Origin of the sequence: Halocynthiibacter namhaensis (assembly GCF_000812685.1) — a bacterium.
Lineage (GTDB): Bacteria > Pseudomonadota > Alphaproteobacteria > Rhodobacterales > Rhodobacteraceae > Halocynthiibacter > Halocynthiibacter namhaensis.
Genome location: NZ_JWIF01000056.1, coordinates 1 through 57,671, shown reverse-complemented (window position 1 = coordinate 57,671; position 57,671 = coordinate 1). Strand labels below are relative to the sequence as shown.

General features: G+C 52.5%; 47 protein-coding genes, 2 tRNA genes and 3 rRNA genes (1 of these 52 running past the window's edge). 33 read left to right on the top strand and 19 right to left on the bottom strand.

The genetic code is table 11. The annotated features are described in order from the left end of the window. The 8 genes from aroC to RJ38_RS08250 all read right to left on the bottom strand — a co-directional run. A protein-coding gene (gene aroC, locus RJ38_RS08285; protein ID WP_039018393.1) for a chorismate synthase crosses the window boundary here: on the bottom strand, positions 1 to 36 show its beginning. Its footprint begins 1,065 nt before the window's first position; 36 of the gene's 1,101 nt are visible here — the first part of the coding sequence; it begins with the start codon at positions 34 to 36; its stop codon lies off the left edge, out of view. Between the two features lie 119 nt (positions 37 to 155). Further along, entirely contained in the window at positions 156 to 563 is a 408-nt protein-coding gene (locus RJ38_RS08280) for a thioredoxin family protein (protein ID WP_039018392.1), read from the bottom strand. 15 nt (positions 564 to 578) lie between these two features. After that, complete coding sequence (locus RJ38_RS08275; RefSeq protein WP_039018391.1) at positions 579 to 1,292, bottom strand: cytochrome c biogenesis CcdA family protein; 714 nt, start codon at positions 1,290 to 1,292, stop codon at positions 579 to 581. A 47-nt stretch (positions 1,293 to 1,339) separates the two neighbouring features. Next, the gene (locus RJ38_RS08270; protein WP_039018390.1) at positions 1,340 to 2,212 is read right to left on the bottom strand and encodes a DMT family transporter; all 873 of its coding nucleotides are present in this window, start codon (positions 2,210 to 2,212) and stop codon (positions 1,340 to 1,342) included. Between the two features lie 89 nt (positions 2,213 to 2,301). Further along, a complete protein-coding gene (locus tag RJ38_RS08265; RefSeq protein ID WP_039018389.1) occupies positions 2,302 to 2,589 on the bottom strand; it encodes an HU family DNA-binding protein in 288 nt (95 codons plus the stop codon). A gap of 141 nt (positions 2,590 to 2,730) precedes the next feature. Beyond that, positions 2,731 to 4,212 (bottom strand): AMP nucleosidase, encoded by a 1,482-nt coding sequence (locus RJ38_RS08260; protein WP_039018388.1) that lies wholly within the window; start codon positions 4,210 to 4,212, stop codon positions 2,731 to 2,733. A gap of 2 nt (positions 4,213 to 4,214) precedes the next feature. After that, the gene (gene ade / locus RJ38_RS08255) at positions 4,215 to 6,023 is read right to left on the bottom strand and encodes an adenine deaminase (RefSeq protein ID WP_039018387.1); all 1,809 of its coding nucleotides are present in this window, start codon (positions 6,021 to 6,023) and stop codon (positions 4,215 to 4,217) included. A gap of 13 nt (positions 6,024 to 6,036) precedes the next feature. Next, complete coding sequence (locus RJ38_RS08250) at positions 6,037 to 6,924, bottom strand: LysR family transcriptional regulator (RefSeq protein ID WP_039018386.1); 888 nt, start codon at positions 6,922 to 6,924, stop codon at positions 6,037 to 6,039. A 102-nt stretch (positions 6,925 to 7,026) separates the two neighbouring features. Between RJ38_RS08250 and RJ38_RS08245 the strand changes: the two genes are divergently transcribed. The 13 genes from RJ38_RS08245 to RJ38_RS08185 all read left to right on the top strand — a co-directional run bounded on the left by RJ38_RS08245 (position 7,027) and on the right by RJ38_RS08185 (position 17,042). Beyond that, the gene (locus RJ38_RS08245; RefSeq protein WP_039018385.1) at positions 7,027 to 7,782 is read left to right on the top strand and encodes a class II aldolase and adducin N-terminal domain-containing protein; all 756 of its coding nucleotides are present in this window, start codon (positions 7,027 to 7,029) and stop codon (positions 7,780 to 7,782) included. A gap of 8 nt (positions 7,783 to 7,790) precedes the next feature. Next, complete coding sequence (locus tag RJ38_RS08240; RefSeq protein WP_039018384.1) at positions 7,791 to 8,780, top strand: sterol desaturase family protein; 990 nt, start codon at positions 7,791 to 7,793, stop codon at positions 8,778 to 8,780. Positions 8,781 to 9,009: 229 nt separating this feature from the next. Continuing rightward, the gene (locus RJ38_RS08235; protein ID WP_039018383.1) at positions 9,010 to 9,321 is read left to right on the top strand and encodes a hypothetical protein; all 312 of its coding nucleotides are present in this window, start codon (positions 9,010 to 9,012) and stop codon (positions 9,319 to 9,321) included. A 127-nt stretch (positions 9,322 to 9,448) separates the two neighbouring features. After that, complete coding sequence (locus tag RJ38_RS08230; protein WP_039018382.1) at positions 9,449 to 10,213, top strand: LamB/YcsF family protein; 765 nt, start codon at positions 9,449 to 9,451, stop codon at positions 10,211 to 10,213. Further along, positions 10,210 to 10,884 carry a 5-oxoprolinase subunit PxpB gene (pxpB, locus tag RJ38_RS08225; RefSeq protein ID WP_039018381.1) on the top strand — a complete coding sequence of 225 codons (675 nt, stop codon included), beginning with the start codon at positions 10,210 to 10,212 and terminating at the stop codon, positions 10,882 to 10,884. The genes RJ38_RS08230 and pxpB overlap by 4 nt, the downstream gene beginning before the upstream one ends. After that, entirely contained in the window at positions 10,881 to 11,894 is a 1,014-nt protein-coding gene (locus RJ38_RS08220; protein ID WP_039018380.1) for a 5-oxoprolinase subunit C family protein, read from the top strand. Before pxpB ends, RJ38_RS08220 begins: the two co-directional genes overlap by 4 nt. A gap of 63 nt (positions 11,895 to 11,957) precedes the next feature. Then, a complete protein-coding gene (locus RJ38_RS08215) occupies positions 11,958 to 12,569 on the top strand; it encodes a ribonuclease D (RefSeq protein WP_039018379.1) in 612 nt (203 codons plus the stop codon). Positions 12,570 to 12,604: 35 nt separating this feature from the next. Beyond that, positions 12,605 to 13,264, top strand: coding sequence for an LPS export ABC transporter periplasmic protein LptC (locus RJ38_RS08210; protein ID WP_052245298.1), 660 nt, complete (start codon positions 12,605 to 12,607; stop codon positions 13,262 to 13,264). Between the two features lie 9 nt (positions 13,265 to 13,273). Then, positions 13,274 to 13,777, top strand: coding sequence for an LptA/OstA family protein (locus RJ38_RS08205; RefSeq protein WP_039018378.1), 504 nt, complete (start codon positions 13,274 to 13,276; stop codon positions 13,775 to 13,777). Then, the gene (gene lptB, locus RJ38_RS08200; protein ID WP_039018377.1) at positions 13,777 to 14,535 is read left to right on the top strand and encodes an LPS export ABC transporter ATP-binding protein; all 759 of its coding nucleotides are present in this window, start codon (positions 13,777 to 13,779) and stop codon (positions 14,533 to 14,535) included. Before RJ38_RS08205 ends, lptB begins: the two co-directional genes overlap by 1 nt. A gap of 21 nt (positions 14,536 to 14,556) precedes the next feature. Continuing rightward, positions 14,557 to 15,843, top strand: a complete 1,287-nt coding sequence (gene rpoN, locus RJ38_RS08195) for an RNA polymerase factor sigma-54 (protein ID WP_082005681.1) — start codon at positions 14,557 to 14,559, stop codon at positions 15,841 to 15,843. Between the two features lie 123 nt (positions 15,844 to 15,966). Further along, positions 15,967 to 16,533 carry a ribosome hibernation-promoting factor, HPF/YfiA family gene (gene hpf / locus RJ38_RS08190; protein ID WP_039018375.1) on the top strand — a complete coding sequence of 189 codons (567 nt, stop codon included), beginning with the start codon at positions 15,967 to 15,969 and terminating at the stop codon, positions 16,531 to 16,533. Between the two features lie 44 nt (positions 16,534 to 16,577). Then, positions 16,578 to 17,042, top strand: coding sequence for a PTS sugar transporter subunit IIA (locus RJ38_RS08185; protein WP_039018374.1), 465 nt, complete (start codon positions 16,578 to 16,580; stop codon positions 17,040 to 17,042). Between the two features lie 4 nt (positions 17,043 to 17,046). On the opposite strand, the gene RJ38_RS08180 is transcribed toward RJ38_RS08185, so the two are convergent. The 3 genes from RJ38_RS08180 to RJ38_RS08170 are packed head-to-tail and all read right to left on the bottom strand — an operon-like array spanning position 17,047 to position 21,169. After that, entirely contained in the window at positions 17,047 to 18,468 is a 1,422-nt protein-coding gene (locus RJ38_RS08180; RefSeq protein WP_039018373.1) for a hypothetical protein, read from the bottom strand. Continuing rightward, positions 18,465 to 20,162 (bottom strand): DUF5927 domain-containing protein, encoded by a 1,698-nt coding sequence (locus RJ38_RS08175; protein WP_039018372.1) that lies wholly within the window; start codon positions 20,160 to 20,162, stop codon positions 18,465 to 18,467. Before RJ38_RS08175 ends, RJ38_RS08180 begins: the two co-directional genes overlap by 4 nt. Then, positions 20,159 to 21,169: a glycosyltransferase family 2 protein gene (locus RJ38_RS08170; RefSeq protein ID WP_082005680.1), complete on the bottom strand. Its 1,011-nt coding sequence runs from the start codon at positions 21,167 to 21,169 to the stop codon at positions 20,159 to 20,161. The genes RJ38_RS08175 and RJ38_RS08170 overlap by 4 nt, the downstream gene beginning before the upstream one ends. 418 nt (positions 21,170 to 21,587) lie before the next feature. Between RJ38_RS08170 and RJ38_RS08165 the strand changes: the two genes are divergently transcribed. The 13 genes from RJ38_RS08165 to RJ38_RS08105 all read left to right on the top strand — a co-directional run bounded on the left by RJ38_RS08165 (position 21,588) and on the right by RJ38_RS08105 (position 39,769). After that, positions 21,588 to 22,370: a DeoR/GlpR family DNA-binding transcription regulator gene (locus RJ38_RS08165; RefSeq protein WP_202903877.1), complete on the top strand. Its 783-nt coding sequence runs from the start codon at positions 21,588 to 21,590 to the stop codon at positions 22,368 to 22,370. Continuing rightward, positions 22,354 to 23,922 carry a glycerol-3-phosphate dehydrogenase gene (gene glpD, locus RJ38_RS08160; RefSeq protein WP_039018370.1) on the top strand — a complete coding sequence of 523 codons (1,569 nt, stop codon included), beginning with the start codon at positions 22,354 to 22,356 and terminating at the stop codon, positions 23,920 to 23,922. The genes RJ38_RS08165 and glpD overlap by 17 nt, the downstream gene beginning before the upstream one ends. A gap of 344 nt (positions 23,923 to 24,266) precedes the next feature. Then, complete coding sequence (locus RJ38_RS18140) at positions 24,267 to 24,674, top strand: hypothetical protein (protein ID WP_156121809.1); 408 nt, start codon at positions 24,267 to 24,269, stop codon at positions 24,672 to 24,674. Positions 24,675 to 24,676: 2 nt separating this feature from the next. Further along, positions 24,677 to 26,692 (top strand): dynamin family protein, encoded by a 2,016-nt coding sequence (locus RJ38_RS08150; RefSeq protein WP_039018369.1) that lies wholly within the window; start codon positions 24,677 to 24,679, stop codon positions 26,690 to 26,692. A gap of 10 nt (positions 26,693 to 26,702) precedes the next feature. Continuing rightward, on the top strand, positions 26,703 to 28,355 hold the full coding sequence (locus RJ38_RS08145; protein WP_052245296.1) for a dynamin family protein: 1,653 nt from the start codon (positions 26,703 to 26,705) through the stop codon (positions 28,353 to 28,355). A gap of 53 nt (positions 28,356 to 28,408) precedes the next feature. Then, positions 28,409 to 29,308, top strand: coding sequence for a hypothetical protein (locus RJ38_RS08140; RefSeq protein WP_039018368.1), 900 nt, complete (start codon positions 28,409 to 28,411; stop codon positions 29,306 to 29,308). Further along, complete coding sequence (locus tag RJ38_RS18135) at positions 29,292 to 31,340, top strand: dynamin family protein (protein ID WP_162183562.1); 2,049 nt, start codon at positions 29,292 to 29,294, stop codon at positions 31,338 to 31,340. The genes RJ38_RS08140 and RJ38_RS18135 overlap by 17 nt, the downstream gene beginning before the upstream one ends. Then, a complete protein-coding gene (locus RJ38_RS08130; RefSeq protein WP_039018367.1) occupies positions 31,337 to 32,563 on the top strand; it encodes a dynamin family protein in 1,227 nt (408 codons plus the stop codon). Before RJ38_RS18135 ends, RJ38_RS08130 begins: the two co-directional genes overlap by 4 nt. Positions 32,564 to 32,968: 405 nt before the next feature. Then, the gene (locus RJ38_RS08125; protein WP_052245294.1) at positions 32,969 to 35,179 is read left to right on the top strand and encodes a serine/threonine-protein kinase; all 2,211 of its coding nucleotides are present in this window, start codon (positions 32,969 to 32,971) and stop codon (positions 35,177 to 35,179) included. Between the two features lie 55 nt (positions 35,180 to 35,234). Further along, positions 35,235 to 36,512 (top strand): FHA domain-containing protein, encoded by a 1,278-nt coding sequence (locus RJ38_RS18130; protein ID WP_052245293.1) that lies wholly within the window; start codon positions 35,235 to 35,237, stop codon positions 36,510 to 36,512. Continuing rightward, a complete protein-coding gene (locus RJ38_RS08115) occupies positions 36,509 to 37,348 on the top strand; it encodes a PP2C family protein-serine/threonine phosphatase (protein WP_052245292.1) in 840 nt (279 codons plus the stop codon). Before RJ38_RS18130 ends, RJ38_RS08115 begins: the two co-directional genes overlap by 4 nt. Next, positions 37,345 to 38,631 carry a transporter substrate-binding domain-containing protein gene (locus tag RJ38_RS08110; RefSeq protein WP_052245291.1) on the top strand — a complete coding sequence of 429 codons (1,287 nt, stop codon included), beginning with the start codon at positions 37,345 to 37,347 and terminating at the stop codon, positions 38,629 to 38,631. Before RJ38_RS08115 ends, RJ38_RS08110 begins: the two co-directional genes overlap by 4 nt. 40 nt (positions 38,632 to 38,671) lie before the next feature. Then, positions 38,672 to 39,769: a transporter substrate-binding domain-containing protein gene (locus tag RJ38_RS08105; protein ID WP_039018366.1), complete on the top strand. Its 1,098-nt coding sequence runs from the start codon at positions 38,672 to 38,674 to the stop codon at positions 39,767 to 39,769. Positions 39,770 to 39,824: 55 nt separating this feature from the next. Here the strand turns inward: RJ38_RS08105 and RJ38_RS08100 are convergent, their stop codons facing one another. From RJ38_RS08100 to RJ38_RS08070, 7 genes are read right to left on the bottom strand one after another with little or no spacing between them, the layout of a single operon-like run. Then, positions 39,825 to 40,688, bottom strand: coding sequence for an RDD family protein (locus RJ38_RS08100; protein ID WP_039018365.1), 864 nt, complete (start codon positions 40,686 to 40,688; stop codon positions 39,825 to 39,827). Beyond that, the gene (locus RJ38_RS08095; protein WP_039018364.1) at positions 40,685 to 41,722 is read right to left on the bottom strand and encodes a stage II sporulation protein M; all 1,038 of its coding nucleotides are present in this window, start codon (positions 41,720 to 41,722) and stop codon (positions 40,685 to 40,687) included. The genes RJ38_RS08100 and RJ38_RS08095 overlap by 4 nt, the downstream gene beginning before the upstream one ends. Next, positions 41,719 to 43,050 (bottom strand): DUF58 domain-containing protein, encoded by a 1,332-nt coding sequence (locus RJ38_RS08090; protein ID WP_082005678.1) that lies wholly within the window; start codon positions 43,048 to 43,050, stop codon positions 41,719 to 41,721. Before RJ38_RS08090 ends, RJ38_RS08095 begins: the two co-directional genes overlap by 4 nt. Then, entirely contained in the window at positions 43,037 to 43,993 is a 957-nt protein-coding gene (locus RJ38_RS08085) for an AAA family ATPase (RefSeq protein ID WP_039018362.1), read from the bottom strand. Before RJ38_RS08085 ends, RJ38_RS08090 begins: the two co-directional genes overlap by 14 nt. Next, positions 43,980 to 45,311, bottom strand: a complete 1,332-nt coding sequence (locus RJ38_RS18125) for a hypothetical protein (RefSeq protein ID WP_052245290.1) — start codon at positions 45,309 to 45,311, stop codon at positions 43,980 to 43,982. The genes RJ38_RS08085 and RJ38_RS18125 overlap by 14 nt, the downstream gene beginning before the upstream one ends. After that, positions 45,308 to 46,075 carry a hypothetical protein gene (locus tag RJ38_RS18120; RefSeq protein WP_052245289.1) on the bottom strand — a complete coding sequence of 256 codons (768 nt, stop codon included), beginning with the start codon at positions 46,073 to 46,075 and terminating at the stop codon, positions 45,308 to 45,310. Before RJ38_RS18120 ends, RJ38_RS18125 begins: the two co-directional genes overlap by 4 nt. 20 nt (positions 46,076 to 46,095) lie before the next feature. Next, positions 46,096 to 46,530: a DUF805 domain-containing protein gene (locus RJ38_RS08070; protein WP_039018361.1), complete on the bottom strand. Its 435-nt coding sequence runs from the start codon at positions 46,528 to 46,530 to the stop codon at positions 46,096 to 46,098. Between the two features lie 277 nt (positions 46,531 to 46,807). Between RJ38_RS08070 and RJ38_RS08065 the strand changes: the two genes are divergently transcribed. Then, positions 46,808 to 48,286 (top strand): FMN-binding glutamate synthase family protein, encoded by a 1,479-nt coding sequence (locus RJ38_RS08065; protein ID WP_039018843.1) that lies wholly within the window; start codon positions 46,808 to 46,810, stop codon positions 48,284 to 48,286. A gap of 32 nt (positions 48,287 to 48,318) precedes the next feature. Here RJ38_RS08065 and RJ38_RS08060 read toward each other — a convergent pair whose 3' ends face one another. After that, the gene (locus tag RJ38_RS08060; protein ID WP_039018360.1) at positions 48,319 to 49,545 is read right to left on the bottom strand and encodes an FAD-dependent oxidoreductase; all 1,227 of its coding nucleotides are present in this window, start codon (positions 49,543 to 49,545) and stop codon (positions 48,319 to 48,321) included. 277 nt (positions 49,546 to 49,822) lie between these two features. Between RJ38_RS08060 and RJ38_RS08055 the strand changes: the two genes are divergently transcribed. The 6 genes from RJ38_RS08055 to rrf all read left to right on the top strand — a co-directional run bounded on the left by RJ38_RS08055 (position 49,823) and on the right by rrf (position 57,456). Beyond that, the gene (locus RJ38_RS08055) at positions 49,823 to 50,887 is read left to right on the top strand and encodes a TPM domain-containing protein (protein WP_039018359.1); all 1,065 of its coding nucleotides are present in this window, start codon (positions 49,823 to 49,825) and stop codon (positions 50,885 to 50,887) included. A gap of 979 nt (positions 50,888 to 51,866) precedes the next feature. Beyond that, positions 51,867 to 53,335 (top strand): 16S ribosomal RNA (locus tag RJ38_RS08050). Between the two features lie 308 nt (positions 53,336 to 53,643). Then, positions 53,644 to 53,720, top strand: a tRNA-Ile gene (locus tag RJ38_RS08045). A gap of 148 nt (positions 53,721 to 53,868) precedes the next feature. Then, a tRNA-Ala gene (locus RJ38_RS08040) sits at positions 53,869 to 53,944 on the top strand. Between the two features lie 456 nt (positions 53,945 to 54,400). Then, positions 54,401 to 57,231, top strand: a 23S ribosomal RNA gene (locus RJ38_RS08035). A gap of 110 nt (positions 57,232 to 57,341) precedes the next feature. After that, positions 57,342 to 57,456, top strand: a 5S ribosomal RNA gene (gene rrf, locus RJ38_RS08030). The 16S, 23S and 5S rRNA genes sit together here with 2 tRNA genes alongside, the layout of an rRNA operon. The last annotated feature ends 215 nt before the right edge of the window (positions 57,457 to 57,671 follow it).

The following is a 57,671-nucleotide window of genomic DNA, read 5'->3' as shown; positions in this document are numbered from 1 at the left end:
TACACGGAAAAGATGTCCAAATGTGTTCATGCTCATGGCTGCGCTCCTCGTCTTTTCTGTCTGTACCCGGAAAACGGGGCATGGAAAAGGCCCAGCATAAAAAAGGGCCACCCCGAAAAAGGGAAGCCCGTGATTTTGATCCCAATATGGGTGACTTAGGCTGTTGCCGCCGCCAATGCTGTGTCCATCAGATCTTTTATCTGACTCATGGACGTTCCTGCAACAACCCGGCCCAATTCCGCGTCGCCTTTCAGCACAACAAGGGTGGAACGGCGTGGGATACGCAGGCGCAGCGACAGTTCGTCATCGGCGTAATGGTCCCAATTCACATTCACAAAAGCGATATTTTCGCTATAAGCAGCATTGTTGCTGAGCAGCCCACCAATAACGCGTTCCTGGGCAGCACAAGTGGTGCACCAATCGGTTTTGAAGTCGATGAAAACGGTTTTTCCCTCGGCAAGCAGGGTATCCACAAGGCCCGGGGTGTAATGCTGTGCGGCAGCGGCAAGACCTGGTATTAGGGCCGCGGCAGCGGTGGTCATGAGGAAAGTGCGACGGTTCATGAGAGTGTCCTTTGTTTAAAGAGCGACGGAAAGATCGGCCAGCCAATAGGGGAGGTTTTGCAAAGCCCAAGCTTCGGCAATGTGGTGCCACTTCAGTAGGATTGCCGTGCCGACAAGGATAAACACGATCCCCATCAAGGGCTTAGAGACAGTCGCAATACGGCGCAACATCGCTTGGCGACGCATCAAAGCGGCGCGTGCACCATAACCAAGAAGCAGGATCAGCGTGGAAACGCCAAGGGCGAAAAACACCATGATAAACCCGGCGCGCAGCAGGCTTTCCCCTTGGGATGCAAGGGCCACAGCGCCGCCAAGAGTGGGGCCGATGCAGGGGCTCCAGACGGCACCAAGCAAAGCGCCGCCCAGGAATTGCCCGCGCAACCCATCATTTTGAACGCTATCGATTTGCCCATCAGCACGCGCAGCCACGCCAGCGGTTGCGCCAGTGAAAAACGTGCCAAAACGCGGCACCAGCATGATGACCCCAAAGAGGATCATCGCAATCGCAGCATAACGCGCGATGTCATCGGCGCGAATACCAAGGGTGAAACCAAGGGCCGCGACGCCAAGGCCCAAGATCACAAAGCTTAATGACATGCCAAGGGCGATCACGGCGGGGGCGTGGCGATGGTTTTGCAAACCACCGGCCAGAACGATCGGTAAAACCGGTAAAACACAGGGATTGATCAGCGTCAGAAGACCCGCGCCATATGCAAAAATAAGTTCCATGCGCCATTTGTGACGGGGGATCGATGTAATGTCATCTCACGTTCGCGTTAGGATGTGGGGTTCTTTGACATTTGAACCATAATGATGGCACCCGTGATGACCGCGACCCCAATGACATCCATAAATCCAAGACGTTCCCCAAGGATGACGGCGGCAACAGCGACGCCGAGGAACGGGTTGAGAAAATGAAAGACTGACGCCCGCACAGCACCAATGCGCGCCACAAGGGCGAACCAGATGAAGGTGGCAGCAAGGCCTGGCACAAGCGTGGTATAGGAAAAAGCCAAGACCAATGATTGATTGAAGATCAGGAACTGGGTTTCTGTCGCGAGGCCGATGATGCCTAGAATGATGGAACCAATCCACATCTGTAGGCCAACAATCATCATCATATTGCCACCTGCCAGCGCGCCGCGCACAGATAATGTCGCAATGGCAAGGCCAAACGCGCCAATGACGCAGAAGATCACGCCCGTGATGTCGATGCCTTCACCTGAAATCCGCCCGGCCATGATGATGCTGACACCGGCAACGCCAGCCAATAGGCCCAGCAGGGCAAGCGGCGCAAGTTTTTCGCGGAAGATGACCCAGCCGAGGAACGCGGCGATCAAAGGCATGGTCGAGGCAACGATGGCAGCAACAGAGGCTTGGATCCACTGCATGGCAACGAAGTTCAGGCCAAGATATAGCGCGTTCTGACAAATGCCAAAGACGATAGTTGCTTTCCATTGTCCCCGTGTCAGCTGAAAGTTCTGCCCCATATACCAAGCGATCAACATCGCAAGCGTACCAGATGCAGCAAAGCGCACGGCAAGTGCGGTTAGGGGTGGGGCGAGTTCGACAAGAATACGCGCAGACGTAAAGGCCGACGACCACATGAAGGCAAATGCCAGCCCCATCAAGACAGCGCGTAGATCCATAATCGTGTTCCCTTTCGGAAAAGAAAAAAGGCCGCCAAAATGGGCGACCTTTTCACTATTATCTGCGTGCCCGAGGGCCGCAAGCCAAATCAGGCGTTAACGCTGTCTTTCAGCGCTTTCGCGATGGTCATTTTCACAACCTTGTCAGCTTCTTTTTGGATCTGCTCACCCGTTGCTGGGTTGCGAACCATGCGCTCTGGACGTTCACGGCAATAGATTTTGCCAACGCCAGGGAGAGTAACGGCACCGCCGCCGGAAACTTCACTGGTGATCACTGCGATTACGGCATCAAGTGCGCCAGAAGCAGCTTTTTTGTCTGCGCCCATTTCTTCTGCGAGTGCAGCTACCAGTTGGGTCTTCGTCATTGGTTTAGACATGTAATTCTCTCCTCGTTATTGCCCTGTTCGGGCGTGATTGCAGGCATTTAAAGGGATTGTGTCGAGTGACACAACGATTAGTGATCCCAAAAGTCAACTTTTTCAGGTATTTTGGCAAGATTTCGCCGTAAATGGGGTGTTTTAGAGGAAAGCGGTCTCCTCAAAGCTCCTCAGTTTGCGCGAATGGATGCGTTCAAGCGGCATTTCACGGATCATTTCCATTGCACGAATGCCGATTTTTAGATGTCGAGACACCTGAGTGGTGTAAAAATCAGACGCCATGCCCGGTAATTTCAATTCACCATGAAGGGGTTTGTCACTGACACACAGCAGGGTTCCATAAGGCACCCGAAAGCGAAATCCATTGGCGGCGATTGTGGCGCTTTCCATATCAAGGGCAACCGCGCGCGATTGTGACAGGCGCTGCACAGGACCAGACTGATCACGTAGTTCCCAGTTGCGATTGTCAATGGTGGCAACCGTTCCCGTCCGCATTAGACGTTTCAATTCATAGCCTTCCAACTGCGTGACGTCCGCAACGGCTTGTTCCAATGCGACCTGTACCTCGGCCAAGGGGGGGATGGGCACCCAGACGGGCAGATCGTCATCCAAAACGTGGTCTTCGCGCAGGTAAGAATGCGCCAGTACAAAGTCACCAAGCGCTTGGGTGTTGCGCAGGCCCGCGCAATGCCCAACCATCAGCCAAGCATGGGGCCGCAAAACGGCGATGTGATCGGTGGCGGTCTTGGCGTTTGACGGGCCAACGCCGATGTTCACAAGTGTAATGCCGCCGCCGTCAGGGCGCTTTAGGTGATAGGTTGGCATTTGCGGCAGTTTGCTGGGATGTGGGCAATCTTCGTCCGCCTTGGTGATTTCGATATTCCCGGTGGATACAAAACTGGTGTAGCCGCTTTCTGGATCGGCCAGCATTTCACGGGCATAGGCTTCGAATTCTGACACGTAGAACTGATAGTTGGTGAACAAGACATGGTTTTGGAAATGCTCGGGATCAGTTGCGGTGTAATGCGCGAGCCGCGCCAATGAATAATCCACGCGCTGGGCTGTGAAAGGCGCCAGCGGCAAAGACCCATCCGCATGCGGGGAACTTGTTCCATTCACGATGTCATCATTGGTGGTTGCCAAATCAGGCACGTCAAAGATGTCACGCAGGGGATATTCCATTGCCCCGCCTTGGGGCACAGTGACATTTGCGTCGTTTAGAACGGCGAAATGCACGGGAATGGGGGTGTCGGAAATACCAATGGTGACAGGCACGCTATGACAGCAAAGTAACAGGCCAATCTGACTTTCCAGATAGGCGCGAAACAAATCCGGACGGGTGACAGTTGTCGTGTATTCGCCGGGGTTAGAGACATGTCCGAAGGCCAAGCGCGTGTCGGCTTGGGCATAGCTTGTCGTCTTTATACGGATCTCAGGGTACCAGGCGCGAAAACGTTCGTCTGGACGCGGACCGGCAACATGGGCGGAAAAGCGGTCACACAGAAAACGAGTTCCGGATTCGTATAACTCACAAAGATATGCGACGGCTTTCTTAGCGTCGGTGAATGATTTGGGGGCGGGTGTCGGTGGAGATTGCACCGAAAGTTCAGGATTGGCTGTCATTATTATTGTCCTTCTTCAAACAGCGGTATCAATTCGAATGTGCGCACGTCCACCAGACCCAGATCAGAGATCCGCATCTCGGGGATAACAACAAGCGCCAACAGGGAATGCTGCATATAGGCGTTGTTCAAGGTGCAACCACAGGCGCGCATGGCGTCGCCCAAAGCTTCGGCTTTTTTGGCAACTTCTGATGCGGGGCTGTCTGACATGAGGCCAGCGATGGGCAATTCGACCAAGGACAACTCCTTACCATCCTTGAAAATGACCACGCCGCCACCGACTTCGCGCAGGCGGTTGGTGGCTTTGGCCATGTCATCTTGGCTGGTGCCAATCACGATCATATGGTGGCTGTCATGCGCCACGGTCGAGGCCATCGCCATATTGCCCGTATATCCAAACCCGGACACCAGCGCATTGGTCACACCGCCGGTTGCGCGATGACGTTCCACAAGGGAAATCTGGCACACATCTTGCGCAAGATCGCCTTTGATCTCGCCATCTACCACGGGCAACTCCATTTGCAGGGCCTTGGTGGGGGCTTGGTTTTCAACGACGCCAATGATGTTGGCAGTGACGTGATTTGCGCCTTCGGGGGCGGTGATGATGAAATCCCCTGCTGACAGGTCACGTGCCATGTTGACGGTGTCGCGTGCATGGTCAGGCCATGTCAAATGTGGGCATTCAGCCAGCATTAGACCCTGTTTTGCGATGATTTTGCCGCGCGCGATGACCGTGTCGATTGGCAGTGTCTTTAGATCAGTTGTCAGGATCACATCCGCACGACGCCCCGGTGCGATGGACCCAAGTTCACGTTCCAACCCAAAATGCGTGGCAGTGTTGATCGTGGCCATTTGCAGGGCGATCAAAGGATCACAACCACATTCAATCGCATGGCGCACAACGCGGTTCATGTGACCATCGTTCACAAGTGTTCCCGAGTGACAATCATCGGTACACAGAATGAAATTACGCGGGTCTAAACCCTTTTCGGTGACCGCTGTAATCTGTGTTTCCACATCATACCAAGCAGACCCCAAGCGCATCATATGGCGCATCCCTTGGCGCACGCGGGCAATGGCGTCGGCTTCGCAGGTGCCCTCGTGGTCATCCGCAGGACCGCCCGCGGCGTAGGCGTGGAAGGGAATACCGAGATCAGGTGACGCATAATGACCACCCACGGTTTTGCCCGCGTTTTGCGTGGCGGCGATTTCCGCCAGCATCTTGGGATCACCATTGATCACGCCGGGAAAGTTCATCATCTCGCCCAGACCAATGATGCCGGGCCAATGCATGGCCTCGGCCACGTCATCCGGGGTGATTTCAAAGCCTGTGGTTTCAAGCCCAGGCGCTGAAGGCGCGCAGGATGGCATCTGGGTATAGAGGTTGACGGGCTGCAACATCGCCTCGTCATGCATCAAACGCACACCTTCAAGGCCCAAGACATTGGCGATCTCATGTGGGTCGGTGAACATGGTGGTTGTGCCATGTGGGGCAACCGCGCGGGTGAATTCGGCGGGCGTCAGCATGCCGCTTTCGATATGCATATGCGCGTCACAAAGGCCGGGGATCATATAGGCACCGTTTGCCTCGATCACCTCGGTTTTGTCGCCAATACAATGGCTTGCGTCCGGTCCACAAAAGGCGAAACGGCCATCAGCGATTGCGATGTCATGATTGTCGAGCACTTCGCGGGTGTGCACGTTGACCCATTTGCCGCCCTTAATAACTGTGTCGGCGGCGTCTCTGCCCGCTGCAACTGCCACCAGGCGGGCTGCAGATTCGGGCCATGTTTTGAATGTCGTTGTTTCCATGAACCAATTGTTATCAGAATGCGGAAAGGTTCAACCCCCTGATTTGCTCCTTCAGCCAGTCTGCGAAAAACTGTGCTTCGCGATTGGCGACCTGCCCTGAGGGATGAATGAGATAATAGGCTTCTGTCATGGATTCGACATGTTTAAACGGACGCTTCAATCGCCCCTCGCGCAATAGATCAGCAACCAAGATGTCATGCCCAATCGCAAGGCCGCTGCCCGCCATGGCTGCGGCGAAACTTACGGCATAGGTGCTGGCCCAGGTCAGATGGGCGCTGTCGGGCAGTTCGCGCCCGGTGGCTTTCAACCAACTGTCCCAGCCGCATAGAAGCCCCGCGCAGTCAAACAATGGCCGATCAAACAATGTGTCGGCTGTGACCGGGTCATGGGGGGCGCAGATCGGGAAGTAATGCGGTTCAAACAGAGTTTCGCATAGGGTGGCCGCGTCTGGCGTGCGGTCAAAGCGGATCTCTAGGTCGGCGGATTGAGAGGAATGATCAAGGTGCCAGATGGGTGTCGTGAAATTTAGGCGAATATCTGGGTGGCGTTGATAGAACTCCGGCAAGCGTGGTGTCAGGAAATGTACCGTAAAGGCAAGGTTAGACACTATTTGCAGGGTTTTCTCGCGCGCGGGGCCAAGCACGGCCTCTGTGCCTTGGGTCAGCACGCGGAAACTGTCCTGCACCCATGGCAGATATAGGTTCCCCGCCTCGGTCAGTTCAAGCCGACGTGAGAGGCGATAAAATAAGGGCCGGCCCAGAAACCCCTCCAGCGATTTGATCTGCTGACTTACCGCACTTTGGGTCATGTTCAATTCGCCGGCTGCTGCGGTGAATGACAGATGCCGGGCGGCCGCATCAAAGGCGCGCAACCAATTTAAAGGGGGCAGGGTGGGTTTCATTGCATAATCCGGGCATTAGTCAGACTAATACCATGCCCTTGTTTTTTTCGTTGGTAAAGAAAATCCTATGGCCGCAGGTTGCTTGAACCACAGGAGAGAGCAATGACCGCAACCAAACTTCACCCCAACATGAGCCACTGGCAGGAACGCGTTGATATGGCGGCCGCCTTTCGATGGACCGCGCGCCTTGATATGCATGAAGCGGTGGCGAACCATTTCAGTCTTGCGGTGAATGAGGACGGGTCCGAATTTCTGATGAACCCCAATCAGGTGCATTTTTCGCGGGTGAAAGCATCGGATTTACTGCATCTGGATGCGAATGATCCCAATACATTGGATACGCCCAATGCACCGGATCCCACCGCTTGGGGTTTGCATGGATCCATTCACCGCCTGGTGCCCCACGCGCGTTGCCTTATGCATGTGCATTCAATCCACGCAACGGTTTTGGCCTGCTTGCAGGATAGCGCGCTTTTGCCGATCGATCAGAACACGGCGACCTTTTACAATCGCTATGTGATTGATGAAGAATTTGGCGGGCTTGCCTTTGAAGAAGAAGGCATGCGCTGCGCGGGGATGCTAACGGACCCCAAAGTTAAGACGATGATTATGGGCAATCATGGTGTGTTGATCATCGGCAGTTCCGTCGCGGACACGTTTAATCGGCTGTATTACTTTGAGCGCGCTGCTGAAACCTACATTCGTGCGCTGCAATGTGGTGTGCCTTTGCGGGTGTTGTCCGATGAGGTCGCCGAGAAGACCGCGCAAGAATTGGAAGATTACCCCGATCAATCCGCGCGCCATTTGGCGGAACTCAAGGCGATCCTTGATCATGAAAATTCTGACTATGCGTCCTGAGGTGTGACATGAGTGAACAACAAGAAGACATGAGCCGCGACTGGAATTATCACCCAGACTTGCCCTTGGAAGATCCGTCGATCTTTAAGTGGCCACCAAATCCTGCTTATCTTGCTGGGTGGTTGGCGCGCCATTGGCTGACTTTGTCGGAACGCGTGTTGATGGTCATCGCGGCCATTGGGTTGTGGTATCTGTGCTATCCATCGCTGGAAGCGGCGCAGAGTTTCGCCTTTGGTTGGATCTTCCAGGTTTATCTGGTGAATTTCGCGATCATCTTTGTCACGGCTGGTGGTTTGCATTGGTATTTCTACATGCGCAAAGGTCAAGGTAAGAAGCTGAAGTTTGAACGCCGCGATCAGGGCAAGAACAATGCGTTGTGGAACTTCAAGGATCAAGTAACCGACAATATGTTCTGGTCGCTTGGGTCCGGCGTGTTGCAGTTGACGGGGTTTCAGGTTGTCACCATGTGGCTTATGGCGAATGGATACACGCCGACGATCACTTTCACGGAAAACCCGATTTGGTTCATCGCCTTCCTGATTATTCTTCCCATGTGGTCAGCATTCCATTTCTACTGGGTGCATCGCCTGCTGCATCAGCCGTTTCTGTATCAACGGGTGCATGCGCTTCACCATCGCAATGTGAATATCGGACCCTGGAGCGGCTTTTCCATGCATCCGATTGAACACTTCATCTATCTGACGACGTTATGTGTGCATTGGATTGTGCCAAGCCACCCGCTGCATCTGATCTTTCATATTGTGTTTCAGGGGCCAGGTGCCGCCATGAGTCACACGGGCTATGAAGACCTATTGGTGAAAGATAAACGAAAATTGGCGCTGGGCACGTTTTACCATCAGCTGCATCATCGGTATTATGAATGCAATTATGGCAATCAGGAAATGCCCTGGGATCGTTGGTTTGGTACGTTTCATGACGGATCATCAGAGGCCACCGGCGAAACCCGTGCACGCAAAAAGCGGATGTATCAAAAGTAGGCGCACAGATATTATTGCGAAGGCCTCGGCGAGATCCGGGGTCTTTTTCATTTCAAGGTTTGGTGTTGTTTTTCTTGGTCACAGCCTTGTGTGCGTGTGTGAACAGTAATGCGACCATTATCACGGTTCTGTGTGTTGTAACCCAGATTGTTCGGACCTAAATCAATCTCATCGGAAGCACAAAGACTTCCACCGAAACAAACGAACCCAGACCCGTAAGGAACATAAAATGAAAATCGTAATCGCATCCATCCTCGCCCTGACTGTTGCCGCTCCTGCTTTTGCTGGCGCCAAAGACGTCGAAGCCCATTTCGCACAAGACAACACCGGCATCGAAGCCGTTGTCCTGGACAGCCACACACCGATCACTTCCGAGGCTGTTGAAATCTTTGCAGATCTCGCAGCAGAGGCGGGCACCGGCATCGAAACCCAAGCAAACCCAGTTGTTGGCGTGACTGCGTCTTCCAAAGGCGGCGCAAACGCTGTTGCAGTCGCTTGGTTCGCAAGCCAATTGGCATCTGAAGACGCATCAGACAAATAAGTCGACCTAATTTTGAAATTGAAAAGCCTCGGGGATCAATCCTCGGGGCTTTTTCTTTGTTTGAACAGCTCTAAGCCCGCTTGACCCCTTTGCCACATGGTGCGATTTTCGCGGAAAGGGGATCATCATGCAGACAATTGATATCAATGCCGACTTAGGTGAGAGCTTTGGTCCTTGGCAGATGGGAAATGACACCGCGATGATGGATATCGTCAGCAGCGCGAACATCGCTTGTGGTGGTCACGCTGGTGATCCTGGTGTCATGTTGCAGTCAGTAGAGATGGCGATCGCGAAAGGGGTCACCATTGGTGCGCATCCTGGATTTGAGGATAAAGAAGGTTTTGGCCGCCGTCGTCTGCCCCTAACTGTGGGGGAGGTTGAACGTTTGGTCGCTTACCAAATCGGCGCGTTATGCGGTGTTGCGGCCCTTTCTGGCGCGGATGTGAAATATGTCAAAGCCCATGGCGCACTTGCGAATTGGGGTGCCGAAAATACAGAGATTGCAGGTGCGATTGTACGTGCGACGCGCGCCGTTTTGGGGGCGGATGCATGTTTGTTGACCATTTCTGGGACGGAGTTGGAACGGGTCGCACGCGACAATGGGGTGCAACATTATTCCGAGATCTTTGCAGATCGTGGTTATCAGCCATCTGGCTTGCTTGTGCCGCGTGATCAGCCGGGCGCAATGATACATGATGCACAGGATGCAAGTGATCGCTTGGTGACATTCATGCAAACGGGATTGATGCCAACGGTGGGGGGGGATCCCATCCCGCTTGCGGCTGGTTCAATCTGTGTGCACGGTGATGGTATAACCGCGGTCGAATTGGCGGCGCAAATGCGTGCGGACTTGCAAGCTGCAGGTGTTCAGATCGGAGCATTCGTAAAATGACGATGACGTTTCAAGCGGTCGGTGACAGTGGCGTGATGTTGCGCTTTGGCGATTACATCGATGATGCGGTTCATGCACAAGTCTTGGCGATGGATAATGCGATTACCGCAGCGGGTCTTCCTGGTGTGCGCGAACTTGTCCCTTCGTTCACTGCATTGCTGGTCATTTATAATCCGTATGAAACGCAATATCAGGCTCTAGTTCAGGCGATATCGGGTTTGTCGGTGGGGGTTTCAACGCAATCTGATGCGAAAGAATGGATTATTCCAACCTGTTATGAAGGCGAATTTGCGCCAGATTTACAAGATGTGGCGGATCAATGCGGGCTGGGCACGGATGCGGTGATTAACGCCCATGCGAATTCAGTTTTCCACCTGTATATGTACGGGTTTGCGCCTGGGTATGGCTATCTTGGAGGGACACCCACAGAGATACAATTGCCGCGAAAACAAGCGCCGGTGCGCGATATCCCCAAAGGTGCTGTCATGATTGCTGGGCCGCAATGCATCGTTACCACCATGGTAATGCCTTCGGGATGGTGGGTGATTGGGCGTACGGCGTTTGATGTGTTTCAGCCGTTTGCCGACAATCCCTTTCCTATCGCCGTGGGGGACAGCATCAGGTTTAAGCGCCTGTCCATGGATGACTTCACCCGGGAGGTGCAAGCATGAGTGCGATTGATATCAAATTTGCCGGCCCTCTTTGTTCATTGCAAGACAGTGGGCGCATGGGTTTCCTGCGATATGGCGTGACAGAGAGCGGCCCGATGGATCGGCAAGCTTTCACGATCTTGGCGGAAATGCTTGAGTCAGAAACAGACTTCAATGCGATTGAGGTTTCGCTTGGTGGCTTGGTCATACGCGCAAATCAGACCCTAACGTTGGGTTTTTGTGGTGGGGATTTCAACCTTTCGATTGACGGAGATGCCCTGGCATCATGGGGGGTGTTTACTTTGCATGCAGGGAAATCCTTGACGATCCGCGCGGGGGATTCTGGAAGTTGGGGGTACTTGGGGTGTCTGGGTGGATTTGATGCGAGGCCCTGGTTGGGCAGCACATCTTCACATTTGGCGTCTGGGTTATGTGGCGGATATTTACAGGCTGGGGATCAGCTGGATGTGGCGCAAGTTCTACCGCGTGAGGATCTGATCTGTGCTTTGCCAATCCCAAGTTTCAGTCGATTTTCCCGTGAGGTCCGAATTGTCTTGGGGCCACAGGATGGCTTGTTCTCAGATGCGGTAAAACAGGCTCTATTTCAGGATATTTTCACAGTTACGCGAGAGTCGGACCGTATGGGAATGCGCATGTCTGGGCCAAGCCTTGCCCCCAATGACGCGCTTTCGATCCCATCAGAAGCGATCATCCGCGGGGCGGTACAGGTGCCTGGGCATGGTGACCCCATCATATTGTTGGCTGATCACCAAACGACGGGCGGATATCCGAAAATCGCGACAGTCATCACATGTGACCAAGACACCGTTGGACAAGCCCGGGCGGGGGATCAGGTGCAATTTGTGCAGGTGTCTGTTGACGACGCGATCCAAGCAACGCGAGATCGGGCGGCACAGGTCAAACACTGGATTTCTGAAATTCCAACACATCGGGGAAGTCTGGCGGAGAAGCTGAACAGAGTTAACTTGATCAGTGGCGTTGTTGGCCCGGACGGAATTTCGCGTCACTAGGTTGAACCACACCCAAAGACCTTCTAGGTGTTTAGAAACACATATTTCCAATCGGGATATCCCATGGCAAACCATCTGTACCAGAACGACCTGCCCGATGGGCTTTCTATGGGGGCCGTCGTCGCAATTGATTGTGAAACCATGGGGTTACATCCGCATCGGGACCGTCTTTGTTTGGTGCAGATGTCTGGTGGCGATGGGAATTCACATATTGTGCAGGTTGCAAAAGGGCAAACCAGCGCTCCGAATCTTTGTGCGATGTTGACTGATCCCAATGTGTTGAAATTGTTCCATTATGGGCGCTTTGATATCGCGGCGATGCATAATGCGTTTGGCGCGTTAACTGCGCCCGTTTATTGCACAAAAATCGCGTCTAAACTGATCCGAACGTATACGGATCGACATGGGTTGAAGAACTTGCTTCAGGAAATGTTGAAAGTCGATATTTCCAAGCAGCAACAGATGAGCGACTGGGGGGCTGCACAGCTGACCAAGGCGCAATTGGAATATGCTGCGTCTGACGTGTTGTATCTGCATGCCTTGCGTGAAAAATTGAATGAGCGTTTGGAACGTGAGGGGCGCATGGAATTGGCGCAAAGCTGTTATGATTTTCTGCCCACACGCGCGCTTTTGGATTTGGCTGGTTGGCCTGAGCAGGATATTTTTGCGCATTAAGGCGAAGATGCCGTCACGCAAGCGGATCATTGCTGATGGATTTGTCTCATTGGCTTGCGGTTACTTTGCCCGCTATTATGTATGAGATCATGAGAGACACGAACACATATTCGCGCTTTGTCGCTTGGGTAAAGGTGCTGTTGCCAATTACGGCACTGGCGCTTTTGTCGACGCTGTTTTTGTTCTCACGTGGGGTGGGGACCGGCGGAAGTATCCCGTTCTCAGAAGCGGACATCGCGGAACGCGCCGAGACGCCACGCGTGACGGGACCCAATTTTTCAGGTGTCATGCAAAATGGTACAGCGCTTGAAGTAAAAGCTGAAACAGCCACGCCTGACCCGAACGAGGCAGGGCTTTTGTTGGCCGAAAACCTACGTGCGTCAGTGGACACCCCGTCAGGCATTCAGTTTGATATCAGATCAGATGAAGGTCTGATGGATGGCGGAGCAGGCGCATTTTCATTGACCGGGGGCGTTGAGATCGTAAGCTCAGCCGGGATGCAAATGGCGACGGAAATATTGGAAACGGCGATTAATGGATCTGTGATGCAGGCCCCGGGTGAGGTGGCGGTTACGGGACGTTTCGGAACTTTTCATGCGAACGCAATGGAACTTGAACTGGCGGAACCGGGCGGCAACACCTATGTTCTTGTTTTCAAGGGTGGCGTGAAGCTGATATATTCACCGGTGAACTGAGGGATTGTGATGAAGATTGTTCTACAAAATATTCTGGTTTGTCTGTCGTTAATTGTCATGTCAAACGCAGCGCATGCCCAGGCGCAGGTTGCATTTGGTGGCTTGCAGCATGATGCGTCCCTGCCTGTGGAAGTCACGGCCGATCAGCTTGAGGTTAATCAGGCGGATGGAAGCGCGACCTTCACCGGCAATGTTGTCGTCGGTCAGGGCACTATGCGTCTGAGCGCGGGACAGGTTCGTGTGGAGTATAAGTCGGGCGGCAATGCCACCGGCGAGGTGTCGCGCCTTCATGCCCAACATGATGTTGTTCTTAGCAATGGTGCCGAAGCAGCCGAAGCAGCGCAGGCGGTTTATTCTATCGGTTCCGGTCAGATCGTGATGCAAGGTGGCGTCATCTTAACGCAGGGTAAAAACGCCCTCGGCGCTGATCAAATGACGGTTGATTTGGGCACGGGTCAGGCAGAATTGTCTGGACGTGTGCACACGATTTTACAAACGGTGAGCGGCAACTGATGCAAACCCCCAACCTGACAGTCACAGAAGGCAGCAGCGGGCTTTCGATCCGCAATCTGCGCAAAAGCTATCGCAAACGCGTGGTGATCCGCGATGTTTCGATGGAACTTGCCCGCGGTGAAGTCGTTGCGCTTTTGGGGCCGAATGGATCTGGTAAGACCACATGTTTCTATTCCATCGCGGGGCTGGTGAACGCAGAAGGCGGTCAGGTGATGATTGACGGGGCTGACGCCACGACCTTGCCGATGTATCGACGTGCGCGTTTGGGAATTGGCTACCTTCCGCAGGAGATGTCGATTTTTCGCGGGATGACTGTTGAAGATAACATTCTGTCGATCCTCGAAATTTCGATTAAGAAACGACATAAGCGGCTGGAAAAGCTTGAAGAGTTATTGTCTGAGTTCTCAATCGAACATCTGCGTCGCGCACCTGCCTTGGCGCTGTCAGGCGGGGAACGTCGCAGGGCTGAGATCGCGCGCTGCCTTGCGTCTGGCCCGAAATATGTTCTGTTGGACGAACCTTTTGCGGGTGTCGATCCCATTGCCGTTGGCGAGATCCGCAATCTCGTATCTGATTTGAAATCACGCGGTATTGGCGTGTTGATTACGGACCATAACGTGCGTGAGACTTTGGAAATTGTCGATCGCGCATATATTTTGCATGATGGTAAAGTATTGATGAGTGGCACAGCGGAAGAAGTTGTTCAGGATGAAAATGTGCGCAAAGTATATTTGGGGCAAAGTTTCCGCATGTCCTAAGTGGGGTAGGGTGTTGAAGACATGGTAGTTCCAACATCGAACAGCCCCCAGTTACAGGTTACAAACCGGCTGAGCCTCACGCCCGGTTTGACCTATTCTTTGTCCATTTTGGCGCTATCGACGCCGGATCTTATAGCCAAAATAGAAGCAGAGGCAGCTGAGAACCCTTTGCTGCGGGTGACCAAGCCAAAAAGTAATATTGTGGCCGAAGCTGAGCTGGAAAACCTTGCAGCCCCGGTCACTTTGGACGAGGTCGTACGTCGCCAATTGGCGGAAAATAATCCCCCCGGACTTTTGTTGAACATTGCACTGTATTTGGTTGGGGACCTGTCCGACGAAGGATATCTTGTTGGTTCAATGGACGAATTCTGCAATGAGTTGCAGTGCAGTGCGGACGATGTCGAAGCCGCAATTCAAATGTTGCAATGTTGTGAACCCATCGGGGTCGGGGCGCGTACGCTTGCTGAATGTTTGAAAATTCAGTTGTTGGATATGGGCGTTCCTGATCGGTATGTTTACGTTATTCTGGACAATCTGGATACCTTTGCGAAGGAGGATTGGTCGAAGGTTGCGCTGGAAACCGGGCTTTCGGAAGCGCAGGTGATCGACCTTTCCGTAAAGCTTCGCAGTCTGTCACCCTATCCCGCAGAACAATTTGCGCTGTTGGCTGAAACTATTTTACCTGACATTTGTATAGACTTAATGCCAAATGGCATGCTGGATGTGCATTTATGCAGAGATGTGGCCCCGAGTTTAGACCTTGAACATGACCTAATCCGGCGTGCCATGGTGGATGACCAAGCGAAGGCATATATTCAGGATTATCGTAGGCGCGCGGATGCCTTGATCAGGGCGGTGAATTTCCGGGGAAAAACACTGTTGCGGATTACCGTGATGTTGGCGGAAATTCAGGAAAGATTCATGAAGGGGCAGGCCGACTATCTTGCACCTATCACACGGGCGAATATCGCTGAAAAATTGGGGGTTCACCCATCCACCGTGACGCGTGCGGTTGCCGGAAAATTCGTTGAAATCCGTGGCACGGTTTACCCTTTGTCGACGTTCTTTCAGCGGATGCTGTCAGCGGCTCAGGGAGAGGGGGCATCGGCCTATAGCGTACAGCAAATGATTCGGCGGCTTGTGGTCAATGAAAATCATGCTTCGCCCCTGTCGGATTCAGATATTGTTGATCAATTATGCAAGGAAGGCGTTGACATTGCACGTCGAACTGTCGCCAAATACAGGGGATGCTTAAAGATTCCTTCATCGTACGACCGAAGACGGAAGTACCTCTCCCAGCGGCTCTGATCCTTAGTCAGGCTTGGCAACCGCCCGGACGAGAACAACCCATTCATACCAATTTTGCACATAGCATTTTGCACGTGATCGGGCGACTTTTTGCATCCGCACACTCAAACTTCAGAAGGTTACATGCGGTATCAAATTACGGGTAAACAAATTGACATTGGCGAAGCACTACAGGTGCACGTTAAGGACGGACTCGGGGTGGTTGTTGACAAATACGCCGAACGACCGACCGATGCTCAAGTTGTTTTTTCCCGAAACGCGCATGAATATGTTTGCGAGGCGACAGTACATCTGTCGACCGGACTGACAGCTCAGGCGAAGGCACATGCAACTGAAATATATGCAGCCTTTGATTCCTGTTGCGAAAAAATGGAGAAACAACTGCGTCGATACAAGCGTAGGTTGAAAAATCATCATAACACCCGTGCGGAACCAGTTGAACTTTTCGGCGCTTCCTCGTATATCCTGGCCTCAGATGCAAATTCAGACGCTGATGAGCCAGAAACGCTACAGCCAATGATTATTGCTGAGATGGAAACAAAGATTCCTTCCTTGTCGGTTGGCGAAGCAGTTATGCATATGGAATTGGCAGGCGCCCCGGCGTTGGTCTTCCGCAATGAAGGAAGTGACGGCGTGAATGTCGTCTACCGGCGCGATGATGGTAACATCGGTTGGATCGATCCGAAATAAAAGACACGGACCTGTTCTCAGGTCTCTGAGGGCAGGTTGACGCAATGGATTTTATGACAATTCTACACCCCGGCGCCATTAAGGTGCTGGGAAGCGTAACCAGTAAAAGACGCCTCTTCCAATCCTTGGGAGAGGTCGCCAGCGACGTTTATGACATTTCAACCTCCGCAGCCGTTGATGCATTGCAAGACCGCGAGAACCTTGGCCCAACAGGCGTTGGCAAAGGGGTTGCTTTACCCCACGCGCGATTGCCTGGGCTGAACGGTGTGTCTGCGGTGTTTATTCGCACAGAAACCCCCTTGGATTTTAGCGCAGTTGATCGCCAGCCTGTTGACCTGTTCTTTGGGTTATTCGCACCGGAAGAAGCCGGCGTTGACCATTTGAAAGCGCTGGCATTGGTCTCGCGTACGATGCGGGATAAGGACATTTGCGCCAAGCTGCGCGCCAATGATGACCCGTCCATTCTACATGCGATTTTGACCGAGTCTCTGCCAAGGCAAGCGGCTTAATACGCTACGCTTTCCATGGCCCAAATCCGAAATTCATGTAATCTTTCCCGTAACAGGATTTGACGGCGGCCTCGACCTGATCATCGTAGATTTGGGCAAGTTCGACTGGTGTGTCTGTGTCCCCAATGGGCCAAGCTGGGCAATCCTGTCCTGTACCCAAAAGCAGCAGGCCTAGGCCCTCAGAAAGCTGATCCCCGCGTAGAATATGGTCTGGGAACACGAAGTTACTGATGCCCTCTAGCAACGATGTTTGGCTGGCCCAGCTGTTGTCGACCCGTACCGCAGTTTTTCCCGCAAGGTTCTTTTTCACAAAGCTAAGAAAGGCGAGAAAGGCTTTTTGGTGTTGGTCTGTTGTCCAGCCCTTGCTTGGCGCGCCAACGGGAATGGGAAGATCGAATCGAACCCTTAGAAGTTCGCGGATCTCGGGATATGCGTCGGGTCCAGGGGTTAGGATATGCTTGCAAAACACGGAATGGGCACGGCTGACCGGATGTTCCACGATGGTAAAGCTTTTATGGCCCGGATGGTTTCTTTTCCAGGCGCGCAAGCTTTTCTGGCTGTACCCAGTTTGCAATTCGGTCACGGCTGGAAGCCGCCCCATCCATTCAGTGATCGCGACCGTAGAGCATCCCTTCACGGGCATGAACAGCAGGTTGGCATCCGTTGCGGTAATATAGGCTGGGACATTTGCGCCGCGTTGGGGTTCATATCCGGGGATCTCAGACAGGTTGAAAAAGTCCGAATTTGAAAGTGCGGCTTCCATTTCGTCGAAGTTGTCAACCTTCTCGCTGAGATGACCCGGATTTTGCCGTTTGATCTTTGTTTCGAGTTCGGAAATCGGGTCATCCACACCTAGAAAGCGCGCCATGCCATTCAATATATCGAGGTTCTGTAGATCGGGATAGCTGATGTGGAAGGGGGTTTGGCCGGTGACCTGTAACTGATGTAGGACAGTTTTTCGAAAATCTGTCCGTTGCTCCAATATGTGGGAAAACTCTTCGGCATCAAAGGTGATCTGCGCCGTTTTGCGTTTGTTGTGATTGGTTAAGCGCCATTGATCCGTCTTTTTCGCGATCTTCCACGAGACATAGCTTTCAAGAGGGTTTCGGCTGAGGATGATTTTTGCACAGCGAGGATCGTTTAGAAAAATATCTGCGGCGCGTGGATCATGATCGTGGAAGAAGCGAAAGCCGCCAATTCCATCGGTGTGTTCGACGATTTTGTGAATGAGATCGTCAGGGGCTTGGTCGCGCTGTGCAACGGCTACGCCAAATAGGTCATCTTTTTTGGGATAGCCAATGAAGCTTGGATTGAATGCCTCTCCGTGACATTTAATGGACGGAAAATGGCTTAGGTTTTCCTCAAGAAGGTTTGACCCGGTGCGCATTTCAGCGAGAATAACGAAGTAATCGTAAGGCTTTTTCATGTGTTCACCTGATAGGAGCGTCTCGGGGCTGCTTTTTCAGCATTGGGTCTGTTTTCAACAAGGAATTCGCCAGCAACCCAAGGGTGCATGCCCTCATTCTTCAGGTTTTGCAGGAACTCACTAAACCCGGTCATATCTTTCATCTTCGGCGTCGGCGGCATTTTGTGGCCGGCCGATACACCCATCGCGTCAATCGCCGTTTGCATATGTTCAGAAGGCGCTTCAATGAAGTCTGCGAGGCTCCAGATGTGAACGCGAGCTTTGACCGTTGACGCTTTTAAGTCATGCAAGTGCAGGCTTTCGATTTTCTGCAATCGGGCCGCTTCTGATCGTAGATCGTTGAAGCTGGCATCAGATTTAAACAGAGAGACCATCCAGGCCCCAGAAATGACGGAGATTTGAGCATTCGGGTCTGCAATGAAGTCCCAGCTTACCTTTTGATTGTCTGTTGGGCCGAACTGGAAACATTGATGTTCACCGCGTGTGTTCCAAATGAGATTCGACAGAAATGCCTTTGGGGCATAGTCGCGCAAAGCTGCGCTGTCTGACATGGCACCACAGAAATGTTGCTGCCCGTCGGCATACATCACGCGAGTTTTATCAAACAGATGGCCGTGTACTTTTGCACCAGTGGCTTTTGTCAGCCAGGGTTCAAACCCCTCGAACAATTCGGAGAACCCCTCGAAAATGGAATAGGGTGCAGATGTGATCTTGTAGCTTCCAGCGCCTTTGGGGAAGCGGCCCTGCATAAACAAGCCTTCACGGCCGCGCGTGCGCTGTTCGGCGGCTTTGTTGAACAGGCGTGCGATGCGGCCAGGATTTGGGTCGCCACCACGGCTGTGGTTTTCGGCGTCAAGAAACGTATCATAAAGAACATTTGCAGAATGCCAGGTCTTGCGGGCGACAAAGCAATTAGATCGGCGCAGCAGCTGCAGATGATCGTCGTAGAAAGTATAGGGTTTGCCTTGGAAGTCGAACTTCGCAAGCGTCAGGGATTGGCTTTGAATACGTCCGGAGAACATACGCGCCATTGTTTGAAAATAGCTTTCATCAGGAATCCAGACCTTTTTGAAGTAGTGGTCGAACTCTTCGCGCCGATGATTGTTTAGAATTTTTTCCAAAGTTTTGCGTGTTAAGCACCACCATTGTGACCCCATGTGGGGTTCTATTCCACTGGGGATCTTGCGACGCACGCCCAGCTTGCGTTGCAGGTTTACATAGCGGTCAAACAGGCCTCTCTGGGTTTTCCATGAGAAGGGGAACCGAAGGGTAAACCGTTCGCGATCAAGGCCGCCCACGGTCCATGGCACGTCATCCGTGGTTGCGGATTCGATAAAATCGGTGTCAGCGTGGGTCGTCAGGTATTCATTCAGTTCTGAAATCGGTCGCAAAGGGATGCAGGATCCTGAGGTCAAAAATACGCTTTGTACCTCTGGGAAGTTTTTGAGCAGAAGATCGCAGGCGACTTGCGTGGCTTGGACAATCGACCAGGTCCCCCATTCACAGGGGTGGCGTTCGCACAGCTTCACATTGTCTAGGTCTGAAATGGCCTTGGAAAAATTTAGATATTCGGAAGATTCAACACGCCTATCGACGTGGATCACGACCGGGCATCCGCTGGTCGCCCAATGTCGTGCAACCTGGGCCGCGCGATCAAAAGCCGTGTGCGCAAGCATTGCAACGCCAACCGTCATGCCCAATTCCCCTTGGACATGAGGCCCAGCGTTTCAAGTTGACGCCAGTTGATATAGCGTTCCGACCACTTGCACCAAACATCTGACGGTGCATCGGGGTCCTTGATGTAGGCTTGGTATTCTTGGCCTTGGGCGTAATGTTGTTTTCGAATAAGTTCCTCTGCGGCTTTTTCGGAGAAACTGTCCAAGAACTTCGCATGTAGGAGGCATCCAGACGCCATCTCGCCACCATTTCGATCGTAAACATGGTTTAGGCGTGGTGGAAGCAATGAGTGTGTGGAACTCGCAAAGGCATAGCGGCGGTTCCATTTGACCAGGGGCACTTTATTTAAGGCGGGCGCGTCAAAGGGGTCATCCTTGAAAAACAGCCGCGCACGCGGGCCGCCTTGTATCCACAGGTTGCCATATTCGGCGTTGCGGGAAATGACATAGTTTCCACTGTCAAACCACGGGGCCGATTCAAAGGGGTTCGTGCCGGGTTCATAGGCCTGATCGGTAACTCCGCCCTTTGGATACATATCCAAAAGCATCGCCCCAAAGCTGCGAATTTCGGAGGCTTCCAACCAATCGGTAAGTGCTGCAAGCGAACGTGTGTCACAGAATGGGTAAACTAGAAATTCATCTACATCGACGGTTAACGTCCAGTGATCATGGGCGTATCGCATTTGCAGCCAATTGACCCAATCCATGCCGAAGTTCGAATCTTTGTAGCTTGCGGATGTGGTCCAAAGCGACACATCATCCTGTTGCGCCAAATATTCGCGGCTGCCGTCAGTGCTGTTGTTGTCGACGAAAAAGAAATGCCGGACACCTTTTTCGCGATAATATTTCAGAAAATATTCTAAACGATGATGTTCGTTGCGCAGTGTGCAAAACAGCAAAACATCATTGGGTTTGACGTATTTCGTACGATTGGAGACAGATTTTAGCTCTCGGCGCTTGCGGATCGCGCGAATGAGTTTGCGTCGACGTCGAATGCGTAACCGATATGTCCTCAGAACACCCAAACTCGTCCCTCTTCACGTTTCACGTATGGCCTATACTGTTAGTATTTTTAAAAATTGTATAACAGTAGCATGACGACATTATGGCGTGACCTCAAAGGGGGCAACCCGTTGCTTGCCTCGATGATGTAGAAATACGACAATGTCTTATGCGATGCGATTGCTGCAATTGGCGGCCCCTAAGTGTCGGACCGTCAGTCAGCATGTTCAACAGATTGTGCATTGCTTACCATATGGTTCGGGGCAGATCAGCTTTCGTCGATGTTTCAACTGAACTTACAGAGCACTTTCAGATGCAGTCCAATTTCTAAGGTCATAGAGACCGATAAGTGAGTGTTTGCATTTGTCACCGAAGGGATTTATGTCGAATAAGAACATATGAATGTTCATATGAACTTGATCTCGCGAATGAGGGAAGCCCGTGTCGTTAAATGCAAGACAGGAAGTGATGCTGGAAAAGCTGCGTCAGCACGGTGAAGTTGAAGTTGACCATTTGGCAAAGGCGTTGGGTGTCACCACGCAAACGGTGCGCCGCGACCTTGGCGAGCTTTGTGATCAAGGGCTGGCTTTAAGGGTGCATGGTGGCGCGAAGCCGGCACCTTCGACACGCATCCGTGCCTATGAAGAACGTCAGTTGAACAACATGCACGCGAAGGGTCTGGTCGCCCGCGAAGCCGCGCGTTTGATCCCCAACGGGGCCTCTGTTGCTGTCAATATTGGGACGACCACCGAACAAGTGGCCGAGGCGTTGCGCCTGCATAAAGACCTGATGGTTTTCTCGAATAACATGAATATCATCAGCATATTGCGGGGGGCACGCCTGCGGTCATTGACTGTGATTGGCGGCGAGGTGCGCATGTCAGATGGTGCGGTGATTGGTGAAGGCGCAGTCGCGTCGATCAATCAGTATAAGGTCGATTTTGCCGTGATCGGGGCATCGTCACTTGATGCCGATGGGGCTGTTCTTGACTTTGATCCGCGTGAAGTTGCTGTCGCCAAGGCCATTGTCTCCAACGCACGCCAGCGCATTCTGGTAGCGGATGTGTCGAAATTTCAAAATGCCGCGCCCTTTCGCATTTGCCATATCGCCGACCTTGATCATGTCATTCTGAACGCGCGCCCGCCTGATGCGTTCATCGAAGCGGCGCGCCAAGGGAACACAAACCTTATCATCACAGAGACAGCACATGCCGACACCAAATGAACCCGTAGATCTTTTTATCATTGGCGGTGGAATCAACGGTTGCGGCATCGCACGTGATGCGGCTGGGCGGGGATATCGTGTCGCGCTTGCTGAGATGAATGATCTTGCAAGCGCGACATCTTCAGGTTCAACCAAACTGTTTCACGGCGGCTTGCGGTATCTGGAATTCTTTGAATTTCGTTTGGTTCGAGAAGCCTTGATTGAACGCGAAACGCTTCTGCAAGCCATGCCTCATATCAGCTGGCCAATGCGTTTTATCCTTCCGACCTATAAAGAAATGCGGTTTGAAAGCGATACGCCGACCTCAAAACTTCTGTCGTTTTTTATGCCATGGATGCGGGGGCGTCGCCCCAATTGGCTGATCCGGTTTGGCCTGTTTCTGTATGATCATCTGGGGGGGCGCAAAATACTGCCGGGCACCAGCAAGGTGGATTTGCGAAATACCCCGGAAGGGGCGCCGTTGAAATCGCATCTGGTGCAAGCCTATGAGTATTCGGATTGTTGGGTCGAAGATGCGCGTCTGACCTTGCTCAATGCCCGTGACGCAGAGGCGCGAGGCGCCGACATACTGGTGCGACACCGGGTGACCCGTGCTGAGTTCGTCGATGGATTGTGGAACGTGTCGATGGAAGATGAGTTGGGTAAAGCCCATGTCGTTCAAGCCAAGATGTTGGTAAACGCCGGTGGACCTTGGGTCGAAACTATCATCAAAGACACGATAAACCTGACCACCCAGGAAAGCATCCGTTTGGTGCGGGGCAGTCATATTGTTACGAAAAAATTATACGATCATGATAAGTGCTATTTCTTCCAAGGCGAAGATGGGCGGATCATTTTTGCCATCCCTTATGAAGAAGATTTCACCCTGATCGGGACAACGGATGCCGATCATTCGGATCCCTTCACGCGCCCAGAATGCAGCACGGCCGAGGCGGATTATCTGCGGGAATTTGCGGGTAAATATTTCGAGAAGCCTATCAAAAATCAGGATATCGTTTGGCGGTATTCTGGGGTGCGGCCGCTGTATAATGATGGGGCGAGTTCAGCCACAGCCGCAACGCGTGAATATGTTTTGCGCGTGAACCACACGGGGGGCGGCCCGGTTTTAAACATCTTCGGCGGCAAGATCACAACCTATCGCCGTCTGGCTGAGGCGGCTTTGGAACATATTGACGACGTGATGGATCGCCGCTCGAAAATATGGACCGCAGGGGTTGCTTTGCCCGGCGGGGATTTTGCCGTTGATGGTGTGGATGATTTGCGGGCGGCTTTGCAGCTGCAATTGCCTTTCATGCCTTCCAAAACCATCCGCCGTTTGATCCGTCAATATGGCACCGAGGCCGCACAAATCTTTGTGGGTGCGACATGCATGGGGGACCTCGGTTGTGATTTCGGTGATGGGATCACAGCCCGCGAACTTGATTGGGCCGTTCGGAATGAATGGGTTTGCACGGCTGACGACTTTCTTTGGCGTCGATCGAAGCTTGGATTGCGGGTGACGGAAGAGCAAACGCAAAAGATTGATGCATATATTGCGTCAGCCCGAAGGTGAGACGTAGGAATTCACGTTAATTACTTTTTGAAATGATGGGTGAAACCCATAGGGATTCGTTCGTGCCAATGAGGATTCGGGCATTATGCGTAGATTGATTTTGCGCAAATACGGCAAATATGAGGCGCAGTTTGACGATCATCTGGGTCGTTTGGCCTTTTTTGGCGAAAACTGGTGCATGTTTATGCGAGAGTTGCCCAATTTCTGCCGTAATATAGCTTCCAAAAGCGCATAATCCAGCCTTCTAAAAAACCAATTGATTGTGTTTTTAATTGTTAGGGAATTGTTAATTAGTTTTCCGATTCGTGGTGATCTCTCTTTTATATCAAAATCGAGGAAATGATTTGTCGGATCGCCTATTTGTCCGCGACGGTTGCGTCGCGCCGGAGCTTTTGTCCGGCCTAAGTGACTTGTCTGCTCGTGCGCCATCCGCCGGATTTGGCATATCATTGGTCACGCTGGACGGGGCCTCGCACCGGTTTGTTAACGCGCGGATGCCGCGCCCTGAAATCCCGGATGCGGATTTCCCTCATGGTCGGGTTCTTGCTGCGATGGAAAACGGTGACTGTTTTCTGAAGGCAGAGATTCTTATTGATGACGCCGAGGCCGATGCAGTCAGCATGGTTGAGACACTGAACCTGGCCTCGCAGGCAATTGATTTTCTTTCCGAGATCGAAGCTTTGGCGGCCGCATGGCTGACCGCAGCGCTCCCCAACGAAACCGGGGCCTCCGCCCTGAGACATGTGGTGTAACAATGACACGCAACCTACATCTTCTGGCTATCGGAAACGATGGAATTTCGGGCCTAACAAACGCCTATACGGAACTGTCGGGTCAAATTGATCAGCTTACTGCAGTGGCGGATGCGCGCACATCTTCCAAGTTGGCAGGGCTGAAATCCAAGATGGAAGATTTTACCGCAAACGTCACACTGGTGGGGCAGGTGAAGGCAGGAAAATCTGCGTTAACCAATATATTGGCGGGCGATCCTGGGCTTTTGCCGTCAGATGTAAACCCTTGGACTTCTGTTGTGACGACGTTGAATATCAACACGCGCGCGCCAGCTGGCACCAAGTCAAAGTTCACTTTTTTCGATCAAGAAGAATGGGACAACCTGATGGTTGGCGGTGGTCGTTTGGGCGAGCTTGCCAGTCGGGCCGGTGCCGAAGATGAAATGGAAGATATCCAACACCAAATCGCAATGATGAAAGAGAAATCGGAAGACCGGCTTGGGAAGCATTTTGACCTCATTCTTGGGCAAAGCCACCAGTATGATTACTATGATGCGGACCTTATTGAGCGTTATGTTTGCCTTGGGGATGAAGATGATCCCGAATCCGTAGACGCGAAAGTGGGCCGGTTTGCAGATGTGACGAAATCGGCGGAACTGTTTCTGGATTTGCCTGAATATCCAGTTTCCTTGAAATTATGCGACACCCCTGGTGTGAATGATACATTCATGGTTCGCGAACAAATCACATTGCGTGCGTTGCGTGGATCTGAGGTTTGCATCGTAGTTTTGGCTGCACATCAAGCCCTTAGCACGATGGACATGGCATTGATGCGTATCATCGCACAGTTCGAAAACCGCCAGGTGATCCTGTTTGTGAATCGTGTGGATGAGCTGGAAGACCCCGTCGCACAGATCCCTGAGATCCGCGAGCGTGTTCTGGAAACGTTAAAGCAAAGTGGTGTTGACCCCAAAACAGATGTGATTTTTGGCAGTGCCAAATGGGCCGAGGCCGCGATGACGGGGGATACTGCCCAACTGAGCAGCGATTCACGCGCATCATTGAATAAAATGCATATGGCGACCGCGGTTGGATCTGTCAGCGACCCTGTAAATACGATTTGGGAATTATCGGGAATGCCGTCGCTGTTGAAGGCGATGAACGAGCGGATCACGGATGGCAGCGGCGCAAGATTGTTGGAACGCACGCGCCGCAGTGCTCGCAATCTTGGAAAGCAAATCCGCGCGACCAGTGTGGCGCGTCAATTGTCTGACACGGGTTCGGTTGAACGCGATTTCGAAGGGCGCAGCCCCGTGCAAGTGATGGATGACCTTCGCGCCGACTATGAGGTGAAGATCGCAAAAATCACTGCAGGTTTGCGCGAAAAACTGGTCCAACGCATGCGAAATGCCGAAGCGAACTTTGTAAAACGCGCCACAGATTCTTTGATCGCACATTTGGAACAATACGGCGAGCAGGGCACATGGCAGTATGATCCAACAGGGCTGCGCATGTTGCAAAAGGCGGCGTACTTCAGTTTTGCACGCAATATGCGCAGTCAGGTTGGCGCAATATACGGTCAGGCCACGGCAGATCTGGAAGGTATTTATCAGGGACTGTTGGGCAATCATTTGGGCGAGTTCTCTATTGAATCTCCGGCGGTGCCACGCGTGCCGCCCCCCCTTGGAATTGGCCGTACCATTGCCTTGGATTTGCAAAGCACTTGGTGGCGACGTTGGTGGCAAAAGCGCAAAGGTTATGAAGCATTCGCCGCCGATTATGCCCGTTTGATCAGCTCAGAAGCCAGCTCCATCAGTGCAGATATTGAGGAAAATCAGGTGGCGGCCGTCTTGGATAATATTCGCACGGGCTTGGGGGATTTCTTGCAAGAACATCAAGAAACCTTGCTTGAGATTGCGAAGATGGGTGGCGAAGCCCCGGCGAAAGACAGCGCAATTGCTGCGAAATTGCTAAGCGAGCAAAGCAAAGAAGCGTTGCTAGGCGATATTCTTAAGGGGTTGGGCAGCGAAGCGGCCTGAGGATAACATCATGGATTATACAGACACACAGCTGCCGCCAGTTTCTGGATCGCGTATCGTGGCCCCCGAAGGTTTTGCACGACTGCACCATTGGTCGCAACGAAAGCCTGCGATCGCCTTGATGGGGGAATTCAGCGCGGGGAAATCAACTTTGCTGAACTTCCTCTTGCGCAAGGAATTTCTTCCGACGCAGGTCACGGCCACACAACTGCCACCCGTTTGGTTAAGCTATGGCACCGCCGCCCCCTATGTGATGTACGAAGACGGGCGTCGCCAAGCGGTTGATTTGGAACGTCTTAGTGACATTCCGGTCGCAGGCACGCGGTTTTTGCGGATCTTTATGGAAGCGGATATTCTGGAAGCGGTGGATCTGATCGACACGCCGGGGATCTCTGATCCAAAAATTCCATCCGAGGTCTGGCGTCGTGCCGTGGGATATGTGAACGGCGTGATCTGGTGTACGCATGCGACACAGGCTTGGCGCGAAAGTGAACGTGCGGCTTGGGTGTCTTTGCCCGAACGTTTGCGCCACAATTCGTTGTTATTGGTGACGCGTGCGGACAAATTGGGGGAGAAGGACCGTCAAAAAGTACTGCGGCGCGTGAACCGCGAAGCGGGGTCTCTGTTTTCGAAATCCATCTTGTTCTCTGCGTTGGACGCCATCCAAGCACGTGATCATGCCGGTGGTGCAGATTTATGGGTGAAAAGTGGCGGCGAAAAACTGGTCGACGCGATTTTCTCGGTGATCTCTGATGTGATCGAGACCCGTGCGGACCGTATCAAGCGATACGCATCAGATCCGTCGTTGTTGTCTCAGCCGAAGCGTCCAACAGTGGTCGAATTACATGCCCCTGGTGCGCCTTTGATGGAAACACCGAAGGTAGATATCGAACGAGAGCAAACCATTGAGGAGAAGTTGGACGCAACCGTTGTGATCCGGCCTATGCCTCAGCGACCACGGCGGGTGATTGCGGGGGAACGTACAACGGAACGTCCGAGCGAACGCATAGATTTGGTGGCAGCACAGAAAATGCGCGATACTTTGTTGGATGCCACCGCTCCAACAGAGGAATTCGACGCGGTTCCAGAGCGCCCGATCTCGGAGACAATCATCGAAGTTGCCAATGACCTGCCTGAGTTTTCGGAGCCCTTGGTGTTGACAAGCCCGGTTGAAGATATGGCTGAACCGGACGTGTCAGAGGCGGAAGATCTCACTATATCTGAATTACCTGATGTTGATTTTTCGGCCAGCATTGCCCGAATTTTGGAAGAAACTGTCGCGACTGAGGTTCCTGAGGAAATTGAAGTTGATGACATGTTGCCTGATGTCGTCTCAGATGCGATGTCGGATGATCTGAACATCGGGGCTTTGCTTCAACAGATCCCGGAACCCATGAATGAAAACGTCGCGCCGGATTTGACTTCGCCGGATCTGGTTCTCGATGCGGTTGCACCACTAGAGCCAGAGCAACCTTTGACGGCCGGTGGGATTTGGAACAATGTTTTGGCGCAAGGTCGTCCCGAAACGATGGACGAACTTCTGGCTGCCATCGGGCGTCTTCTGACTGAGATCGACGACCAAGCGGTTTTTGCCGGTGGCGGCGACACGCCAAAGGGTCCGTCTAATTCATCGCCGGAAAGTGGAAACTGGCATGCTTTGTAACATTGTTCAGTCGAAATATTGCGTCGAAGCCCAGATGCGTGATGGGGTGACTTATGAACGTCAGTGAAGATGTGGCCCGCAAGCTTTTGAATGTGGTGCAGAATATACGTGCGCGCACCACGCCAGAAATATTGCTGCAAGGGGATACGCGCGGTCAGAAACGAGCGCGAATGCTAGAGGCAATAAGCCAAACCGTTCTGCCACGCCAGCTCGAGTTCACCTCGGTTATGAATGGGCTGGAAAAGGCCAAGATTATCCTGCAAGTTGGCAGCGCCCGTGTGACTGGCGTCTTGGCGATAAGCCCTGAAGATCTAGAGGATGCTCCCGATATTTCTGGGGTTGATCGTATTCAAGCGGCACAACAGTTGGGTCATCTGATCATGGCGTTTTCACGCATGGATGGCGATGTGTTTCTGTCATCTATTCCGCCGGAAAACCCATCCGATGCGGATAATGTTGGAATCACGCTTAGTGAACTGCTTGCGGTGGTCAGCGTTGAAGATCTGCCAGAAGACACAGTTGATGCCATAGAAACCGTGGATAAATCTGATGCTGGCGAGATCGTTGAAGCACCCGCCCAAACCTTGTCGATCGATGCCGATCATATCCAAGATATCGGCGCTGAATTCTATGATGCATGCGCCAATTTTTCGATGTCTCGCCTTGAGATGAACACATCTGGTGACATCAAGCGTCAGTCTGGTGAGGCTGAAATTTTGCCCGACCTAAGCGCGTTACTGGCTATGGATTTGGGGGATTGGAGAAAAGACAGCAAACCCGCGATCCCGACGCCGCAGCTGATTGTGATGCGTCCCGAAAAGGGCCGTGACCCTGCGCTCGCGATGTATTGTGATGAAACCGGCACTGTGATTGTTGCCCATGAAACACGCAAACTGGGTTCTGTTGTGGCCGCTCTTAATGAATTGCAAAAAGACCATGTCGGCACAGAATAACGCGCCGATGGTGCATGACGTTTCCGAAGGGGGTTTGACCTCTGCGGAAAAATGGATGGCCGCCTGTGACATTGCGGCGGGCATGCAAGCGTATGACCAGGCGGAAAACCCGGAATTGGACCAGATCTGCAATTTGCTGATGATGGAACAGGCGTCTGTGATGGTCGTGGGCCAAGTCAAAGTCGGGAAATCCATGTTCGTCAACGGATTAACCGGGCGTGGGGGTGGGTTGCCTTCTGATGTGAACCCGCTGACAACGGTGGTGACGCATTTGCATTTCAACATGCCATTGTGTCAAACCGCTGGCGGGGATTTTCATTTCTATGAAGAAGAGGATTGGCAACGCCTCGCTACGCGTGGCGCTGGGGATGTATCCGGCGAAGCTTCGACCCACCGGGACGTGATGCTTCATGCACAGATCGAAGGTATGAAAATGCGCGCAGAGCAAAAGCTTGGCGTAAACTACCGTGATTTTTTTGGGCAAACCCACCGATTTGATACCGTTGATACCGCAATTTTGGAACAATATATCTGTTCTGAAAGCGGGCGGCATGGGATTGATAGGCACGATCAATACGATGATCTGGTGCGTGTTGCGGATGTCTATTTTGACACCTCGCCTTTCCCCTTGCCGATCACGATTACAGATACGCCTGGCGTGAATGATCCGCTTTTGATCCGGGATGAGATCACTTGGCAGACTATTGGAAATGCCGACTATTACCTCGTGATTTTATCCGCGCATCAAGCGATGTCAAAGATGGATGAAACACTGATGCGGGCCTTGCAAGAAAACGGATCAGGCCGTGCGATTGTGTTCATCAATCGGATCGACGAACTGTCGAACTGCACTGAAGATGCCGCACTGTTGCGAACAACCGTGCGCGAAGGCATCCGTCGCATTTTTGGCGGCCCTCCAAGCGCGGTTCTTGCAGGCAGTGCATTGTGGGCGCATTACGCGGCGACGGGGGATGACACCGATATCGACCACGACCAAGTCATGTCCTGGATCAACGGGAATCCCGCGTTAAAAGCGCGTTTGACAGCAGATATCTCGGCCAAGAAACACCATAAAGGCAAGGACAAAGTCGAACGCGAAGACATTCTGCGTCACCGCGCGCTGATCGCGTCGGGCATGCCGGAACTTCGAAGGTTTCTGTCGTCGATCGCGGCCCAGAAGTTATCCAGCCTTGATGTATCTGCCGAAATCTTTGCGCTACATCAGCTTGCGCAGGCGACCGAAACTGAGGCGAAGATGCGGATCGAAGAACTGCAGAATTCGAATGTTTCGACCCTTACACCTGCCGAGGTATTGGAAATACTGGACAGCGCGTCACAGGATGGGTTGGGCCTTATATCGATGAAAGTTGGTGACAGTTGCCGTAGGTTGGTCGCCGAACTGGAAGTGCTGAAAACGGATGACGTGATTGGCCTGGATGAGGTGTCGGAAGCGGATGCTGAGCTGCCACCACAGTTGGCAAAGTTGCGCGCGGCTTTTCATGTCGGGATACAAGAGATCAAACGTGAAATTGTGACTGAGTTGGCGGGTTTGCAGGCCGAATTTTTGAAGATCTGCGATGAGAATGCGAGTGCCGTTTCGCGGGACAAACGACGTATGGATATGAACTTGGTGCATCAATTCAAACCCGATGCCAGTGTGCTTTGGCGCGAGGCATCTGCTGCCGAAGCACAAGGGTGGGTCCGTCGTGTTTTTCAGCGTGGCAGCCCACAACATTGGTCCCAAAAACAGATCGCGGCAATGTCAGATATCATGGTTTCCGCAGCGCAATCCGCGTTGTTAAGCAGGGCAGATGCGGTTTCGAAACATTACACGGCGTCGATTTCTGGCTGTCTGTACGATGAAAATAGAGATGCAGTTTTGACAGAAACTGCGGGTGACACATTCACCGGTAATTCGAGTTCCCAAGCTGCGCATGAAAGATTGCGCCAAGCTGAACATTTTGTGGGCTCGCTAAAGCGCTTGATGGGCGCGTCGATCAATAATGAACAAGAATTGGGTAATAACGCGTGATTGAATTCCCTGGTGTTGAAGCAGAGCTTCACGATTTAAATCGGTTCCTTTCCTTTGTCGCTGAACAAGCCGCGACCCCTGAGCTGGATGTGCTAAGGGCGGATGCGGAACAACATGTTCATCGCCTGTCCAGCGCGGTTGGGATCGCGTTTGCCGGTGAATTTAGCGCGGGTAAATCAAGTCTTGCCAATATGTTGGCCGGGGCTGATATCCTTCCGACGGGTATTCGGCATTTGCCTTTGCCTTTGGTGATCCTCAACTATTCGGAAAAACCACGCACGGTTGCAGGTTGGTGGGGCAAAGAACACAAAGCATTCGACGGGGTGGCGTTGGAAGCTGCTGCGGAAACGGCGCCGGATTTTATTTCCGTGGGCATGAACACAACCGCGCTACAGCAGGTGTCACTGTTTGATTTGCCGGGGGCGGGCGCTAGCGGCGTGACCTATGATGACACCAACACGTTGGATCTTTTGAAATTTGTAGACTGCGCCATCTGGTGCACCAATGGCACCAGCGCCTGGCGCGAATCTGAACGCGCACTTTGGTCCCAGGTGCCCGGTGATTTGATGAAAAATAGTCTGCTGGCCGTGACACACGCCGATCTTCCCTCTGTGATTGATGACATGCCGCAATTGATGCAACGGTTGAGCGCGGAAAAGGGCACGATGTTCCGAGATGTTGTGCCAATCGCAACGCCTGAGGCTGTGCATGCCCTGGCGGACGGACCTGAACCTGATTTTGATCGATGGGATGCCAGTGGGGGCCAGTTATTGGCTGAGAAGATTCTTGAAGTTGCGTCTTCTCGTCGAGAGTTCGACATTGAAAACGCGCGCAATGATATCGCCACGCGATTTCTGCCTCTGATGTCAGCTGGCGTTGAAGCGCCAGCTGTTGTCGCGCGCGCACCCAGCAACGCTTTGCTTGACGACTGGCAGCTTCGATTGACGCAAATTTGCGAAGATACGCGCGAGGCGGACGATTGGGATAGCACGGCTTTCCTTCAGTCTTGCCAGGAGGTCATTGAAGATTTTTCCGATCGGTTGATCTCTGAAATACTTCCCGGGCAGCAGTCGGAATGGGTCGTGGAAGAGTTCGAAAAGGCGACAGATATTTTGTTGCTGTTGCAGTTTGAAACAGGTGAATATCCGCTTCAAGATGCAGTGGATATTCTGGCGCAGCTTGGGGATACGCTGGCCTGGTCGGGCAGTCATGTGGCCGCTTAAACCGTGGCAAGACGGCGGGTTCTTGGGCGTCAAAGACGTGATGAATTCTGCAACTCAATAGCAGTCGGGAACAGAGCTGCCCAGATTATTCAAAGTTTATTTAGATTCGATTCGAATGAATTGTGATTTTTTCATGTCACGATTCACCGTTGGGAATGTGACGTTCCGTGGCGATGAGCCTGGTCGCGGAACAAATGCTGTAAACTGCCGTAATAGACACTAATTCGAACCAGTTCGTGACGTATTTCGACCGCAACGCAGCCACAGTGGTGTCCAACTTTTGACATATTTGAAAGCTTTACCAACGGGGAAGAATACGTGCGGCACGCTTGGGGTTGCTGCGCAGTTGGTTGGGAAATCCCGCCAAATAGATCGGCATTGCGCCAATAGGGTGGGACGAAAACAGTGAGCCAAATTCAGGCACCAGATCTGCACGATGAAGACATTCCTGCGCATGCGCTTCTGCCGGGAACCTCTCTGTTGCGGGGCCAATATGAGATCATTCGTTTTCTCAACAGTGGCGGATTCGGGATAACCTATTTGGCGCGCGATAGCTTAGAGCGCGATGTGGTGATTAAAGAATGTTACCCTGGCGCATTGTGCAGTCGTGACGGGTTTCAGGTGATTGCGAACGCCCCTGAATACGAAGCGGATCTGGCATCCATCATCACCCTGTTCATCCAGGAAGCGCGCAGCCACGCCAAACTGGTGCACCCACATATCGTGCCCGTGCACCAAGTGTTTGAAGACAACAACACGGCCTATATTGCGATGGATTACATTCGCGGTTGTGACTTGTTGGACTTGATGGACACCCCGGGCCACCAGTTCACGCCCGGCACGCTCATCGCATTGACTGAAAAGATGCTGTCAGCCGTTTCCTTTATCCATGAACACGGAATGCTGCATCGGGATATTTCCCCCGACAACATCCTTATTGATCAACACAATGAGCCGGTTTTGATCGACTTTGGTGCGGCGCGTGAGCAAGCTGCCAATCGCAATGCTGCGTTGGTTCGTTTGCGTGTTGTGAAGGAAGGGTATTCGCCACAGGAATTCTACGTTCCAGGATCGGTGCAGGGGCCATATAGCGATCTATATGTGCTTGCCGCTACATTGTATCACGTATTGGTCGGCGAGCCCCCCGTGGATGGTCAAACCCGCTATGACGCTTATGACAAGCAAGTTGTAGATCCTTATGTGCCCGTTACGGGGCGTTTTGATGGCTATCCTGCAGGATTTCTTGAGGCCATCGACAAGGCCATGAATGTCTTGCCATTCCAGCGCCAACAATCGGCTTTGGAGTGGTTGCAGATGTTTCGCGGACCACAGGCTGCCTTTGGTGCGACGGCTGTCCGGCCTGCCTCTGTCATTGCTGCATTGGGCGAGGCAGACAGCACGGCTGTGGCGGCAGAAGACGATGGTGTAACGGCTGCGAAGCGCGCACGCATCCAGTCTGAGATCGCAAACGCAGAGAACGTGATTTCCGCGATGATGTCCCAGGTGGCATCTGATGTTGCGAATGAAAATGGCAGCACACCCGTGAACAGCGCCCCGCGTCAAATGCCTGACGCAGGCGTTGCAATCGACGACACCAACGACACGCCAGAAATGCGCCACCTAAAGGCGATGTTGGAGGCGGACGACGAAAGTGACGATCTGGACCTTACAGAAGCAGAGGGTGAGATCGACCCAGCCGATATTGCACCATTTGCGTCATTGTCCCCACCGGAAGAAAGCCCGCGATCACGCGGAAAAATGGGTGTGATATTGGGCGCTGTGGCGGCGTGCGTTTTACTGGCAGGGCTTGGTCTTTGGGGGCTGTCTGGATCGGATACAAATGTGACACCGCCGCCTGCCATTGAACCCGTCACTGAGATCGCGGCTGAGCTGGACACCCAGGCCGAAGTTGTGCCTGAGCAAACGGAAATAGCGGATGCTGTACCCGCGAATGAAGACGTGGTTGTGATTGAGGATGCGAGCACTGAAACACCCCTTGAGGCAACAGCAGGGAATGTGTTGAATGAACAGATTTCGTTCTCTCATTGGGATGTTGAAACCCCCTTCACGTTGAACACGCGTCGCACGTCCGGGGGCCATTTCTATATTGTGAATAGTGTTGGAAGCCCCGATGAAATGCGGATCGTTGGGGATTGGGTCCAACGTGGAACGGCGATCTATTCGGTCAACAGTCAAGCCGCGCAAGCGAATGTTTCTTTGGCGGGTTTGATGTTGCGAAACCTGCGCGTGGATGACGACGGCTATACCCGTGCATCTGTGCGATATAAGGCGCTGGGAAACAACCGCATTCTGACGGGGACCATCGCCTTGCCGGTCGTGCAAACGATTGGTCTTGCAAACGGATTGGTCGTTTCTGAATTCGCAACGCTGAATGGGCAAACAGAAGTCACCCAAGGCACTGGCCTGCCGGCAGATCAGTTGCGCAAGGGCGATGTCATTCTCAGGGAAGAGACCACTGGTGTGTATCTGGGGCGAAGCGGAGCATTCCGTTTGGTTTTGGAAACGCTCGTCCAAAGCGGCGCGTCAGAGGCAAAATTTGTAGTGAACCGTAACGGGGCGGAAGTGTTTGCCCAAATGCCATTGGCGCTGGAATGACCTCTCATTCATCGGCGTCCCATCTTGCAAATACAAATATGAAGGTCACAACGTTATGTTTAATTACAAAAGCCCATTAAGCAGAATTCTTGAAAAGCCAGCTGCAAAACCTGAGGCTGGGTCATCTGCCCAGGCCGAGGTAGACGCTTTGAATTTGCAATCACTGCGCGACACGCTGACCACAACGTCTGAGACCAGCGAGACCGCAGAATTCCACGAGGACATCGACGAGGCCGCGCCTGTGGTGGATGAAATGGAAGTCGCGGCGGCGGAACAACAGACTGAAAGATCTGATTTTTTCGTGTCACAGTCTGACTTCGATGACGATGATCTTCTGGATGATGAGGCTGCCATTGCCGACAATATCTTTCTGGAATCCCCTGAAGTGGTTGATGTTCCCTCCGCTGCGGCTGAAGCCTCCGGCGCGGAAGTTTTCGCGTCTGAATTGCAGGTGGCCGAGGTTGCAGATGAGGTTGTGGCGGCTATCGATACGACGAAACCCAGCGTTTTGACTTTGGTCGCGGAAGCGCCAAAAGCGACGCCGCAAGATGAACCGATTTCAACGCCGCTTGCCCTCAAAGAAGCGCTAGAAATTGTGGCTGATACAGTAGTCACAGCGCCCCATGAGGATGTGGAAATTGGTGACGTTGAAGTTGAAAACGTCGAAGTTGAACTGGCCGACGATAATCAACTCAGCCTGAACACACCGGTTGAACCCCAGCTTGAGACAGCACCAGAACCAATTTCCGAGACGGTTGTGGACGTTGCGACGGCTCCAGCGGATGTGGTTGTGACGGCGCCAGAACCTGCACAGATGGGCACAGATGTGGCGGAAGAAGTTGCAGGTTTGCCTGTGCCCACACCCCAGCCAAGGTCACGTCGGCGTGACCGGATTAAGACAACGTTTTTGGGGTTGGAACCTGCCGACAATCACTTGAACGATCTTATTTCCGCGGATCCCGTGAAGAAATCGGCTGTGGTAAACACCTTCCCTGTGGGCTGGCTTGTTATCACAGATGGGCCCGGACGCGGCACGTGTCTGACACTGACGGAAGGGCTTTTGCAGATCGGGCGCAACGATGATCAAGCCCTGCAGCTTGATTTTGGTGACAATGGGATTTCACGCAGCAGCCACGCAGTTGTGGCCTATGACCCAGAAGAACGTAAATGTTTCTTGGGGCATGGGGGCAAGGCCAACCTCGTGCGTTTGAACGGCAGCCCCGTACTTAGCACTGTTCCGATGCAAAGCGGTGATAAGCTGCGCATTAGCGAAACCACCATGAAATTCGTAAGTTTCTGTGACCAAGGTTTTGATTGGCGGGATGAGACGTGACCACATCTGCACGACGATTTGATATCGCGCTTGGGGCGGACATCGGCCAACGCGACTGCCAAGAAGATGCCATTGCTGCTCGTTTCTCAAGTACAAAGGACATCGGTTATGTCGTGGTTGCCGATGGAATGGGCGGGCATCAGGCCGGTGATATTGCATCGCGTTTGGTTGCGTCCTCATGGTCGGCATCCATGGATCAGCAGATCAGAATCGAAGCCGCGCCGGAACGTATCTTGGTCGATGCATTGCCCTTGGCCGCTATGGAAGCCAACGCTGCGATTGCCAGCCACATCGAAGCGCAAGCTGATAGCAAGAACATGGGGTCCACTTTGCTTGGCGCCTTGTTTGTGGAAAACCGCTTTTACTGGATCTCAATCGGGGATTCCCCACTTTATCTGTATCGCGGCGGTGTATTGTCTCAGATCAACGAAGACCATTCCATGGCACCAAAGCTTGACAGTCTGGCGGCACAGGGCCTTCTCAGTGCCGAAGATGCACATGTTCACCCGGATCGAAACTGCCTGACATCGGCGCTTATGGGGGGCGGGATTTCCCGGGTCGATTGCCCTGAGCATCCGAACGAAATGCGCGAAGGTGATATCTTGATTGCCGCAAGCGACGGCATTCAACATTTGGCTGATGCAGAAATTGAAACCATTCTGCGCACCGAAAACCATACGGGCTGTCAGGACATTCTTGATCAGATCATGCAAGCGCTGCGCGATGCTGATGTTCCTGACAAAGATAATGTTTCCGTGGCGATCGTTGCCTTGAAACAGTCCGCAGCCGATTCACAAACACTTACTCAATTCGAAACGAATAGCACGCCATCATGAAATATCTCGCGACCTGCTGCCTTCTGGCATCTCTCATACCCACGTCTGTTTTCGCACAACAGGCTTGTGAACCTTATGAAATCCGTCGGGGCGATAGCCTGCGCAAACTGTCCTTGAGCGTCTATGGGACAAAGGATTACGGGATCATTTATGATGCCAATCGGGATGTGATTGGCGCGAATCCAAATGTAATTTTGGTGGGGACCGTCTTGCAACTTCCGTGTGATCCGCATGGGCATGGCAATGCGGTTGTCAGCGTTGACACATCGGAACAAACACTTGTCATAACAAATCGTGCCCAAGTCCAAGCGGACGCGATGGTCCTTGAGGCAGAAACACGCGCAGCTGTGGCGCGGGCAGAAGCTGCTGAGATGGCAGCTCATGCTGAAAGCGAAATTCTTGCGGCGCAAGAAGCTGCCGCAGCTGCTGTCGCTGCCGCAGAAGCCGAAGTTGCACAGGCTCGCGCAGACGCATTTGCCGCCGTTGAGGCCGCAACATCTTTGGCGACACCTGAACCGCTAGAAGCCGTGAAAACGCGTCAAATTGTTTTGATTACAGGGGGGGATTACCCGCCCTATACGGATGAAAACCTGCCTGATCGTGGTTTATACACAAAGTTGGTGGAGACAGCGTTTTTGCGTGCTGATCCAGAGCAACCTTACAAAATTCAATTCGTGAATGACTGGAACTCTCATCTTGATTTGTTGATGCCCAGCTTGGCCTTTGATGCGACATTCCCCTGGGCGCGTCCAGATTGCGAACATATGGAAATGCTTGCGGATTCGGATCGGAACCGATGCAAATCCTACAACTTTTCCAACCCCTTTTACGAAGTTGTCGACGGCTATTATTCCCTTGCAGGTTCGGGATACGAAGACGCGCGCAGCTATGACGCGTTTGCAGGAACGGTGATTTGCCGCCCTGAGGGATATTCCCTGAGCAACATGAGTAAAGCTGGTCTGGTCGAACCTGTGATCACATTGATACGCCCGGTGTCAGTTGCCGCCTGCTTCGAGGCCCTACGTGACGGAGAGGTGAACATCGTCGCATTGGATGTTCAAGTGGCGACCGATATCATCGCAGATCTGGACATGGAATTTACCGCAATTGAGAACCCAAACTTGCTTGAGGTGAAGTCCCTGAATGTCATGACACATGTGGATAATCCTGAAGGTCAGGCGGTGCTTGATACGCTGAACCGTGGGCTTTCGATCATGCAAAATTCGGGCGAATGGCGCGACATCGTGTCGACCGCTCTGAAATATCAAATGGACAATCTGTAAGGCGAAAACGCCGTTACCCTAATACTTTGGAGGAAGACTTATGTATAATATACAATCTCGTACCCTCGTACGGGCTGCTGTGGCAGCAACGTTCATCTCAGCGGGGGCTGCGGGTGCGCAAGATGCGTGTTCGACCTATCAAGTGGCCGACGGCGACACATTGGCGACCATCGCTTTGTCTGCCTATGGTATTTCTGATTATCAGAATATCTTCAACGCAAACCGCAGTGTTGTAAGCAACCCCAACTTGCTTGAATCAGGGCTGGTTCTGCAATTGCCGTGCCTTGATGGCAGTCTTCCAAATGGCCTGACAGCTGAAGCGGTTATTCAGCAACAAGAACAATTCCAAGCCGCGCGCCCCAGCAATAATGTCTATCACCCGCCGATGAAGATCGTGACGGGCAATGACTGGCAGCCTTTTGCGGATGAAAGCCTGCCAGGGGGTGGCATGATGGCGCGTCTTGCAACGACCGCCCTGCAGCGTGGCGGGAATGATCGTGAATTCTCCATCAGTTTTGTTGACGACTGGGGTTCACATTTGGATGTCTTGCTGCCGCTTGGTGCGTTTGACGTGTCACTGGCGTGGACATTGCCTGATTGTACAAAACAGCATGACCCGGCGTCCTCATCAGGTAGGCGCTGCAATGAATTTCTGCGCACAGTGCCGGTTTATGAAACAATCACCGCCTATTTCATGCGCCCTGACAGTCCCTATGCGAATGCCCAGACCTATGAAGACTTCCGTGGATCAACATTCTGCCGTCCAGAAGGGTATTCCACCATCGATCTAGAGGTGAACGGGATGCTGCCGCCTGCACTTGAGCTGATGCTTGCTGATAAGCCCGTGAACTGTATCGAAGCTGTGATGCTGGGCAATGCGGATATCGCAGGGATGACGCCGGATCTGTTTGAAACCTCTCGCAAAGAGCTGGGCATCACCAATGATGTTGTTGAAAATCCAAACGTAAACTACGTGACCTCTTATGGATTTTTGATCAGCAAGGTTAACCCATTTGGTCGTGAGTATGTCGCCATGCTGAACCGTGGTCTGAATGAAATGCGCCAAAGTGGGGAATGGTACGCGATCGTTTCTCAGTCGCTTCGAGACCACAATGAAATGTTGATGGCGACGGAATAACGCCGGTCGTCATTGGACAAAAGGGGGCGTTGAACGCCCCCTTTTTTGTGCCGAATTACGGCTTGGGTTTGTTCATGTCATGATGTTTGTTTTCACGCGCGTCGCCGAACAGTTGCTTGCTTTCCAAAAATTCGCGTTGCTGACGGTAAAAATCGGTCAAGAAATGCCAATGATCCTCGGGCAAGATCCGATCTGTATATCCGATTTTGCGGTGAATGGTTTGGGTGACTTTTGACATCCGCGTCACCGCTTCCGGCGTTTTGGGAGGGGCGCGCAGGATCTCTTCAAGTGTTTGTAATTCATAGCGGCCGTAAATATCTAAGTGTTGCGGCTCAAAGGTGAATTCAACCCGATCAACCATCAATTTTGTTGCGAGATCCGGCATTAGAATGGCCTTTGGCTGGTCCACAACCAACGTGCCTGCGATCATGTCGCCTAGGCGTTGACGGCGCTTGTTGATCAAAGGGACGGCAAGCACGATCAGCATCCAGAGTGTTAGAAATGTGCCTGTCCATCCGCTGTCAAAACTGCCTGACAGAAGGGTTGTGAGAGGCATGAAAACCTCGACTTCCTTCATCAGGTTACGCGCAGTGATTTGATGGGGCGTTAAGCGGCCACCATCAGCGCTGACCACACGCGTATGGGTGATCTTTTTGCCAATTGTGCGCCCATTCCAGATCAGTTCTGAGAATATATAATAGGGGATGCGCACCAGAAAAATCAGCAATAAGAACAAGGTGCCCATGAAGGCCCAGCTGAGAAGCCCCATCCAGATGAGGGCCACAAACAATGCGAAGACGCCGCCAAAGGTGATGATGATATCAAGCATTTGAGCGCCAAGGCGTGACCCGCCGGATGATATTTGAAATGAAACGGGGACGCCCTCGGGGGGGATAAGATCTTGTTTGCGACCGGTCATGATTGTCCCCGATCCGCGTGATCCATTTCGCGCCCTGCCAACAGCAACCACGCCAGCCACAAGGCGCCAATGCCCCATCCGATAAACAGGCGTAGTTCCGTCGATTGTACCAGTTGGCGAAAGAACCCTTCGATGATTGCTGCCGTGATCAACATCAACCCCGCAAGGATCATCAGTTTAACCGCGTCAGGCCCCGCCCGGCGCAAAGCTTCGCGTCTTGTGTTATTGCCCGGCAAGAGCACGGCCAACCCAAGTTGCGCGCCGCCAGCACAGGCAACTGCAATTGCGGACAGCTCGGTGACACCATGAATCGACAGCCAGCCGAACACCTCATATCCCAGACCGGCCTGTGCAAACATGCCCCAAAAAGCCCCAAGCATCAGACCGTTGTAAAATGTTAGAACGAAACTGGGCAAAGCGGCAAAGACACCTAAGGCGAAAATGAAAATTGCGATGCGGGTATTGTGTGAGAACAAGAATGTGGCGAAGACCCCCAGATCACTGTGGTCGCGATCGCCGTCGTCAAACAGGGTGCCGCGCAGATATTCTTGGCTGGCACCCGGAACGCGCCCATCAGACAGGCCCGAGGGCACAAAGCTGTAGAACCATTCTGGATCCTGTGAAAACAGAATATAGCCAATGATAGCGCCCATAATGAGCGCCAGGAAACCAACCAAAAGGGGCACGGTTGAGCGCCGCACAGCGCGTGGAATGCCTGTGGTGAACAAGCGGGTCACCGCCCCACGGATGCTTTCTTGCGGGGCATAGACCACCAAATAGGCCCGTGCGCATAATGCCTCAAGATAGGCCAACAAGGCCTTATCCATGGAAATAGATCGTGCCACCGATAGGGAATTCATGGCTTGGCGGTACAGGCTGGCCAAGGCGGCGGCTTCTTCATAGCGCAGAGATGACATGCCTTGACTTTCAGCCCGGGTGATAAGGCTGTCGAGTTCCTTCCAGCCGACTTCCCGCTCTGCGCGGAAACGCGAGGAACGCAATGTGTTTTGGGTGTTTGTCGTGGGCGAACTCATATGCGCTCCTGCGCTTTGATATCGATGTAGCGTGAAATCAGAGACGCGGTCAGATGTTTGGGATGGGTATCCAAACACAGAATGCCCAAGCGTTGCAATTTGTCCAAGACGGCTTCGCGTTCGCGCAAAATCTGACGGGCTGATACGGCTTCTGACACGGCGGCCATAGATGCGTGATCGGGGTGGGCAATCGCCTGAAGATCGGGATCACGCAAAGCCACATAGAGCACCAGATGTTTGCGTGTCATGACCGACAGGTTTTCCACCAACAGTTCGGCACTTGTGCTGTCTACAAAATCAGAAAACACCACAACCAGGGACCGTCGCGACAGATGACTGGCGAGCCGGGTTAAGCCAAGCGTGTGGTTGGTTTCCGCAGTGTCTTGCTGCAAAACCGCGCTGTGTCGTTGGATATGACCAAATGCGCGTTTACCAGGACGGGGGGGAATGAAGGTTTGTGGACGGCTGTCAAAGTTGTAAAATCCCACATTGTCGCCCCCGATGCCACCAGCCCAAGCCAAGGACAGCGACGCATTGATCGCATGATCTAACTTTGACAATTGATCAATATGTTCGCCCATCAAGTGACCACTGTCCAGGCAGATGATGATCTGATGGTTGCGTTCTGCACGGGTTTCGCGGGCCACCATATTGCGCATACGGGCCGACCGTTTCCAATCAATGCTGCGGGGATCCATGCCGATCTGAAATTCACGCAGCTGATGGAATTCTGATCCTTCCCCGCGCAGATTCATGTCCTTTAGACCATCCAGTAAGGGCAACATCTGTGTGTGTATTTCGCCATTCAGCACAGGTGCGATATTGGCGACGATATCAATGTTCAAATCCAGGGGCCAAGATGGCAGCATTTCGAACAACCCAAAGCGCGATTGAAAACGTACGGACAGTCGGGTCAGCTTGCTTTGGCCACGCTCCCGCAAGCCAAGAGGCCAAGACATCTGATGTTGTTTGGTGCCTGGCGCATTGAACAGCACCTGTGCGGCAGGTGTAGGGGTGATTTCTGTGCCATGGTGAAGCCGCATTTCGAGATATGCCGGCAGGCTGTTCTTCTTTGCACGGATCGATAAATTCAGGGGTGCATTCGCGCCAGTAAAGCCGGTTTCGACAAGATCTGCGTTCAAATCGAAGGTTTTGGCTGACGGCGTCATCAGCAAATCAACCAAACCAAACAATACGGCACCGCCCCAAATCATGACAACCATGCCCGCCCCATCAGGCAAGGTTAGGCCGATGAAAATCGACACCGCGGCCAGTATGAAAACCAGCGTTATGAGGCGTTTTGACGGTCGCATCTTAGCGTGGTGCATCCGTGCGGTTCATGATGGTGCGCAAGACATCATCCGTGGTGTGGCCTTCGATCTCGGCGCCAGGGCCAAGCACCAGACGGTGGCGCATTGCTGGGATCAAAAGGGCTTGCACATCATCTGGGATCGCATAATCACGCCCATCAAGCGCGGCTTTGGCGCGAACCGCACCGGCAAGTGCACTGGCGGCACGCGTGGATGCGCCATGTTGTATGTCTCCGTCAGATCGTGTGGCGCGGATCAGATCAACGATATAGGTCAGAATGGTTTGATCCAGGCGAATGGAATCCACCAATTCGTGTCCCGCCTTCAGGGTTGGGCGATCCATCACTTTGCGCAGATTTGTGCGGCCACTGTCTGCGGAAAGGGGCAGGGCGGCGATGCTTGTTAGAATGTCGATTTCAGCGTCGCGATCTGGGAAGTCGACCAATAGCTTAAACAAGAAACGGTCCAGCTGCGCTTCGGGCAGCGGGTAGGTGCCATGTTGTTCAATCGGGTTTTGCGTGGCGATAATGAAGAAATCTTCACCCAGTGGATAGGTCTTGCCGTCAATCGTCACTTCGCGTTCGTTCATCGCCTGCAAAAGCGCGGATTGCGTTTTGGGGGGGGCGCGGTTGATCTCGTCTGATAGCAAAATATCGGTGAAGATCGGGCCCTTGGTGAGGCGGAATTCGTTGGTTTCAAAGTTGAATAGATTTACGCCCAACACATCACCCGGCATTAAGTCGGGCGTGAACTGTACGCGACCAAAATCAAGATCCACCACCTGGGCAAGACAGCGCGCGACAAGGGTTTTCGCGGTGCCGGGGGGGCCTTCAAGCAGGCAGTGACCACGGGCGAAGATCGAAATCAAAAGCATGTCGATCAGTTCATTCTGACCCTGAACAACAGAGCCGATTTCGCTGCGGATATCGCGGGCGAGCGTTTGGAATTCAGTGAGGTCCATGATGTTCCATAACCTTTTTCAACAGAGAATGATAAGTGGCCAGAAGCCGGTGACGCTGATGGGCAGACATCTCTGGCGGGTTGGCCATGAGCGTATCTGATACAGCAGAGAATTCTTTTGCAAGCTTTGGGTGCCGCCGTGCAACAAGTGCCATGAACCGCGCTTCGGCCTCGCCGCTGGTGACATGGCCGAAATTTCGTTTGGCAAGGTCTTCAATCTGGGAGCTGACGAAATCTGCAACCATGCGCCCATCGTTTCCGGACAAGCGCAGCAACCGGGCTTTGGCTGCGATGGCAGCCCGCTTGGATTGCGCACGGCTGGGGCCACCCGACGCGTTGAGTGGGCCAAATCGACGTGAGCCGCGCCAAAACAGCATGGCCAATACGATCAAAAGCACCGCCCAAAGCAGCGAAAACGGATAGGTGAAGAACCGTTCGAATTCATCGCTGCCGCGTTCGTATTCTTGGTATTCATCAGGGCGTTCCACGGTCACCAACAGCTGTGAGCTGCGGTCAATGTAAACCGGGCGTTCATCCGTGCCACGCAGATTATTGATGAAATTCAAAGTAAAGCGCGCGTTTTCGGCGACTTTAAGGCCGTGGTTGTTCATGAGGTCCGGGTCGGACACAATATATACAACAGGCCGGTCGTCTGCCTGTTTGCAAGCGATCACTAAGGCATCCTTGCCGAAGGTCACAACTGATTTACAGGTATCGGGCAGTGTCCGCGCATCAAAGAACTGGGCTTGGAACAATGCGATCTCTGCGCCATGGGACGAGAGTTGCTCAAAGTTCGGACCGGAACGGCGCAGACGTATGCTGTGTAAACCCAATTGCGGCAAAAGTGGTTGCAAGTTGCCAATTGGGATCAAGGATTGTTCATGGGCGATGCCTGTAACATTCAATCCACCCCGCCATTTTGGCATCAACACGATTGAACGTATCTCTTGAATTTTAAGGGAATAGTTGCGCTGTAAAATATCGCGCAGGTCATCTTGGATGATATGTTCATCGCGTGTTTCTGGCGTGGTCGTATAGGCGCTTAGGTCTGTGTCATACAGGGGCAAAATGCGCAAAGACAGTTGTTCAGCGGATGGGTGCACGCGCGGATGAGACAGGCGATTGTCGACGCCTTGATCATCCAGCCAGGCCCCTAAAGTTTCGACCCCGATAGCGGATTTGTTAAGCTGCCGATCTGTTTGCCCAGATCCAAGCATTGAAAGCATAACAAAGCCTAGGACCAACAGGATCGCGACAACGATCATTGGGGTGTTTGATACAGGGGCTTCGACGTGTGAGGGTGCAGATGTGTCGGTCATGCGCGCGCCCCCGTTTTTGAGGTTTGGTTTAACACTGTGCGCCCAAGTTCAATGGCGGCGTCAAAATGCGAGTCACTTACAGGTCGCCCGCCGTAATGTGCCAGTTCGGCTTGCCGCAAAATCGCTTCGACGCTGTGGATATGGGCCCAATGGGTTGGCAAACGTTCAAATGCGCCGCGTTCCGTGTCGGCGCGTGCAAAGCGGGTGCTGGTGCTTTCTGACGCTGATAATAAGCTGTAACGCAGCAGCAAAACCAAGGCTTCGCTGCGATCTTGCATCGCCGCGATTTTGTCCAAGATGGATTGCGGCCCTTTTTGCAGGTCCGCGCTGGCGATTTTCCAAGTATCGGGGGCCTGGCTTGGTTTTGGGTTCACTTCAGACGGTTCACGCGACAACAGCATGCCGGCCCCACCAAATTTGAGCCACAAAAATATGGCACCCAGAATGATGACAAACGCGACCATCACGCCCATACCGCCACCGGATGGCACGCTGAATTCACGTCCGGGCAGGGGGGTATTCTGTTTTGGGTTTTCTTGTGCGCGTCCAGACGCCAACTGCCCATCCAGCTGACTGACATAGGTGACGTCCGATGTAACTCGGCTGTTTCGGGTTAAGGCTGTGACCTCTCGCGAGGTTTCGCTGGTTGGGGCGTCGACAGTCTCAACAATTGTGTATTTTTCGGCCCCCTCACCGCCCACGTCCTGCGCGAACCCGCTGACAGGCAGCAGGCAAAACAGAAAAAGGGCGCTGAGATATTTCATATGATTAAAAAACCAGTTCTTTAGGCGAAAACATCTTCGCTATGCTCAAGTTTCAGTGGGTCTGATCCAAATCGATTGTCGCCTTCTGTGCCTTTCATGACAGTCATAACAAAGAACCAGATGCTGATAAGTACGCCGATATACGGGATGGCGCCTGCCAACATAGCGACCAACACAAGCCAACCTGACATGTCGCGATCGTGGAAGCGGCGGACCATAACTGATATCAAAGGGATATAGAGCGCCACAAGAGGTAGCCCTAAGATTGTGAAGATTACACCGATTGCTGTGTTTGAAGGCTGCATGCTCATTACAACAGCGAAAATGATGGCGAACGTTGCGAGGCACAACACCAAAAATAAATAAAACCACCAATATTCAGACCGCGATGCGCGGCCAGAAAATGTGATGTATTTCTCGAACAAACAGGTGCGTATAGCTTCTTTAAAGCCCATTTGAAAAAATCCTTTTACATAACCCAGACAATTTGGGGCAATCGTTACTATGCGTGCACTTGTTACAATCGGATGTCATGGCGCAAGTGCATTTGCGGGGTGCATGCGAGATTTCAAATACATGTGTCCTTGGTGACTCAGTGTAAAGGTGTTCATCCTATCTGTTCACATCCGGCGACGTTTTCGTGAAGCATAGATCTGGCTCTTGCCCCCGGTTACGCCCCGCGTCATCATATGCGCTAAACATATAGGGAATGATGTACCGATGATGATTTACATGCAATGGGCGGGGCAAGTGCTTTCGGTTTTGGCGCTGCTATTTGTTCTGGTGATTGGCCTTGGCGCTGCCTTTGCTGTGGTCTTATTCGTCATCGACCGGATGCAAACCGGGGATGCGGTGCGCCGGAACTATCCCGTTATTGGGCGCTTCCGCCATTTGTTCACTGAGCTGGGCGAATTCTTCCGTCAGTATTTCTTTGCAATGGATCGCGAAGAGCTGCCTTTTAACCGTGCTCAACGGGATTGGGTCGCGCGGGCTTCTGGTGGGGAAAGCAACACCATCGCATTTGGATCAACGCGCAACCTATCTGTGCCAGGCACGCCGATATTTGTGAACGCGGCCTTTCCGCCTTTGGATGATCAGGTCGCCAAGACCGAACCTTTGATGATCGGTGAAGGCGCGCGCACGCCATTTCTTGCCCCGTCTATATACAATATATCTGGCATGAGTTTCGGTGCCCTGTCCAAACCCGCTGTGCAAGCCTTGTCGCGGGGGGCGAAGAAAGCCGGTGTTTGGATGAACACGGGCGAAGGAGGCCTGTCGCCGCACCACCTTGAAGGCGGATGCGACATTGTTTTTCAAATCGGTACGGCCAAATATGGCGTGCGCGATTGTGATGGCAATCTGTCCGATGACAAGCTGCGCGAGATCGCCGGACATGAAAACGTGCGGATGTTCGAGATCAAGTTGGCCCAAGGGGCGAAACCTGGCAAAGGTGGTATTCTTCCGGGTGAAAAGGTCACCGCTGAAATTGCTGCCATTCGCGGCATTCAGGAAGGGGTGGCCTCTATTTCGCCGAACCGGCATGAAGGTGTCGACAGTTGGGAAGATCTGTTGGATTTCATTCACCACGTGCGCGACATCACGGGCAAGCCTGTTGGCATTAAGACTGTGATTGGCGAACTGTCCCCGATGCAAGACTTTCTCGACCTTATTAAGCAACGCGGCGCGGACAGTGCGCCAGATTTCATCACCATCGATGGTGGTGAAGGTGGAACAGGTGCAGCGCCCATGCCGTTGATGGATCTCGTTGGTATGACCGTGCGCGAAGCCCTGCCATTGGTTGCGAATTTGTTGCGCGATGCCGGCCTGAAAGATCGCATTCGCCTGATCGCCTCTGGCAAGCTTGTTAATCCGGGTGACGTGGCTTGGGCCTTGGCGGCGGGGGCTGATTTTGTCACGTCTGCCCGTGGCTTTATGTTCAGCCTTGGGTGTATCCAGGCGTTGAAATGCAACAAAAACACCTGCCCCACGGGGATCACCACACATGATGAACGCTTTCAGAAGGGGCTGGTGCCTGAGGCGAAATATGAAAAGGTCGCGGCCTATGCCAAAGGCATGATCAAAGAGGTCGAAACCATCGCCCATTCTGTCGGCGTGTCAGAACCCCGTCAGATCCGCCGCAAACATGTGCGCATTGTCGGGGGCAACGGGCGCTCAACCCCAATGGATGAGATCTTTCCAAACCTAAGCTAAGTGGAAACACCCCTTCTTCAGTCTCTGGATGGTTAGAAATAGGAACCTTCCAGGGACTGTTTCGCTTTCATGATCAGTTCTTCATCCGTGTCCATGGATAACGCTAGGGCAGGTGGTCCGCCGTTAAATGCCATAATGATGGGTTGCCCTAGGTATTTGTATAGATTTAGCCACTGATTGAATTGCCCCTTTGGAAGCCCATTTTCAGGCGTGGCAATCCAAGTGATGTCTTCGTCCCAAAATGGTTCCTCATACTGTAGGTACAGTTTATCAAGCGTCCCCATGCCCAGTTTGGCAATCGCATTTTGCGTGGCAGACGGCAGGGCCGGGGTGAAAGTGACTGTGTTTGCCTTCAAGACACCCAAGGGCAGTGTCACCACGACAACATCAAATTCTGTGTTCGTGCCGTTGGATGTGATCACGACGCCATTTTCATCATGAGAAATCGCGCTGACGGGGGACGACAGTTTCACCTCGTAATCCCCGTCCAGGGCTGGAAGAAGGCTTTCATAGCCTTGCGAGAAAATCACATCGTCACCACTGTATTCAGTCTGCGCCATGTAAGCTTGAAGGTTTATGTCGTGACGCGCCGCGCCTGCATTGTGTTGAATGGTTGTTACATCCTCAAGCCAATTCGGTGCCGCACTTTCTTCCATTAGACGCCCACCCGCGCCACGCATGATATAGGTCTCATCCGTGGCAACCGTTGCGGTGTCCATAACCTGCGCGAGGTTCGCAATCGGGTTATCATGCGTTCCATGGATCCAGCTTGCCCCCAGATCCAGCGGCACACCAAGATCGCGATTGGTCACTATACGTCCGCCGATGCGATCGCGGGCTTCAAAGACTGTAACGGATCGGCCTTTTGCAGATAAGCGCTGGGCCAAAGCCAAGCCGCTTATCCCGGCACCAATAACTGCGATGGGGCCGCGCGTGTCTCGATCAACGTCCTGGGCAGTCATAATGCCGCTTTCATAAGCGGCATGCACTGTGCTGTTGTGATGGGGGTGAATGGCTTCCCCCGCAAAATAGATCCGGCGATCAATAGGCGCCCCGAGGGCAGCCCGATCACTTTGCAAAGCCCCCGTCGCCACATAGGAATATGATCCAAATGCGTAAGGGTCCTGACTCCAATTGGTGCGAAGATAACCTTTCAGGAAGGCGCCCTGTGCGCTTTCTTGTGCCTGCGCTCCGCGCCAGGGTAGAAATGCACCAGTCGCGCCCCCAATCAGTCCAGACAAAACATCACGTCTCTTCATAACAAAATCCCAACCGCTTACGTATAGTATAGTGTCGCCAGCCACGCCGTATAAATGCCGACATGTTTGGGCAGGCGCAATCGGGCCCAACCGAAGGCAACGTAAACTGTACAGTAAGCTTTGAAAACCACATGCCCACCCGATAGGATCTTGTTGCATCAGGTAAATGTGCCCAGCTGTCAGTCGCACCCAATCCCTTTCTGAAAAACCGCTTGCGTGGGGTGGGTGAAAAACGGATTGTGACGGCAAAATATGTGTATTTTGGAATGTTGGTTATATGTTTAAATTGTTAAAATCCATTTTGGTTCTCTGTGCCTTGTTGACGACGCCAGCCTTCGGGCAGACGTCATATCCTGACCCTGAGAACATCTACGTCAACGATTACGCATCTCTTATGACCGCACGAGACGAGCGTTATGTTCGAACCGCTCTTGAAGAACTGCGCGCAGAAACGGGCATAGAGTTCACAGTTCTTACAATTCAAAACATGTCTGACTACGGACATGTCGGTGCCATTGAGCCTTTCGCAACGGATCTGTTTAACGCATGGGGCGTTGGGAATGCTGACGCAAATGACGGGGTATTATTGTTGGTATCGCGTGGAGATCGCAAAATGCGTATCGAGGTTGGTTCGGGTTATGGGCGCAGCAAGAATGACCCGATGAAACGCATCATCGACAACATCATTATCCCCGAGTTCAAGCAAAGCGCCTATTCGGCAGGAATTCGTAAAGGTGTGAATGCGGTGATCTATGATCTCACGGGGGCTTATCCCAAGGGTTTTAATCCGGGCACGGTCACGGAAGCCCTAGACCGCCCTCAAGGATTTATCAAACGCTACATCGGTTGGTTGATTGCACTGATTATTCCAGGATTTTTCCTCACGATGGTGGGGTTTGTGCGGCGTTTGCGCAGCAAGCCTCGGATCTGCCCCAATGATGGATCAAAGATGTCCCGGCTGAGCGAGGATTGGGACGACAAACATTTGAAATCCGGGCAGGTGGTCGAGGAACGCTTGAACAGCATTGATTACGATGTTTGGAAATGCGCGCAATGTGACCACGTGACGATCCAAGCATATCACGCTTGGTTTAGTGGGTTCGGCGCCTGCCGTGCCTGTAGTTACCGTACACTGGAAGGTGACTCGATTACGCTGAAGCGTGCGACGACTTCATCTGAGGGTGTCAGACGTACAGATTACAATTGCCACCATTGCGGCGAGACATATTCAGTGACCAAAGCGATCCCGCGCAGAACGGAAAGCTCTTCGAGCAGTTCTTCTGGTGGGTCATCATTTGGCGGTGGGTCTTCTTCTGGGGGCGGGGCAAGCGGAAGCTGGTGATGTCGAAGTTTTCGATCTCAACAGGGCAGCGCTAGATTGGCGGAGTATAGCGCTAGATTGGGAGTATATCGTGAGCAGCATTGCGTTTGATTGAAGTCCCCAAACCGCCGCCACAGTGCATTTCTGGTGCACTTTTATAGTAGAATACGTAACCGCGCTTCTTTTGAGCGCGGTTTTTTGATTCTGAGAGTGTGTTTGAGATGTGTATTTTTGTGTTTTCGAGTCGGGTTTTGTTTTTTGGCGACTCGTTTCGACTCGTTTCCTGCTCGTATTGGTTGGATTCTGAGTGTTTGGGGTTTGATGGTGTGCGAGTCGTGGGTTGTTTGCGGTGAGTCTGTTGGAAAATCTGTTGTTCGTGGTTTCTGGAGTGTTAGAAAGTTGCGTTTGGGCTGAGGTATTCATTTGTTAAGTTGCTTTTGATGTATGAAAATAAGGGGTTTTGTTGGTTTTCGAAAAAACTGCGAAGTTTTTGTAAAAAGGGGTTGCGGGTCTGGTCGTATAACCCTAGAACCCACTTCACCGGCAGGGCGACACGCTAACAAGCGACGATCTGGCGGGGCAGCGGAGGGGTCGCAAGGCACTGAAGTGAAGTTAGAAATTTGAAGGTTGACGGGCTAGCGTGCCTTAAGTATTAAGGCGCTCTGGCAGTGATTTGCCTTTCGGAAGCTTCGGTTTCCACGCTCTTTGAAATTGCTAATATCTGAAGAGATATGTGGGCGGTTTGGTTCATTTCGATGAACAAACATACTGCACATATATGTCAACTACCTAGAGAAGGTCACTTGTGACTGGATCGATTATGGATAGTCAGCTTCACTGTTTGGACGGCTTTTGTTTACTTTGTAAACTGAAGCACAACAAACAGAGAATACATCCGGTACTTTGCAGTGCTGGATGTGAATAATGATCCAACTTTAGTCGGTTGGATTGCTATATGTGCAGAGGTTCGAACGTCAGGGATAAGCTAGTAATAGCTTTTCAACTTGAGAGTTTGATCCTGGCTCAGAACGAACGCTGGCGGCACGCCTAACACATGCAAGTCGAGCGCTTCCCTTCGGGGAGGAGCGGCGGACGGGTTAGTAACGCGTGGGAACATGCCCTTTACTAAGGAATAGCCTCGGGAAACTGAGAGTAATACCTTATACGCCCTTCGGGGGAAAGATTTATCGGTAAAGGATTGGCCCGCGTAAGATTAGATAGTTGGTGGGGTAACGGCCTACCAAGTCGACGATCTTTAGCTGGTTTGAGAGGATGATCAGCAACACTGGGACTGAGACACGGCCCAGACTCCTACGGGAGGCAGCAGTGGGGAATCTTAGACAATGGGCGCAAGCCTGATCTAGCGATGCCGCGTGAGTGATGAAGGCCTTAGGGTCGTAAAACTCTTTCACCAGGGATGATAATGACAGTACCTGGAAAAGAAACCCCGGCTAACTCCGTGCCAGCAGCCGCGGTAATACGGAGGGGGTTAGCGTTGTTCGGAATTACTGGGCGTAAAGCGTACGTAGGCGGATTAGTAAGTTAGGGGTGAAATCCCAGGGCTCAACCCTGGAACTGCCTTTAATACTGCTAGTCTTGAGTTCGAGAGAGGTGAGTGGAATTCCAAGTGTAGAGGTGAAATTCGTAGATATTTGGAGGAACACCAGTGGCGAAGGCGGCTCACTGGCTCGATACTGACGCTGAGGTACGAAAGTGTGGGGAGCAAACAGGATTAGATACCCTGGTAGTCCACACCGTAAACGATGAATGCCAGTCGTCAGCAAGCATGCTTGTTGGTGACACACCTAACGGATTAAGCATTCCGCCTGGGGAGTACGGTCGCAAGATTAAAACTCAAAGGAATTGACGGGGGCCCGCACAAGCGGTGGAGCATGTGGTTTAATTCGACGCAACGCGCAGAACCTTACCAACCCTTGACATACTCGTCGTCGGTCCAGAGATGGATCTTTCAGTTCGGCTGGACGAGATACAGGTGCTGCATGGCTGTCGTCAGCTCGTGTCGTGAGATGTTCGGTTAAGTCCGGCAACGAGCGCAACCCACGTCCTTAGTTGCCAGCAGGTTAAGCTGGGCACTCTAGGGAAACTGCCGGTGATAAGCCGGAGGAAGGTGTGGATGACGTCAAGTCCTCATGGCCCTTACGGGTTGGGCTACACACGTGCTACAATGGCAGTGACAATGGGTTAATCCCAAAAAGCTGTCTCAGTTCGGATTGGGGTCTGCAACTCGACCCCATGAAGTCGGAATCGCTAGTAATCGCGTAACAGCATGACGCGGTGAATACGTTCCCGGGCCTTGTACACACCGCCCGTCACACCATGGGAGTTGGATCTACCCGAAGGCCGTGCGCCAACCTTTCGAGGGGGCAGCGGACCACGGTGGGTTCAGCGACTGGGGTGAAGTCGTAACAAGGTAGCCCTAGGGGAACCTGGGGCTGGATCACCTCCTTTCTAAGGATGTTTCTAGTAGGTTAGTTCGCTAACTTCGTGAAACACTTAGCATAAAAGTCGATCTCTCCTTTGGAGATCGCACATCGCAATATCTTAGGATATTGTTTGAACCAATCCGTCCTCATATCTCTTCAGAAAGTTGTTATTGCTTCGCAATAGCAACATGCGACAGTGGCTTTTGCATCGCAAAAGCGCACGAGAGCATAAGTGTTGCCTCACATCTGTGTTGCTATCCCGTGCAACTCGCGCATTGCTTTGCAATACGCTGTTTGCACTTCCGCGTTTCTGGCGTAGCCAGAGAACGCTATGGGTCGGTAGCTCAGTTGGTTAGAGCGCACGCCTGATAAGCGTGAGGTCGGAGGTTCAAATCCTCCTCGACCCACCATTTTGCTTCGCAAGATGGTCGCGTCAGTGGCTTTTCTGTAAGAAAAGCGCACGAGAGCGCATCAAGATAAGAATAAATACCCGCCCTCTCGGGACATTCGCATAGCGAATACCCTGCCGGGCAACGCGCATCGCTCTGCGATACGCTTGGGGCGTTAGCTCAGATGGGAGAGCACCTGCTTTGCAAGCAGGGGGTCATCGGTTCGATCCCGATACGCTCCACCAAAACCCAATACAATTAGATCTTCAAGCATTCACTGAATGTTTGAACGTCCAATTGGACGAAGCGAACGCGCACCCTTCGGGATGCGCTGTCTCGCTTTTTGTTAGAAACTTCCTGAAGTTTCTAACTTATTGACATCGTTTAGAGAGAATCAAAATATCAACACTGTTGATCAGTCGCGAGTAAGCGAATTGATCTCAACATGTGCTTGATCAAGGACTTAGGTCTTTGTTCTGGCAAGCATGCAGTTACCTTCTCCGAGGTTCTGTTGTGTATGCATCGTTGAAAAAGCAATGTTGTCCAAGTCAAGTACACTAACCCAAGTCCTAGCACCCTGAACCAGTGTTAGGCAGTCTGGCGCAAGCCAGGCGGGAAAGAATAAAGTATGACTTTTGATTAATGGCTAACCTTTTCAAAAGGGGGTTGGCCGCAGAAGAAGTCTGACTTCTTCTGGATCAAATCAAGCGTGAAAAGGGCGTTTGGTGGATGCCTAGGCAATAAGAGGCGATGAAAGACGTGATACTCTGCGATAAGCCATGAGGAGCTGAGAATAAGCTTTGATCCATGGATCTCTGAATGGGGGAACCCACCTGACATTTTGTTATTGTTAGCTTTGCTATCAATAACGAGGTGAACCAGGTATTTTTAACCTGAATACATAGGGTTAAAAAAGCAAACCCGGGGAACTGAAACATCTAAGTACCCGGAGGAAAGGAAATCAATTGATACTCCCCTAGTAGCGGCGAGCGAACGGGGACCAGCCGAGCAATAATTGTGACTAGAACAATCTGGAAAGATTGACCAAAGTGGGTGACAGTCCCGTATAGGAAGCATGATTTGACGTATTAAGTAGGGCGGAACACGTGAAATTCTGTCTGAAGATCGGAGGACCACCTTCGAAGGCTAAGTACTCCTTATTGACCGATAGCGAACCAGTACCGTGAGGGAAAGGTGAAAAGCACCCCGACGAGGGGAGTGAAACAGTTTCTGAAACCGGACGCCTACAAGCAGTCGGAGGGACCTTGAGTCCTGACGGCGTACCTTTTGTATAATGGGTCATCGACTTGGTCTTACTAGCAAGCTTAAGCCGTTAGGTGTAGGCGCAGCGAAAGCGAGTCTTAATAGGGCGAATGAGTTAGTGGGATCAGACCCGAAACCGAGTGATCTAGGCATGATCAGGTTGAAGGTGCAGTAACATGCACTGGAGGACCGAACCCACATCTGTTGAAAAAGATCGGGATGAATTGTGCCTAGGGGTGAAAGGCCAATCAAACTCGGAGATAGCTGGTTCTCTGCGAAATCTATTTAGGTAGAGCGTCATCCGAATACTCTCGGGGGTAGAGCACTGAATGGGTAATGGGGGCCCACAGCCTTACTGATCCTAATCAAACTCCGAATACCGAGAAGTACTAGATGGCAGACACACAGCGGATGCTAACGTCCGTTGTGAAAAGGGAAACAACCCTGACCTACAGCTAAGGCCCCTAATTCATGGCTAAGTGGGAAAGCAGGTGGGACGACCAAAACAACCAGGAGGTTGGCTTAGAAGCAGCCATCCTTTAAAGATAGCGTAACAGCTCACTGGTCTAAATAAGTTGTCCTGCGGCGAAGATGTAACGGGGCTCAAGCCATGAGCCGAAGCTTAGGATGCATTTATTGCATGGTAGCAGAGCGTAGTGTGACATAACACCTTTCCTCATTTGCATCTTCCGGGATGTAACGGAGGATATGGTGTTTTCTGTGAAGCCGGCGCGTGAGCGATCCGGTGGAGAGATCACTAGTGAGAATGATGACATGAGTAGCGACAAACAGGGTGAGAGACCCTGTCGCCGAAAATCCAAGGGTTCCTGCTTAAAGTTAATCTGAGCAGGGTAAGCCGACCCCTAAGGCGAGGCCGAAAGGCGTAGTCGATGGGAACCAGGTTAATATTCCTGGGCCATGAGGTGGTGACGGATCTCGAAGGTAGTTCATCCTTATCGGATTGAATGGGCTGCTTAGAGGTTCCTGGAAATAGCCCCTCTATAAGATCGTACCCTAAACCGACACAGGTGGATAGGTAGAGAATACCAAGGCGCTTGAGAGAACTATGTTGAAGGAACTCGGCAAAATACCTCCGTAAGTTCGCGAGAAGGAGGCCCAGTTCTTACGCAAGTAATGACTGGGGGCACAAACCAGGGGGTGGCGACTGTTTACTAAAAACACAGGGCTCTGCGAAGTCGTAAGACGACGTATAGGGTCTGACGCCTGCCCGGTGCCTGAAGGTTAAATGGAGGGGTGAGAGCTCTGAAATGAAGCCCAGGTAAACGGCGGCCGTAACTATAACGGTCCTAAGGTAGCGAAATTCCTTGTCGGGTAGTTCCGACCTGCACGAATGGCGTAACGACTTCCCCGCTGTCTCCAACATAGACTCAGCGAAATTGAATTGCCTGTCAAGATGCAGGCTTCCCGCGGTTAGACGGAAAGACCCCGTGCACCTTTACTACAGCTTCACATTGGCATTAGGCCGAACATGTGCAGAATAAGTGGTAGGCTTTGAACTCAGGACGCCAGTTCTGAGGGAGCCTTCTTTGAGATACCACTCTTGTTCTGCTTGATGTCTAACCGCGGTCCGTTATCCGGATCCGGGACCCTGTGTGGCGGGTAGTTTGACTGGGGCGGTCGCCTCCTAAAGAGTAACGGAGGCGCGCGAAGGTTGGCTCAGACCGGTCGGAAATCGGTCGTTGAGTGCAATGGCAGAAGCCAGCCTGACTGCGAGACTGACAAGTCGAGCAGAGTCGAAAGACGGTCATAGTGATCCGGTGGTCCCAAGTGGGAGGGCCATCGCTCAACGGATAAAAGGTACGCCGGGGATAACAGGCTGATACTGCCCAAGAGTCCATATCGACGGCAGTGTTTGGCACCTCGATGTCGGCTCATCTCATCCTGGGGCTGGAGCAGGTCCCAAGGGTATGGCTGTTCGCCATTTAAAGAGGTACGTGAGCTGGGTTTAGAACGTCGTGAGACAGTTCGGTCCCTATCTGCCGTGGGTGTAGGAGATTTGAGAAGAGTTGCCCCTAGTACGAGAGGACCGGGGTGAACGTTCCACTGGTGGACCAGTTGTTATGCCAATAGCAGTGCTGGGTAGCTATGAACGGACAGGATAACCGCTGAAGGCATCTAAGCGGGAAGCCCCCTTCAAAACAAGATCTCCCTTGAGAGCCGAGGTAGACCACCTCGTCGATAGGCCAGAGATGTAAGTGCGGTAACGCATTCAGTTGACTGGTACTAATTGCTCGATAGGCTTGATTTGATCCAGTAGAAGGCAGACAAAGCCTCCTCAGGACCAATCAAAAAGCATACACTATACATTAGTATAGCTTAACACACGGACAACAGTTGATATTTTGGCTTCTTTCTCGGTTTGGTGGTCATAGCACAAGTGAAACACCCGATCCCGTTCCGATCTCGGCAGTTAAGCACTGTCGCGCCGATGGTACTGCGTCTTAAGGCGTGGGAGAGTAGGTCACCGCCAAACCTAGTAAGAAGCCAATTAGATCCTCTCAAAACGATATCAAACAAAAAAAACCCGCGTCGTAGAAATACGATCGCGGGTCTTTTTGTGCACCCCTGAAGTATCTCCAGAACTGTAAAGTAAGCGGTAAACTGGATGCCGTGCGCTGACCCCACATAGCATGTTAGTTTCTTCTGTGAGATTTTGCTTCCTGATAGATTTGAAGGGAGTTTCTACAT

What these genes read in the sequence shown, in the direction of transcription:
- RJ38_RS08280 (WP_039018392.1), bottom strand. Translation starts at nt 563, where the DNA reads ATGAACCGTCGCACTTTCCTCATGACCACCGCTGCCGCGGCCCTAATA.
- RJ38_RS08275 (WP_039018391.1), bottom strand. Translation starts at nt 1,292, where the DNA reads ATGGAACTTATTTTTGCATATGGCGCGGGTCTTCTGACGCTGATCAAT.
- RJ38_RS08270 (WP_039018390.1), bottom strand. Translation starts at nt 2,212, where the DNA reads ATGGATCTACGCGCTGTCTTGATGGGGCTGGCATTTGCCTTCATGTGG.
- RJ38_RS08265 (WP_039018389.1), bottom strand. Translation starts at nt 2,589, where the DNA reads ATGTCTAAACCAATGACGAAGACCCAACTGGTAGCTGCACTCGCAGAA.
- RJ38_RS08260 (WP_039018388.1), bottom strand. Translation starts at nt 4,212, where the DNA reads ATGACAGCCAATCCTGAACTTTCGGTGCAATCTCCACCGACACCCGCC.
- ade (WP_039018387.1), bottom strand. Translation starts at nt 6,023, where the DNA reads ATGGAAACAACGACATTCAAAACATGGCCCGAATCTGCAGCCCGCCTG.
- RJ38_RS08250 (WP_039018386.1), bottom strand. Translation starts at nt 6,924, where the DNA reads ATGAAACCCACCCTGCCCCCTTTAAATTGGTTGCGCGCCTTTGATGCG.
- RJ38_RS08245 (WP_039018385.1), top strand. Translation starts at nt 7,027, where the DNA reads ATGACCGCAACCAAACTTCACCCCAACATGAGCCACTGGCAGGAACGC.
- RJ38_RS08240 (WP_039018384.1), top strand. Translation starts at nt 7,791, where the DNA reads ATGAGTGAACAACAAGAAGACATGAGCCGCGACTGGAATTATCACCCA.
- RJ38_RS08235 (WP_039018383.1), top strand. Translation starts at nt 9,010, where the DNA reads ATGAAAATCGTAATCGCATCCATCCTCGCCCTGACTGTTGCCGCTCCT.
- RJ38_RS08230 (WP_039018382.1), top strand. Translation starts at nt 9,449, where the DNA reads ATGCAGACAATTGATATCAATGCCGACTTAGGTGAGAGCTTTGGTCCT.
- pxpB (WP_039018381.1), top strand. Translation starts at nt 10,210, where the DNA reads ATGACGATGACGTTTCAAGCGGTCGGTGACAGTGGCGTGATGTTGCGC.
- RJ38_RS08220 (WP_039018380.1), top strand. Translation starts at nt 10,881, where the DNA reads ATGAGTGCGATTGATATCAAATTTGCCGGCCCTCTTTGTTCATTGCAA.
- RJ38_RS08215 (WP_039018379.1), top strand. Translation starts at nt 11,958, where the DNA reads ATGGCAAACCATCTGTACCAGAACGACCTGCCCGATGGGCTTTCTATG.
- RJ38_RS08210 (WP_052245298.1), top strand. Translation starts at nt 12,605, where the DNA reads ATGGATTTGTCTCATTGGCTTGCGGTTACTTTGCCCGCTATTATGTAT.
- RJ38_RS08205 (WP_039018378.1), top strand. Translation starts at nt 13,274, where the DNA reads ATGAAGATTGTTCTACAAAATATTCTGGTTTGTCTGTCGTTAATTGTC.
- lptB (WP_039018377.1), top strand. Translation starts at nt 13,777, where the DNA reads ATGCAAACCCCCAACCTGACAGTCACAGAAGGCAGCAGCGGGCTTTCG.
- rpoN (WP_082005681.1), top strand. Translation starts at nt 14,557, where the DNA reads ATGGTAGTTCCAACATCGAACAGCCCCCAGTTACAGGTTACAAACCGG.
- hpf (WP_039018375.1), top strand. Translation starts at nt 15,967, where the DNA reads ATGCGGTATCAAATTACGGGTAAACAAATTGACATTGGCGAAGCACTA.
- RJ38_RS08185 (WP_039018374.1), top strand. Translation starts at nt 16,578, where the DNA reads ATGGATTTTATGACAATTCTACACCCCGGCGCCATTAAGGTGCTGGGA.
- RJ38_RS08180 (WP_039018373.1), bottom strand. Translation starts at nt 18,468, where the DNA reads ATGAAAAAGCCTTACGATTACTTCGTTATTCTCGCTGAAATGCGCACC.
- RJ38_RS08175 (WP_039018372.1), bottom strand. Translation starts at nt 20,162, where the DNA reads ATGACGGTTGGCGTTGCAATGCTTGCGCACACGGCTTTTGATCGCGCG.
- glpD (WP_039018370.1), top strand. Translation starts at nt 22,354, where the DNA reads ATGCCGACACCAAATGAACCCGTAGATCTTTTTATCATTGGCGGTGGA.
- RJ38_RS08150 (WP_039018369.1), top strand. Translation starts at nt 24,677, where the DNA reads ATGACACGCAACCTACATCTTCTGGCTATCGGAAACGATGGAATTTCG.
- RJ38_RS08145 (WP_052245296.1), top strand. Translation starts at nt 26,703, where the DNA reads ATGGATTATACAGACACACAGCTGCCGCCAGTTTCTGGATCGCGTATC.
- RJ38_RS08140 (WP_039018368.1), top strand. Translation starts at nt 28,409, where the DNA reads ATGAACGTCAGTGAAGATGTGGCCCGCAAGCTTTTGAATGTGGTGCAG.
- RJ38_RS18135 (WP_162183562.1), top strand. Translation starts at nt 29,292, where the DNA reads ATGTCGGCACAGAATAACGCGCCGATGGTGCATGACGTTTCCGAAGGG.
- RJ38_RS18130 (WP_052245293.1), top strand. Translation starts at nt 35,235, where the DNA reads ATGTTTAATTACAAAAGCCCATTAAGCAGAATTCTTGAAAAGCCAGCT.
- RJ38_RS08110 (WP_052245291.1), top strand. Translation starts at nt 37,345, where the DNA reads ATGAAATATCTCGCGACCTGCTGCCTTCTGGCATCTCTCATACCCACG.
- RJ38_RS08105 (WP_039018366.1), top strand. Translation starts at nt 38,672, where the DNA reads ATGTATAATATACAATCTCGTACCCTCGTACGGGCTGCTGTGGCAGCA.
- RJ38_RS08100 (WP_039018365.1), bottom strand. Translation starts at nt 40,688, where the DNA reads ATGACCGGTCGCAAACAAGATCTTATCCCCCCCGAGGGCGTCCCCGTT.
- RJ38_RS08095 (WP_039018364.1), bottom strand. Translation starts at nt 41,722, where the DNA reads ATGAGTTCGCCCACGACAAACACCCAAAACACATTGCGTTCCTCGCGT.
- RJ38_RS08090 (WP_082005678.1), bottom strand. Translation starts at nt 43,050, where the DNA reads ATGCACCACGCTAAGATGCGACCGTCAAAACGCCTCATAACGCTGGTT.
- RJ38_RS08085 (WP_039018362.1), bottom strand. Translation starts at nt 43,993, where the DNA reads ATGGACCTCACTGAATTCCAAACGCTCGCCCGCGATATCCGCAGCGAA.
- RJ38_RS18125 (WP_052245290.1), bottom strand. Translation starts at nt 45,311, where the DNA reads ATGACCGACACATCTGCACCCTCACACGTCGAAGCCCCTGTATCAAAC.
- RJ38_RS18120 (WP_052245289.1), bottom strand. Translation starts at nt 46,075, where the DNA reads ATGAAATATCTCAGCGCCCTTTTTCTGTTTTGCCTGCTGCCTGTCAGC.
- RJ38_RS08070 (WP_039018361.1), bottom strand. Translation starts at nt 46,530, where the DNA reads ATGGGCTTTAAAGAAGCTATACGCACCTGTTTGTTCGAGAAATACATC.
- RJ38_RS08065 (WP_039018843.1), top strand. Translation starts at nt 46,808, where the DNA reads ATGCAATGGGCGGGGCAAGTGCTTTCGGTTTTGGCGCTGCTATTTGTT.
- RJ38_RS08060 (WP_039018360.1), bottom strand. Translation starts at nt 49,545, where the DNA reads ATGAAGAGACGTGATGTTTTGTCTGGACTGATTGGGGGCGCGACTGGT.
- RJ38_RS08055 (WP_039018359.1), top strand. Translation starts at nt 49,823, where the DNA reads ATGTTTAAATTGTTAAAATCCATTTTGGTTCTCTGTGCCTTGTTGACG.